The 42,599-nt window shown below is 51.3% G+C and carries 36 protein-coding genes, 2 tRNA genes and 1 pseudogene; 22 read left to right on the top strand and 17 right to left on the bottom strand.

From position 1 onward, the window contains the following. Window positions 1-332 precede the first annotated feature (332 nt). Window positions 333-1,106: a hypothetical protein gene (locus JRI89_10190; GenBank protein ID MBW2071610.1), complete on the bottom strand. Its 774-nt coding sequence runs from the start codon at window positions 1,104-1,106 to the stop codon at window positions 333-335. A 191-nt stretch (window positions 1,107-1,297) separates the two neighbouring features. Between JRI89_10190 and JRI89_10185 the strand changes: the two genes are divergently transcribed. The 4 genes from JRI89_10185 (at window position 1,298) to pdxT (ending at window position 4,626) form a co-directional block, all read left to right on the top strand. Beyond that, on the top strand, window positions 1,298-2,257 hold the full coding sequence (locus tag JRI89_10185; protein MBW2071609.1) for a biotin--[acetyl-CoA-carboxylase] ligase: 960 nt from the start codon (window positions 1,298-1,300) through the stop codon (window positions 2,255-2,257). 9 nt (window positions 2,258-2,266) lie between these two features. After that, window positions 2,267-2,911 carry a biotin transporter BioY gene (locus JRI89_10180; protein ID MBW2071608.1) on the top strand — a complete coding sequence of 215 codons (645 nt, stop codon included), beginning with the start codon at window positions 2,267-2,269 and terminating at the stop codon, window positions 2,909-2,911. Between the two features lie 171 nt (window positions 2,912-3,082). After that, the gene (pdxS, locus tag JRI89_10175; protein ID MBW2071607.1) at window positions 3,083-4,003 is read left to right on the top strand and encodes a pyridoxal 5'-phosphate synthase lyase subunit PdxS; all 921 of its coding nucleotides are present in this window, start codon (window positions 3,083-3,085) and stop codon (window positions 4,001-4,003) included. Between the two features lie 47 nt (window positions 4,004-4,050). Beyond that, on the top strand, window positions 4,051-4,626 hold the full coding sequence (gene pdxT, locus JRI89_10170) for a pyridoxal 5'-phosphate synthase glutaminase subunit PdxT (GenBank protein ID MBW2071606.1): 576 nt from the start codon (window positions 4,051-4,053) through the stop codon (window positions 4,624-4,626). Window positions 4,627-4,807: 181 nt separating this feature from the next. Here pdxT and JRI89_10165 read toward each other — a convergent pair whose 3' ends face one another. After that, window positions 4,808-5,053 carry a hypothetical protein gene (locus tag JRI89_10165; GenBank protein MBW2071605.1) on the bottom strand — a complete coding sequence of 82 codons (246 nt, stop codon included), beginning with the start codon at window positions 5,051-5,053 and terminating at the stop codon, window positions 4,808-4,810. A 349-nt stretch (window positions 5,054-5,402) separates the two neighbouring features. Here JRI89_10165 and merF point away from each other — a divergent pair, with 349 nt between their 5' ends. Continuing rightward, window positions 5,403-5,663, top strand: a complete 261-nt coding sequence (gene merF / locus JRI89_10160; protein MBW2071604.1) for a mercury resistance system transport protein MerF — start codon at window positions 5,403-5,405, stop codon at window positions 5,661-5,663. A 23-nt stretch (window positions 5,664-5,686) separates the two neighbouring features. Here merF and JRI89_10155 read toward each other — a convergent pair whose 3' ends face one another. Then, window positions 5,687-6,601, bottom strand: coding sequence for a 50S ribosome-binding GTPase (locus JRI89_10155; GenBank protein MBW2071603.1), 915 nt, complete (start codon window positions 6,599-6,601; stop codon window positions 5,687-5,689). A 531-nt stretch (window positions 6,602-7,132) separates the two neighbouring features. Here JRI89_10155 and JRI89_10150 point away from each other — a divergent pair. Then, a complete protein-coding gene (locus tag JRI89_10150; GenBank protein ID MBW2071602.1) occupies window positions 7,133-8,563 on the top strand; it encodes an FAD-dependent oxidoreductase in 1,431 nt (476 codons plus the stop codon). 168 nt (window positions 8,564-8,731) lie between these two features. On the opposite strand, the gene JRI89_10145 is transcribed toward JRI89_10150, so the two are convergent. Next, a complete protein-coding gene (locus tag JRI89_10145) occupies window positions 8,732-9,178 on the bottom strand; it encodes a hypothetical protein (protein MBW2071601.1) in 447 nt (148 codons plus the stop codon). A 436-nt stretch (window positions 9,179-9,614) separates the two neighbouring features. Here JRI89_10145 and JRI89_10140 point away from each other — a divergent pair. Beyond that, window positions 9,615-10,048 (top strand): annotated as a pseudogene (locus JRI89_10140) (chromate resistance protein). A gap of 157 nt (window positions 10,049-10,205) precedes the next feature. Next, on the top strand, window positions 10,206-11,372 hold the full coding sequence (locus JRI89_10135) for an MFS transporter (protein MBW2071600.1): 1,167 nt from the start codon (window positions 10,206-10,208) through the stop codon (window positions 11,370-11,372). Between the two features lie 113 nt (window positions 11,373-11,485). Here JRI89_10135 and JRI89_10130 read toward each other — a convergent pair. Continuing rightward, window positions 11,486-11,561, bottom strand: a tRNA-Lys gene (locus tag JRI89_10130). A gap of 401 nt (window positions 11,562-11,962) precedes the next feature. Here JRI89_10130 and JRI89_10125 point away from each other — a divergent pair. The 5 genes from JRI89_10125 to JRI89_10105 all read left to right on the top strand — a co-directional run bounded on the left by JRI89_10125 (window position 11,963) and on the right by JRI89_10105 (window position 17,973). Continuing rightward, window positions 11,963-13,753, top strand: coding sequence for an AAA family ATPase (locus tag JRI89_10125; GenBank protein ID MBW2071599.1), 1,791 nt, complete (start codon window positions 11,963-11,965; stop codon window positions 13,751-13,753). A 29-nt stretch (window positions 13,754-13,782) separates the two neighbouring features. Further along, on the top strand, window positions 13,783-14,961 hold the full coding sequence (gene ahbC / locus JRI89_10120) for a 12,18-didecarboxysiroheme deacetylase (protein MBW2071598.1): 1,179 nt from the start codon (window positions 13,783-13,785) through the stop codon (window positions 14,959-14,961). A gap of 135 nt (window positions 14,962-15,096) precedes the next feature. Next, window positions 15,097-16,071 (top strand): porphobilinogen synthase, encoded by a 975-nt coding sequence (gene hemB / locus JRI89_10115; protein MBW2071597.1) that lies wholly within the window; start codon window positions 15,097-15,099, stop codon window positions 16,069-16,071. 60 nt (window positions 16,072-16,131) lie between these two features. Beyond that, window positions 16,132-17,265: a heme b synthase gene (gene ahbD / locus JRI89_10110; GenBank protein ID MBW2071596.1), complete on the top strand. Its 1,134-nt coding sequence runs from the start codon at window positions 16,132-16,134 to the stop codon at window positions 17,263-17,265. Window positions 17,266-17,526: 261 nt separating this feature from the next. Continuing rightward, window positions 17,527-17,973, top strand: coding sequence for an AsnC family transcriptional regulator (locus JRI89_10105; protein MBW2071595.1), 447 nt, complete (start codon window positions 17,527-17,529; stop codon window positions 17,971-17,973). Here JRI89_10105 and JRI89_10100 read toward each other — a convergent pair. From JRI89_10100 to JRI89_10090, 3 genes are all read right to left on the bottom strand, one after another. Continuing rightward, window positions 17,945-19,084 (bottom strand): response regulator, encoded by a 1,140-nt coding sequence (locus tag JRI89_10100; GenBank protein ID MBW2071594.1) that lies wholly within the window; start codon window positions 19,082-19,084, stop codon window positions 17,945-17,947. The genes JRI89_10105 and JRI89_10100 overlap by 29 nt on opposite strands. 323 nt (window positions 19,085-19,407) lie before the next feature. Continuing rightward, window positions 19,408-20,802 carry a sigma-54-dependent Fis family transcriptional regulator gene (locus JRI89_10095; GenBank protein ID MBW2071593.1) on the bottom strand — a complete coding sequence of 465 codons (1,395 nt, stop codon included), beginning with the start codon at window positions 20,800-20,802 and terminating at the stop codon, window positions 19,408-19,410. Window positions 20,803-20,895: 93 nt separating this feature from the next. Then, complete coding sequence (locus JRI89_10090) at window positions 20,896-24,006, bottom strand: PAS domain S-box protein (protein MBW2071592.1); 3,111 nt, start codon at window positions 24,004-24,006, stop codon at window positions 20,896-20,898. Window positions 24,007-24,353: 347 nt separating this feature from the next. Between JRI89_10090 and JRI89_10085 the strand changes: the two genes are divergently transcribed. After that, window positions 24,354-24,429 (top strand) — tRNA-Arg (locus JRI89_10085). Between the two features lie 164 nt (window positions 24,430-24,593). On the opposite strand, the gene JRI89_10080 is transcribed toward JRI89_10085, so the two are convergent. The 5 genes from JRI89_10080 to JRI89_10060 all read right to left on the bottom strand — a co-directional run bounded on the left by JRI89_10080 (window position 24,594) and on the right by JRI89_10060 (window position 30,860). After that, window positions 24,594-26,234: an ABC transporter substrate-binding protein gene (locus JRI89_10080; GenBank protein ID MBW2071591.1), complete on the bottom strand. Its 1,641-nt coding sequence runs from the start codon at window positions 26,232-26,234 to the stop codon at window positions 24,594-24,596. Between the two features lie 30 nt (window positions 26,235-26,264). After that, window positions 26,265-28,217: an HD domain-containing protein gene (locus JRI89_10075; GenBank protein MBW2071590.1), complete on the bottom strand. Its 1,953-nt coding sequence runs from the start codon at window positions 28,215-28,217 to the stop codon at window positions 26,265-26,267. 121 nt (window positions 28,218-28,338) lie between these two features. Beyond that, on the bottom strand, window positions 28,339-29,826 hold the full coding sequence (locus JRI89_10070; GenBank protein ID MBW2071589.1) for a S8 family peptidase: 1,488 nt from the start codon (window positions 29,824-29,826) through the stop codon (window positions 28,339-28,341). Continuing rightward, on the bottom strand, window positions 29,711-30,169 hold the full coding sequence (locus tag JRI89_10065; protein MBW2071588.1) for a hypothetical protein: 459 nt from the start codon (window positions 30,167-30,169) through the stop codon (window positions 29,711-29,713). Before JRI89_10065 ends, JRI89_10070 begins: the two co-directional genes overlap by 116 nt. Before the next feature lie 190 nt (window positions 30,170-30,359). Next, window positions 30,360-30,860 (bottom strand): PilZ domain-containing protein, encoded by a 501-nt coding sequence (locus tag JRI89_10060; GenBank protein ID MBW2071587.1) that lies wholly within the window; start codon window positions 30,858-30,860, stop codon window positions 30,360-30,362. 496 nt (window positions 30,861-31,356) lie between these two features. On the opposite strand from JRI89_10060, the gene JRI89_10055 reads away from it, so the two are divergent. Further along, window positions 31,357-32,565, top strand: coding sequence for a metallophosphoesterase (locus tag JRI89_10055; protein MBW2071586.1), 1,209 nt, complete (start codon window positions 31,357-31,359; stop codon window positions 32,563-32,565). A gap of 265 nt (window positions 32,566-32,830) precedes the next feature. Beyond that, entirely contained in the window at window positions 32,831-33,379 is a 549-nt protein-coding gene (locus JRI89_10050) for a nucleotidyltransferase (GenBank protein MBW2071585.1), read from the top strand. A gap of 381 nt (window positions 33,380-33,760) precedes the next feature. Here the strand turns inward: JRI89_10050 and JRI89_10045 are convergent, their stop codons facing one another. The 4 genes from JRI89_10045 to JRI89_10030 all read right to left on the bottom strand — a co-directional run bounded on the left by JRI89_10045 (window position 33,761) and on the right by JRI89_10030 (window position 36,779). Beyond that, on the bottom strand, window positions 33,761-34,273 hold the full coding sequence (locus JRI89_10045) for a PilZ domain-containing protein (protein ID MBW2071584.1): 513 nt from the start codon (window positions 34,271-34,273) through the stop codon (window positions 33,761-33,763). Between the two features lie 263 nt (window positions 34,274-34,536). Further along, a complete protein-coding gene (locus JRI89_10040) occupies window positions 34,537-34,767 on the bottom strand; it encodes a hypothetical protein (protein ID MBW2071583.1) in 231 nt (76 codons plus the stop codon). A 690-nt stretch (window positions 34,768-35,457) separates the two neighbouring features. Then, on the bottom strand, window positions 35,458-35,871 hold the full coding sequence (locus tag JRI89_10035) for a DUF3568 family protein (GenBank protein ID MBW2071582.1): 414 nt from the start codon (window positions 35,869-35,871) through the stop codon (window positions 35,458-35,460). A gap of 350 nt (window positions 35,872-36,221) precedes the next feature. Next, on the bottom strand, window positions 36,222-36,779 hold the full coding sequence (locus tag JRI89_10030; protein ID MBW2071581.1) for a LysM peptidoglycan-binding domain-containing protein: 558 nt from the start codon (window positions 36,777-36,779) through the stop codon (window positions 36,222-36,224). Window positions 36,780-37,267: 488 nt separating this feature from the next. Here JRI89_10030 and JRI89_10025 point away from each other — a divergent pair, with 488 nt between their 5' ends. From JRI89_10025 to JRI89_10000, 6 genes are all read left to right on the top strand, one after another. Further along, window positions 37,268-37,966, top strand: coding sequence for an endonuclease III domain-containing protein (locus JRI89_10025; GenBank protein ID MBW2071580.1), 699 nt, complete (start codon window positions 37,268-37,270; stop codon window positions 37,964-37,966). 437 nt (window positions 37,967-38,403) lie between these two features. Continuing rightward, complete coding sequence (locus tag JRI89_10020) at window positions 38,404-38,865, top strand: hypothetical protein (protein MBW2071579.1); 462 nt, start codon at window positions 38,404-38,406, stop codon at window positions 38,863-38,865. A 12-nt stretch (window positions 38,866-38,877) separates the two neighbouring features. After that, window positions 38,878-40,308: a zinc-ribbon domain-containing protein gene (locus JRI89_10015; GenBank protein MBW2071578.1), complete on the top strand. Its 1,431-nt coding sequence runs from the start codon at window positions 38,878-38,880 to the stop codon at window positions 40,306-40,308. Between the two features lie 64 nt (window positions 40,309-40,372). After that, the gene (locus tag JRI89_10010; GenBank protein MBW2071577.1) at window positions 40,373-40,897 is read left to right on the top strand and encodes a response regulator; all 525 of its coding nucleotides are present in this window, start codon (window positions 40,373-40,375) and stop codon (window positions 40,895-40,897) included. A gap of 38 nt (window positions 40,898-40,935) precedes the next feature. Beyond that, a complete protein-coding gene (locus JRI89_10005; GenBank protein ID MBW2071576.1) occupies window positions 40,936-41,400 on the top strand; it encodes a hypothetical protein in 465 nt (154 codons plus the stop codon). A gap of 1 nt (window position 41,401) precedes the next feature. Next, window positions 41,402-42,388, top strand: coding sequence for a hypothetical protein (locus JRI89_10000; protein ID MBW2071575.1), 987 nt, complete (start codon window positions 41,402-41,404; stop codon window positions 42,386-42,388). Window positions 42,389-42,599: the final 211 nt, after the last annotated feature.

Below are 42,599 nucleotides of genomic sequence, written 5' to 3'. Positions count from 1 at the left end.
TTTACGTTAGTAAACTCTCTGGGCCTGCCTCTTTCCTCCAAACATCGCCTTGTTACCGGTGTTGTCCCGCTTGAAAAGCGGGATGTCCTGGACCGGGCTAGACGATGGGGACACAATACTTTCCGCGGTTGATGTAAAATGGGAATCTACTCAAACCCCACTTACAAGTCAAGAATAATTTACGGCAATTTCATGGGATATCGACACAACGAATTTGGGATCTGCTAGTCCAACCTTTCTCTCTCCAACTGAATCTTGGTTTAAAGCAGTTGTGCTCTGTATGCTATCCCACTATTGCCGTGGCTAGATCTGCTGATGATAGTCTCGCCAGCTCAGGAATGAGCCGCCTTGAAACGCTCCTCAATCCTCCAATTTACCCTCTCCAGCACTTCCCATACCTCTTTCACCTCGGGGGCAAGATGCCATTCCTCAGGTCTGGTGACGTACTCTTCTCCCTCCCCCACAAACCGGTAAAAATGCACCACGCAGCCGCGATATTCTCGATTGTCTCCGCTCCATCTCTTGAAGTTTCCGGGAAAGATGCCGGCGATTTTCCAGCCGCCTTTGATGCACCAGTTCTGGGTAATATCATGCCAGGTCTCGCAAAAGGTGGTGAAATACTCTGCTCCGGATTGGACGGCAGTTTCTCGAGTCACCCGGCGCAGTTCATTGGTTATGCCCCGCAGGCGGTAATCTGGGTGGGTGCCGGCGAAAGAAAACTCCACCTGCAGGTTCTTTTCAAACTTGGTAAGAACCGTGGCAGACACCACCTTTGCTGTGTCCAGCTCCACTGTGACCGGCATGCAATATACCCTGTTTCTCGCATCTTCTTCCCAGTTCTCCTCCAGCGCCACCAGACCCTCATATTGATCGGGGTCAAGCATGAACTGATGTGGAGAACCATAGAGCTCTGGATACGCTAAACGCCAGAGCTCGGCCGCAGCCTCCACCAGGTCTCGCCGCAAGGTCTTCACCTGAAATCTGTCGTTCCAGAAGGGTTCCGACTCGATCTTCGTCCAAGTAATACGCCCCTCTCTCACTGGTCTTGTCTTGCAGGTAGTGGCCATCTGCCGATATGGTTGGTAACTCTCCATATGAATCTGCATGACTTTGTCTCCTTCTTCTCACAGGGCTGACAGACCTCAACTCACTCAAGTAAATTTAGCTCCGAAAAGCCAAGATGTCCAAAGCTATTTTTACCGGGGGAGAATATCGCCTGGCTCGTGAAATTTTTTTGTTAACCCATGTCGCCATACTGGTTGACAATACGTCTTGCCTGAGATAGAAACACGCCATCATGCATAGAGAGACTATTCTCAGAAGATTATGCCAGGCCGGCCCTGTGTCAGGCGAGAGCCTGGCGCGAGAGCTGGGCGTCAGTAGAACAGCTGTATGGAAGTATATCCGCAAGCTGCGCCAGCAGGGCTATCAGATCATTTCTTCTCCCCGGGTCGGCTACCAGCTGGCGGACAGCAGCGACATACTGCTGCTCGAAGACATCCAGAAAGAGGTCACTGGGAACTGGCAGGTCCAGCTTCGTGCTGAAGTGGACTCAACCCAGGAAGTACTCCGGACATTGGCGCGAAAAGGGGCAGAAGAAGGACTGGTGCTTGTTGCTGAAAGACAGACTTTGGGAAGGGGGCGCCTCGGCAGAAAGTGGCTTTCTCCCCACGGAGGCATATACTTTTCTATTCTCCTGCGGCCGGCGGCTCCACCCTGGACACTGTTGCGCCTGCCGCTTATTGCAGGGGTTGCCGTGGCAGAAACGGTTCAGGAGATCTCCACCCTGCAGTGCACCCTGAAATGGCCCAATGATGTGTTTGTCAGAGCAAAGAAGCTGGCCGGAATACTCTGCGAGATTGATGCCGAGGTCGACATGGTCAACCACGTCATTCTGGGCATCGGCCTCAATGTGAACAATGAGATTGCGGAGGAGCTGCGTCAACAGGCCACCTCAATGCGGCAGGAATGCGGCACCTCATTTTCCAGGGCAGCATGCCTTGGGCAGTTGCTGAACAGGCTGGAAACTTATTATCTTGCCTTTAGAGGCGGACAGGTGGATCCTTTGCTGGAGAAGTGGCGGCAGCTGAGCTCCACCCTTGGCTCGGAGGTAGTCGTCAGCAGTCCAGGCGACTGCATCGAGGGAAAAGCAGTGGACATCGACAAAGACGGCGCCCTTCTGGTGCGCAGGGCATCAGACGATACGCTGGTCCGGATTCTAGCAGGTGATGTTTCTTTAAAAACTATTTCGGAATAGGAGGGGAAAATGGCGTTTGTGGCGACTGTAAATCATTATAAATACCAGGCTTTCCAGTGGAGATCTGAAGCAAGTCTCACCAAGAAGCTGGTCCTTGCAGTAGGAATGGCCTGCGTCACAGGAATCATGGCCCAGCTGAGGATTTACCTGCCCTGGAGTCCCGTTCCCATAACCGGCCAAACATTCGCTGTACTTCTTTCTGGTGTCCTGTTGGGCGCCTGGGGAGGCGGACTCAGCCAGGCAATATACGCAGGATTGGGATTTGCCGGAGTCCCCTGGTTTGCCAACTGGTCCGGCGGTATTGCTATGCTGGCGGGGCCCACCTGTGGCTATATCGTCGGCTTTGTCTTCGCCTCGTTTTTCATCGGCTATGTCAGCGATAGATACGTCAGAGCAAGAAGTTTTGCCGGCATGCTCGGCTTGATGCTGACAGCCACCTTCCTGCTGATTCATGGTCCAGGATTGCTGCATCTGGGCATCTGGTTTGCTGCGTTTAAAGGACAGCCCATAGACATCGGCCAGATTTTCTGGATGGGCAGCATCCCCTTCATAGCTGGCGATGTCACCAAAGCTGTGGTTGCTGCCGCAGTTGCCGCTTGCGTCGCGCCGAAGACTGCCTATAATGTTCCAGAGACAGCTGGCCACAGAAAATGATTGGCAGCAGTTCCTGGAAAAATTTTTCTGCCCGAGAGGCAATGGTGCTACGCTCATGCCGACAAAATTGCCGCATTAGAGCAAACACGCTCCGCAAGAATTATTTTGCCACTATCGTGGCCGCCACTGAGCAACTGGCTGTCATGAAGGAGCGTGTAAGGAGGAATAGTGATGACCACTGAAGATTCGCTGAAGAGAACTGGTGGCTATGGTGAAGTTGGCGGGGTTACTGTAAAACGCGGCCTGGCGCAAATGCTGAAAGGCGGAGTAATCATGGACGTGGTCAACGCGGAGCAGGCCGTCATCGCTGAAGAGGCTGGGGCTGTGGCAGTGATGGCCCTGGAACGGGTGCCAGCAGACATTCGCACCAGTGGAGGCGTGGCCCGCATGTCTGACCCCGGGAAGATCCAGGAAATCATGGCTGCTGTTACAATACCGGTGATGGCCAAGTGTCGCATTGGCCACTTTGTCGAAGCACAAATCCTCGAAGCACTGGGTGTGGATTATGTGGACGAAAGTGAGGTTCTGACGCCTGCGGATGAAGAACACCACATTTACAAGCACGATTTCAAGGTGCCCTTCGTCTGTGGCTGCCGCAATCTGGGTGAAGCACTGCGCCGTATAGGTGAGGGAGCCGCCATGATCCGCACCAAAGGCGAGGCTGGCACGGGCGACATAGTGGAAGCAGTCCGTCATGCCAGAGCTGTTCTGGGCGAAATACGTCGGCTGCAGAGCATGCCCGAAGATGAACTCATGCGCTATGCCAAGGAAATCAGGGCTCCCTACGAGCTGGTCAAAGAGACCAGGGAACTGGGGCGGCTGCCAGTGGTCAACTTCGCAGCAGGCGGTGTGGCTACCCCTGCGGACGCCGCTCTCATGATGCAGCTCGGCATGGATGGAATCTTTGTTGGTTCCGGCATCTTCAAGAGCAATGAACCGGAGCTCAGGGCCAAAGCTATTGTTCAGGCTACCACTCATTATCAGAACCCGGAGATTCTCGCTGAAGTCAGTCAGAATCTGGGGGAACCCATGGTGGGTGTGGAGGTGAGTTCTCTGCCGGAAAGCGCCCACATTTCTACGCGCGGCTGGTAGCCAGAGGATTTTTTTCCGCACTGATCCTACCTGACAGTGACTGTACGATGCACATAGGGATACTCGCACTTCAGGGTGATTTCAGAGAACATGCCCAGGTTTTGCAGAGACTGGGAGTACAAACCTCTGAGGTGCGTCTTCCCGGAGATCTCCAGGGAATCGACGGTCTCATCATTCCGGGAGGTGAGAGCACCACCATCGGCAAACTGGCGCTCTCCTATGGCTTCATCGAACCCCTGCAGGCCTTTGCCAGAGCAAGAGCAGTCTGGGGCACCTGTGCGGGAATGGTGCTCCTTGCCAAAAAAATCGACAGAAATCAACCTACTCTGGGCGTCATGGATATCCAGGTGGAGCGAAACGCCTTCGGCCGCCAGGTTGACAGTTTCCAGATCGACCTGACGGTGCCGGTACTGGCGCACGGCGACCTCAAGCCTTTCCCTGCCGTGTTCATCCGGGCGCCGAGACTGGTGGCAGTAAAAGGGCAGGCAGAGCTGCTGGCTACTCTGCCGGACGGCACCGGCGTGGCTGCCCGGGAAGGCAAGTGGCTGGCCACCTCATTCCATCCCGAACTCACTGGTGACAGCCGTTTTCATGACTATTTCCTGAGCCTGGTTCAAAGCTAGCCGCGGATGCAGCAAGCTTTCGCTATGGTGATACCGTGCGTCCGATGACTTCTGCCCGGGCAGAAAAACCGACTTAACTCTTGGAAGCTTTTCTCTCCTGCAGAGTTTTCTTCAAGGCTCCGAGTAATAAATCCCTCGGAATCGATTTGGAAGGTGAACCACCATCTCTTACATAGAGCCTTCAGCCCATACTGTAATCCTGCCTCTGGTCAGCCCCCGGTTCAATGTCATGACCATTCACCCGGATGGAAGGAGAGCCGAGAAATCTGAGCGCCCTCACCTTCTCTTCATTCTCTACCATAACTCTGGCAATCTCAGCATTCATGCGGAGCTCTCCCAGAACTTCATCGACCATGGCTATGGTTCCTTGAATTGCGGCGCAGCCCGGCGCAAACAGCAACTCTATTCTTGGAATGCTCCTAATCATCCCGGCCCTCCATTGTTCTGCCGCAAATTTGCCTCAATCTTATAATCTTGAACGTTGGTGCTCGTCTTTTTGCCAAGAGAAATCACTTTTTCCTCTGCACCCCTTGACTCTATACCAAGGTACAATGTTTATCATCTTGGGTGAGGTGGTGATATGAAGTTATCAAGTGTAACCCAGTTCAGGAAAAAGACAATATTAGCATCTCCGCTATTACGGTCCCTGCGGCTTGATAATTCAGCCTTGCGAGCGGCAATTTCTCTCTCGAGACAACGGCTGGCGGTCACACTCGTACGTCTGTTATGCATCGATTATGACGATGACTTTGAGTTCGTCTCAGAAAGGATAGAAGATGAAAGAGCAACCGGGAACATCCAAGAAGGGTTTCTTTGCAGCGCTTGGCGGAACACTACTCGTCGCTCTTTGTTGCTTTACGCCTCTTCTGGTATTTACTTTAGGCGCCCTGGGCCTGAGCACTTTTACACCATACCTTGATTATGTGCTCTTGCCATCCCTGGCGCTGCTCATCGTGCTGACCTTTACCTCATACAAAAGGTGGAGGAGATCAAGCAAGTCAACGAAAAATTTCTTTATAAGCATTCCAACAAGTTGATGCGGCTGCAAACTGTCGCGAAATCATCTTCTCTTCGGCAAACGTGCATCCTGGAATGTATGAGGATCCAGCACCACATCGCCCAGGTGCAGGGTATCCACCCGATCGATGGAGGTTACTGGGGTGTACAACACTACCTTTTTGGCATTCTGGTCGCTTTCCAGGACAATACCCAAGCCGAGCATCAACCCCTCTTCGTCTTCCAGGGCAACTAACTGATTGGCAACAAAGCGAGGCGCTGGCAACACGGCCAACCGAGGCCAATGGATGGTCAATGGCAGGGAATTGGTGAAATATCGACTGAATTGGGCGGCACGGTGGGCCTGACGGGTGGTTGCATCCCGAGTTCGCGCTCCTGGAGAGATGGACAGCTCTATGAGTTCTACCCGTTTGCTCCGTCTCAGGGGCTGCAACAAGCACTCCAGTTCTCTAGCTGACTGAATGGCAAATACCACAGTGGGGCGTAACAGGTTAATTTTGGCCAGTTTCAGGTAAACGCCGCCTCGGAAGGGGTTTACCAAACCGGTGGTGTCATAGACAATTATTTCCACGCCAGCCCGCTGCGCTGCCCGCACCAGCCTGGCAGCCCCGATTACCACCTGAAGCATGTGTCCTGCAGGAGTCACAGCGCCAACGAAGCTTTGCCACATCCGTCCACGGGGCGGGAAATCATGGTCTCCTGAACGCCCCAGCGCCAGGGTCATAGTGGTGGGGGCAGAGAGGGTGGTTTGACCTGGATCGCCGTCCAGAAAAGCCACGCGCTGCTGCCGGGCAGCCAACTGCTGATAGAGATAGCGGGCGAAGGTGCTCTTTCCCACGTTCGGGGCGCCGATCACCAGCAGTGTACCCTTGAGGCCGGACAGATCCAGCCCTTTCCATTCAGGCGGAATAACCGGAGAACTGTGAATCATTTCAGCTGGAGATCCCTTCTGTTCCACATCTTGATCCGGCTGGTTGGCTCAGGTCAGAATCGAGCATTTCTGGCAAAAAATCAGCTGCTCGAACCCCGGCAACATCAGAATTACACCACCAGCTGAGGAAACTCAACATTGTAGATGAAGCCCCCGCCCGGAGCCATCTAGCTCAGCTGCGCCTTCTGTCTCCAAAGCGCTAGATCCTCGCCTGATCCACGTCGTTACTTGCTCTGAGAGCCACCTCCTCCGGGCGAGCCTTCCCTCTCAGCAATGTCCCATGAGGCGCATCAGCTAGAGGAAGCTTGCTCGTCTCTGGCACTGCCATTCCTTTATCCGCCAAACAGGTCAGGATCTTGACAGTACGGCAGATCGGCACATAGTTAAGCCGCCCAGATTGATACAGATGTTGATACAATAATAGGGTAACAGCAGGCCAATATATGGTAAAGTCAACACCGCATCCGGGGAAGTTTTCTGCCAGCTGCCAGAAAAGGAACTGCAAAAGCAGACGGTTTGTGCCAACAGTTGCTGGCAGTCGGAAAGTCTCAGCTGTCTATGAGCAGGAAAGCGGAAATCTGGACACTGCATACCGCTGGTAAGGTAGCCAGGAAACAATTGCCACACATTATTGTTGTCGGTGCTGGCATGTCAGGGCTGGTTGCCGCACGTATCCTGCACGATACTGGATTCTCAGTTGAGGTGTTTGAAGCTCGCAATCGTCTGGGCGGCAGGATCTGGACAGATCACCTCCTTGGGATCCCCTGTGACCTGGGGGCTTCCTGGATTCACGGGCCCGAAGACAATCCTTTGACCGCCTGGTCGGCAGTGGCTGGGATTGATTTGCTTGCCTGGCCTGGAGGAAGAACCTACTTTTATGAACGCGGCCACGTGTCAAGCCTCCCTCGCTTGCTGTGGCGTGGGCGACGCGGTGTGGCGCGTGCCATGATCGCTCTGACCAAATCCTATATGGGCCTGCGGCTCAACAATTTGCTTGGCAGGGCAAAGGACCTTTCCCTGGAGCAAAGCATCGCAGCTGCTACCACCTTTCCCCGCCTCAAGGATGTTGACAGCCGAATTCTTCTATGGCTGCTGGGGCTGGCTGAAGCGGTGTTCGGCGCTCCAGCCAGTGAATTGAGTCTCCTGGAGTGGGATCCCAGAGAATATAGAGAGAAGCATCTCGTGCCTGCCCATGGTTTCCAGGATCTGATCAGCAATGTTTGCCGGGGCCTGAGCATCAGGCTGGCTGCGGAGGTTAGCAAAATTGTCTGGGACAGGGAGGGTGTCAGGGTAGTTACCGCAGCCGGTGCAGCCTATTCTGCCGCGGCGGTAGTGATCGCCGTACCCCTGGGCGTGCTGAAATCAGGCAGCCTGTGCTTCGAGCCCTCCCTGGCAGCCAATAAGAGAGCAGCCATAGAGCGAATCGGCTTCGGAGGACGAGCAGTATTGAACAAGCTAGTGCTCCGCTTCCCCCGAAGATTCTGGCCCACAGTAAGTGAGAGGCTCGCAGTCCTGCCAGTTGATCGTCAAAATCGAGGTATCTTTACCCTGTGGGCAGACCTGCAGTCACTTGTGGGTGAACCGGTGATCATGGGGTTCATGAGTGGCACAGCTGCAGCGGATTTGGACAGAAATGGCTCTGATGGGCAAATCTGCGACAAAGCAATGGCGCAATTGCAGCGCATGTTCTCAGTCCGACTGCCGGCACCGGAAGGCTATGTACTAACCCGCTGGTTGTCTGATCCATGGTCGCGTGGAAGCTACTCGTATCGTGCAATGGGTGGTAAAGAAAGTGATCGGCAGGTGCTGGCCGAACCTGTTGCCGACCGCCTGTTTTTTGCTGGCGAGGCCACCCACGAAGAGCATTATGGCACAGTGCACGGAGCCCTGCTGGCAGGTGAGCGTGAAGCCCTCCGCATTCATCGTCGCTACTGTTGTGCCTCTGTGGACAGATCACAGCTGCCCTGGTACAAGACTGTCAGAGCATGACCCGGGATGCAGCCAGTCTACTGGTAGGTGCAGGAGCCGGCAGCACAATCCAGTTATGCTCTACCAGGCCCTACCACGGCAACATGAACGATCGGCTCGAGCATGCAAGAAAGAGCTATAACAACCAGGCAGACTCGCCAGAGAGATTGAACCCAGATAGGGCCGATTTTACAGAGCAGCAGCCCTGCTGATGAAGACATTCGGTGCCATCTGCAGCACTACTTTGCCTTGTCTGGTGGCCAGAGTGACCTCGAACTTGACAATGCCCATCCCGGGCCTGGTCTTGGAGACTCGCGCTTCCATTACCTGACATATCGCTCTCACTTCATCATCAGGAGCCAGAGGCGCTGGCCACCGGAGATAATCAAGGCCTGGAGAGCCGAGGCAGGCTGACTTGCTCAGAAAAGAAGCCACCATCAGTCGCTGGCACAGAGAGCCCGAATGCCAGCCACTGGCAATAACGCTCGGATACAGTGAACGGGTACGCTCTGCCACCCCAGTGTGGAACTGCTGAGGATCGAACTCCCGAGCGAAGCTAATGATTTCCTCTTCCGTTACCGTGTGCCAATCGCTCTTGAAAACTCTTCCGGGTTGAAAGTCCTCAAAAGTCAACAATGTCTCGTCTCCTTGTTGATTATCTGTAAACTGAGCGATTCCTTTCTCGGAAGCTTTGGTCTGGAAAAACACTGCAGAGATCTGCTCGGAGGTTCCGCCGATTTGTACCGGGCGAGAGCCTGTGCTAAAAGATCAGAAATAAGGCGACCGAGGGATTTACCTTCCTTCTGTTGGATTGCCTCGAGCTCTTTCAAGATAGGATCATCAATGTTTATGGTGGTTCTCATGATGTGTTGATGATAATAGAGAAGACATCAGATGTCGAGAGGACGACGCCCAACAATCTCGCCTACCCGAAGCCACTGAAATTGCAGCAGATTTTCAGCCATGTCACTCAGCCCCCTTCCAAGACAAATCAACTATCAGTTGGTTATGGTTACCGTCTGGCCCACCGGGTAAAGTATCCAAAAAAAATAGACAAAAAGGAGAATTTTGAATGAAATGGATTACTCGCTCTCATGTACATGTGGACAGGGTGGCCTGTCCGTGGCTCATAAATCGGTTCATCGATTCTGAAGCTGAGTTTCTCTTCGTTCCAAAGAGCCAGGTGATGATGGTTGCCGGAAAAGAAGGAGCCATACTTTTGATGCGCCAGGAGCCGAGCTCGACCATGACGGGGAGCTTTGCACCTTTGATGTCATGATCCGCGAATACGGCCTCACAGACAAGCCGCTTCTCAGGCTCGCCAGGATCATCAATGCAGCCGACAGCCGCAGGCTGGACAGAGATCCTCTGGCCGCTGGATTCGAGGCCATAGCAGCAGGCTATGGTCTGCGGTTCCCTGACGATAAAGAAAACTTGACAAGGCAGTTCGAGGTATATGATGCTCTCTATACCTGGTGCAGCCTGGCGGTGGCCAGTAAATCTTGACCGGCTGTAGACAAACTTACCTGCAAGGGTTTCTCTACTTGACCTTCAAAGAGCTCAGGGAGAAATCCACTCTTACGTCCAAGGAGGATGTGTGGCCCGGCTAGCCCGCCTCTCTGATTTCCTGGGTCTTACCAGAAGCACTGTTGGTCTTCTCTTTATGGTGGTCCTGGTGGGTATGGGAGAGAGGATGGCCGAGAGGTTCCTGCCCATCTACCTCCTTGCTCTGGGCGGTGGCGCCCTGTCCATCGGTTTTCTCAATGGCATGGACAACCTCCTTTCGGCGCTCTACTCGTTTCCCGGCGGTTATCTCTCCGACCGCTTCGGCACTAAACGAGCTCTGCTCATCTTCAACATCATTGCCATGTGCGGCTTTCTGGTGGTGATCCTGATCCCGGCCTGGCAGGCTGTTATTGCAGGGGCGGCGCTCTTTATTTCCTGGACAGCTATATCATTACCGGCCACCATGAGCCTCATTGCCAAGGTGCTGCCTACAAACAAACGCACCATGGGCGTGACCATGCATTCTCTGGTGCGCAGGTTCCCCATGGCGCTGGGGCCGATCCTCGGAGGAGTATGCATTGGTCTATGGGGCGAGCGCAACGGGGTTCGAGCAGCCTTTGTGGCAGCACTGCTCCTTTCTGTTCTGGCAATTGTCCTGCAGCAGAAGCTAATTGAGGAGGATCCCCCCTCAGCGGCCGGAGACTCGGGGACTCCAGTACCAGAAAAAAATCCGCTCAAACTTTATCGTCTGATGAGTCCAGATCTGCGAAGACTTCTGGTTTCAGATATTCTGGTGCGCTACTGCGAACAGATTCCTTACGCCTTTGTGGTAGTCTGGTGTATGAAGACTATTGCTTCACCCGTTACTGCCCTCCAGTTTGGCGTGCTCACCAGCGTTGAAATGGCCACCGCTGTCCTGATTTACCTGCCGGTAGCGTATCTGGCAGATAGAAGCACCAAGAAACCTTTTGTGGTGATGACTTTTGTCTTTTTCACTCTGTTTCCACTAACGCTGCTTTTCTGCCAGTCTTTCGAGCTGCTGGTGCTCGCCTTTATCCTGAGGGGGCTCAAGGAGTTCGGTGAACCCACGCGCAAGGCTCTCATTATGGACTTGGCCCCGGAGGACTGCAAGGCTGGCATGTTCGGACTCTACTATCTTTTGCGGGATGTGGTCGTCTCGATTGCTGCTTTTGGTGGAGCTTTCCTCTGGCAGGTCAGCCCGGCCACCAATTTTCTCGTTGCCTTTTCATTCGGTGTTGCTGGCACTCTTTCTTTTGCCATCTTTGGGGCTGATCTGGGGGTCAGGCCTGCTTCCTCTCGGTGAGGGCATAAAGTCTGCCTCGGCTATCTCACGAACCGTGCAGGCAACCTGCCGCACATCCTGGAGTTAGCAGTACAAAAAAACCGGAGACCTTCGCCCCCGGTTTTGCCATCCATTGGTGGGCCGTGCTGGGCTCGAACCAGCGACTCTCTGCTTAAAAGGCAGATACTCTACCAACTGAGTTAACGGCCCAAAGCTTTCCTTTTATGGTGGAAACTAGTAGCATTCACCCCAAATAGTGTCAAGAAAATTCTCCAGGCAGCCATATCACTCTGTTGCCACTGAAGGTATGAATCTTGAATTACTGAAAAGCTGACTTGGAAGGGCTGCGATGTGGTGGCCGAGCAACAGGACTTGCTGGGTGTTACAGCAGCCTCTGTATCTGAAAAGCCCGGGAGTCAAGAGACTGTTCTTCTGAGGCCTTTAGCTGCTTTTGTTACATTATCCTGTTGATATTATTGTTTAACTCTTACAAACAACTGTTTGAGCAGCTTGAAATCGCAGGAGGAAATGTTTATATTGGATGGACCCAAGCGTGGTTGGAGGGTATATAATATTGTTAAAGGCTGAAAGGTGCAAATACAGGGTGATCTATGAGTGACGGTGAATACAAGGTCCCGGATCAGAAAGAACTTGAAAAAGAGTTGAGTGAATATCTCTCCAAGAAATACGGAGGACGCATCAAGATCGTCTCGCCCATGATGGTGCCAAAGCCTGCCCGGGAGACCACCGAGGAGGAAGGGGGCAAGGGCGATGTTGTGAACAAGATTCACTTTGATATGAAGCCCGAAGAACTGGAAAGCTACCTCAACGAGTATGTCATCAAGCAGGATGAAGCCAAGGCTATCCTGGCTACAAAAGTCTGTACGCATTTCAACAGAATCAAGCACGAACTCAGAAGCAAGCGGCGGGCGGACCAGACTGACGTGGGCCGCATCAAGAACAACATTATTCTCATTGGCCCCACGGGAGTCGGCAAGACCTATATAGTGAAACTGATTGCCAAGAAGCTCGGAGTACCCTTTGTCAAAGGTGACGCCACCAAGTTCAGTGAAACCGGCTATGTGGGTGGCGATGTGGAGGACCTGGTGCGCGATCTGGTGCACGAGGCGAACGATGACATTGAACTTGCCCAGTACGGCATCATCTACATTGATGAAATTGATAAAATAGCCTCCACTCCCAATCTCATTGGCCCTGACGTCTCCCGTACGGGAGTGCAGCGCGCCCTGCTCAAGCCTATGGAAGAGACGGAAGTGGATCTCAAGGTCCCCCATGATCCGATCTCACAGATACAGGCCATTGAGCAATACCGCAAAACTGGCAAGCGCGAAAAACGCGTCATCAATACCCGCAACATCCTCTTTATAGTCAGCGGAGCTTTCAATGAACTCACAGATATTGTGAAAAAGCGCTTGAAAAAACAGGGCATTGGTTTCGGTGCCGAATTGGCCAGCAGAGACGAGCAGGAGTACTATCTCAAGTTGGTCAAAGCAGAAGATCTGATCCAGTATGGCTTCGAGAGTGAATTTGTCGGAAGGTTGCCTGTGGTTGCCGTATTGGAAGAACTTTCAGCGGATGACCTCTATCAGATTCTCAAGAATCCCAAGAACCCGGTAATCAATGCCAAGAAAGCAGATTTTCGCGCTTATGGCATCGATATTCGTTTCGAGGACGAGGCTCTTCGCCTGTTGGCTGCCCGGGCCTATGAAGAGCGTACCGGTGCTCGTGGACTGGTAAGTGTTTTAGAAAAAGTGGTGATTCCTTTTGAGAAGAAGCTGCCGTCTACAGACATAAACTTCTTCCTGGTCACTCCCGAGGTGGTAGAAAACCCCCAGAAGATCCTGGCTGACATCCTGGCAAATCCAGATGATCCTCAGCTGTGGCAGCGCTATCAAGAGGCCTTTGAAAGAGACAAAGCAGCTGCAGCCCAGAGTATAGAAGATCGCCGGGACTACTACCGCCGCAGGTTTGAGGATGCTTTCACCGAAGAACGGCTTGATATGATCGTCTCCTGGCATCTGCGCAGCGGCACAGAAATTGACGACCTGTTCCAGGACGTTGTCTCTCTCATTGGTGAGGTGCGCTCTTTTGAACAGGAGTTTCTCCGCAAGCACAGAATCCGCATCCACTTTTCAGAAGATGCGGTAAACGAAATACTGCGCCGTGCTGTAGACGAGGAAACAAGCGCCGACGCCATTTGCCGGAAAATTTCGAGCGACTATGACTATGCCCTCAAACTGGTCATGGACAAGACTGGCCAGCAAGAGTTCATTATTACGGCGGAAGCTGTCCAGGATCCGGAAACATTCATCAATGAAATGATCAGAAGCTCATATCGCGATGGCTCTCTTCTGGTGCCCAGGGGAAGCCAGCGCGATTGAGTGCATCATCCTTTTAATTTGGGCTTACCATGATCGGCATATCTAAACTATACTGTGGTACGGTGGAGCCCTCGGATGCGCTTCGCTATGGCCGCAGATCGAAAGACCTCCCCTCCCATCTGCTGCAGTTTTCCGCAGACAAGAAGCCGGTAGTAGTCTGGAACGTTACGCGTCGCTGCAATCTCAAGTGTGTCCACTGCTATGCCCAAGCGCGCAATGACCATTTCTCCGGGGAGCTGAGCACCCGGGAAGGAAAAATGCTTCTCGAAGACCTGGCCCGCTTCGGTGTACCGGTGATTCTCTTCTCTGGCGGCGAACCTCTCATGCGCAAAGACCTGGTGGAATTGGCCGACTACGCGGTAAAACTGGGCATGAGAGCGGTTATCTCCACCAACGGAACTCTAATCAGCAGATCTCTGGCCGGGGTGTTGCAAGAGATCGGCCTCTCCTATGTAGGAATCAGCCTGGATGGAACCAGAGAGATAAATGACCGCTTTCGCGGGGTGAAAGGCGCCTTTGATCGGGCCATGGAGGGGATAAAGAACTGCCAGGAGGCAGGTATCAAGGTGGGATTGCGCTTCACCATGAACCGGATCAATGTGGCGGAAATTCCAGCGATTTTTGATCTTCTCGAAGAATACAATATCCCGCGCGTCTGCTTCTACCATCTGGTGTATGCTGGCCGGGGAAGCAATCTTGTCCAGGAGGATCTCAATCACGAAGAGACCCGTCGAGCCGTCGACCTGATTATTGACCGCACCGCTTCTCTCCATGCTCGCGGCATAGCCAAAGAGGTGCTCACTGTTGACAATCATGCGGACGGCCCCTATCTCTACTTGCGGCTTCTCAGGGAGGGCTCCCCAAGGGCTACAGAGGTTCTAGAGCTCCTGCAAATGAACGAAGGCAACAACTCGGGCAGAGGAATTGGCTGTGTGAGTTGGGACGGCGAATTGCACGCCGACCAGTTCTGGCGGCACTATTCCTTTGGCAATATTCGCTCGCGGCCGTTTAGCGAGATCTGGACCGATCTGTCCAATCCACTCATGGCAAAGCTCAAGAACAAGAAGCTACATGTGAAAGGGCGCTGCAGCCGCTGTCGCTGGCTCGACGTCTGCGGCGGCAACTTTCGCGTGCGCGCCGAAGCAATCTATGGAGATCTGTGGGCGCCTGATCCTGCCTGTTATCTCACAGAAGAAGAGATCTCTTGACAGGTCAATTAGAATACCGCAGCAGAGAGAAGTCTTGTTCCCAGCTACAGCCGCAAACATACCAGATGACCAGCTACTATCAACTGGAGGGCTTCGTCTATCCCGGTTCATCACAGATCTTGACCAGGAGGCAAAATGTTCTTCCCCAGATACAGAGCTCGAAGGCTCAGACGCAATGAATTGTTCCGGCAGATGGTGCGTGAAACCAGCCTCGCGGCGCATGATTTCATATGCCCACTATTCGTGGTGCCAGGGACCCGGGTGCGCAAACCGGTAGCCTCAATGCCGGGAGTCTTTCAGCTGTCGGTGGATGAACTTCTGAAAGAAGCCGCGGAGATACGGGATTCAGGAGTTCCTGCTGTGCTTCTCTTTGGCATACCCAAAGAAAAAGATGAGGTGGGTTCCGGGGCCTATGCCAGGGACGGCATTGTGCAGCAGGCTGTGCGCCAACTCAAGGAAAGGGTGGCAAATCTGCTGGTGATCACTGACGTCTGCCTGTGCGAATACACCAGCCACGGACACTGCGGCCTGATCAGCGAGGGTGATGTTGATAATGATGCCACCCTGGATCTGCTGGCACGCACCGCCCTGTCACATGCTGAAGCCGGTGCGGACATGGTTGCTCCTTCCGACATGATGGACGGCCGGGTGGCTGCTATACGGCAAAGGCTCGACGACAACGGCTTCTCGCACCTTCCCATTATGGCTTACGCCGCCAAGTATGCCTCGAGCTTCTATGGACCATTTCGCGACGCCGCCGAGTCAGCACCCCAGTTTGGGGACCGACGCTCCTACCAGATGGATCCCGCCAACAGTAGAGAAGCGATCAGAGAGATCAGTCTGGATATTGAGGAGGGTGCAGACATTGTTATGGTCAAACCGGCGCTTGCCTATCTAGATGTCCTCAGCAGAGCACGTCAGGAATTTGATCTGCCCCTGGCTGCCTATAATGTCAGTGGTGAGTACTCTATGATCAAGGCGGCTGCTGAAAAAGGCTGGCTGGACGGCCCGCTCTTGATGATGGAAGTGCTTCTCGCCATCAAACGGGCAGGAGCGGATCTCATAATTACCTATTTTGCCAAAGAAGCAGCTCGTCTGCTGAACAGATAAATTTGGAGCAACCGTCTGTTGCGGACAGTACTTGTCGTTTGCTCGAAAGGTTTTCAACAAATGGCCAACAATCCGCAAAGCAACAAGGCACCTAGGGGCAAACCGGGACCGGAATTGAGGCTTCTGGCCTGGGAAGTTACCAGGACCTGCAATCTGAGCTGCGTCCATTGTCGGGCTGCCGCTGTTGACAAGCCTTACGCCGACGAATTGACGCACGAGGAGTGTCTACAGCTGCTGGACGATGTGAGCGGCTTTGCCAAACCCATCGTCATACTTACCGGCGGGGAACCATTGATGAGAGCCGATCTTTTTGAAATTGCCGCCTACGGCACTGAAAAAGGCCTCAGGATGGTGCTGGCCACCAACGGCACCCTGCTCGATTCTTCTGTAACCGCACGTTTGCAGCAGGCAGGTATCAGACGGGTGAGCATCAGCATCGATGGTGCTACAGCTGCAAGCCACGACCGTTTTCGTCAGGTGCCAGGTGCCTTTCAGGGAGCCATGGATGGCATATCCTTTCTAAGAGAAGCTGGCCTCGAGTTCCAGATCAATACCACTATCACCAGAGTGAACCTGGATGAGCTCCCAGCAATTCAAGCTCTGGCCCTGGACCTCGGAGCGGTTGCGCACCACATCTTTCTGTTGGTACCCACCGGCCGCGGCAAGGATTTCAAGGAGCAGGAAATCGATGCCGCCGACTATGAACGAACCCTCAACTGGTTCTACGACCAGCGCCGCAAGGTGCCCTTGCAGCTCAAGGCTACCTGTGCGCCCCACTACTTCCGCATCATGCGCCAGAGGGCCCGGGCAGAGGGCCAAAAAGTCACGGTCAAGACGCACGGCATGGACGCAGTAACCCGCGGCTGCCTCGGGGGCACGGGCTTTCTCTTTCTCTCCCATGTGGGCCAGGTGCAGCCATGCGGCTATCTTGAACTCGACTGTGGCAATGTGCGTCAGGCTTCTCTGGGAGAAATCTGGCGAAACTCCCCTATTTTGCAGAAGCTGCGCGATGTGGACTCGTACAAGGGCAAGTGCGGTGTCTGTGAATATCGGCGCGTCTGTGGTGGGTGTAGAGCTCGCGCCTACGAAGCTACGGGAGATTATCTGGCCGCTGAACCTCTGTGCACCTACGAACCGCAACGGGTAACAAAAGAGCCGTCTGCGCCTCTCGACAGCAGAGCATCGCATCGGTGAACCAGGTCTCGTCAGCAGCGAGGCACGAAGCACCTGTACTAGTTCCGCAATGTCTGCCATAAACCAGCCGACGATTACGTCTCGGTGATAAAATCGACTGCATTCTGACAGACTCACCAGAATAGCGATTTGGCAAAAGGTTATTGAGCCCTCGAAATGGAAATTGCCAATAATATATTGCAGTAAGAGAAGGCGCTTCGGCGTCAGCACAGGGAGAGCAGTCTGATGAAATCCGCCAGAAAAACGGAAGACAACACCCGCATGGATGATGTGGATCGCGCCATTCTCAATGAGATTCAGTCCGATTTTCCCATTGCACCCCGACCTTACGCAATCCTGGCGCAAAAGTTAGGATACCCTGAAGCAGAAATCATCCGCCGGGTACAGCGGTTGAAAGATAAGATGATTATCCGCAGAATTGGCGCCAATTTCAATTCGAGGCGTCTCGGCTATACCAGCACTCTGTGCGCTGCCAAAGTTCCGCCCGAGAAAATGGCAACCTTTGTGGAAGTAGTGAACAGCTACAGAGGAGTAACCCACAACTATCGTCGCCACCATGAATACAATGTCTGGTTCACCCTCATTGCACCTTCACAGGCTGAGCTCGAACAGTTGGTGGCAGAAATTTCGCGCAAAACAGAAGTGCAAGATATTCTCAACCTCCCGGCTGAAAGAATCTTCAAGATCCACGTTGACTTCGAGGTGTAGAGCAAACACCAGCAGACCCAGCTTTGCCATCATATGAAACTTCATAAGCCGCCACTTCCTCTCTGCGGCCCTTTATTTCCAGAGGGGGAAGCTGGTGTAGACCTTGCAACCCTGGCACATTTTGCAGTTCTTCGCTCAATTCCTTCACCGTTGCTGCACTTGCGACTATCTGCCCTGGCCTTGCAAGTTCCTGCAGTTGTTTAGCCAAATTCACGGCATCGCCGATGTAAGTATAGTTGGCAAACTCCTCGGAACCAATACTGCATGCCGCAGCCCTGCCCGTGCTTACTCCCAGATGAAGCGTGACAGGCGGCAAGGAGAATCGCTGCATCTGGCTCTGCAGCTTGTCGGCCTGCAACTGAATCTGAATTGCTGCAGATACTGCCTGGACAGAACTCTTCTGGCCGTCTGTCGAACCACTGAACACGGCCATGATGCCGTCGCCCATGAATTTGTCCAGCAGTCCCCCATTCTGGCGCACCACTGGCTCCACAGTTGAATAAAAGGTATTCAGCAGCATGACCAGGCTTTCTTGATCTAAAGTTTCCGCCAACCCTGTGAAGCCGCTGATATCCACAAAGAGTACAGATACCTTCTGGGTCTTGCCGCTGGGAGCAGGCTCTCTGGCCTCTGAGAGAATGGATTCTACCACAGGCCTGGAAACGAAACGCGACAGAATTGTGCGTTTGCGCTCCTCGTCAATAAGGTTCTCCTGGAGCTGGCTGAGATAAGACTTGCTGGTAATCAGCTCTGAACGACGCCTTTCAGCCTTGGCAATGGCCTCTTCGAATCTGACTAGATCAAAGGGCTTCCTGAGGAAGTCACACACGTTCAGCTTCAGAGCGTCTATTGCATTGTCAAAGGAGCCATAGGCGCTGATAATTATCGGCACTGCATCTTCGCATTTTTCTTTAACTTTCTTTATCAACCCGATGCCATCCATACCAGGCAGTCTGAGGTCCGATATCACCAGGTCCACCTGTTGCTCTCCCAGATCATTGAGACCCTTTTCTGCTGAGGTTGCAGCAATAACTTCATGTCCACGCTGTTTGAGCAGGTTGGTAAGGGTGAAGAGCATGGACCGTTCATCTTCAACCAAAAGAATCTTCATAAAAAATCACCTTTGCTCATTTGCTGCAAGGAAGCTGTTGGGCTCCGGCGTTGTTGCACATCAGTCGGTCCAGCCAAAAAGCACAAGCTGTGCCAAAAACACTCTGCCTCGCACCAAAAGGCAAAGTGGTTGAAAACCCTGAAATTATCTGATCTGTCTTGTAAGAAGGCGGCCAAAAGGAATGGCGGCGGGCTTGCTCAAAACCCGCACATGCTCTGCACCTGGAAGAATAGATTGTAATGCGAATAAGCCCTTAGCCGTGATGCAAAACAAGCATTGTCCCAGGGCCAATTGGAGTTGACTACAGCTGCCATTATGAAACACTAGCGGATGCCATATTTCTTGAGGCGATAAAGGAGGGTATTTCTAGTTATTCCCAGAAGCTTTGCGGTTTGCACCTGGTTTTTGCCAGTCTGTTCATAGGCAGTGCGAATGAGGTGCTTGACCACCTCATCCAATTTGATTCCTTCTGTGGGAATTGAGGCCGGCATGAATTCGCTCTCCCCGGCCTCACTTCTCTCTGGGCCAGAAGTAGTGGTTGGCACCAGAAAATCAAGGTGTTCGGCCTCCACCCGTGGGCCGTCTTCAAGCAGAGTAATGCGCTCTATGGCATTCTTGAGTTCACGAACATTTCCCTTCCAAGGATGACTCTGCAGAATATGGGCAGCCTCAGGAGAAATTTGCCTGAATTTTTTGCCGTATTTATTGTTAAAAATCTCCAGAAAGTAATTGGCAAGCAGCAGGATATCCTCCTTGCGCTGCCGTAATGGAGGGATATGAATGGAGATGGTGGCGAGCCGGAAGTAGAGGTCTTGACGAAATTGTCCATTTTCGCAGAGTTTTTCTAGAGGCTTGTTGGTAGCGGCAATTACTCTGACATCTGCTTTCCTGGACTGCGAATCACCCACAGGATAATACTCTTTTTCTTCCAGCACCCGCAGGAGCTTGGCTTGCACGTCTAGAGGCAAATCGGCCATTTCGTCCAGCAACAGGGTGCCGCCGTTGGCTTCCTCGAAAAATCCCCTCTTGCCCTTTACATTGGCGCCAGTGAATGCGCCGCGTCGGTATCCGAACAGTTCACTTTCGACAACATCCTTGCTTATGGCCGCACAGTTTACCGCCACGAAAGGAGCCGAAGCTTTGGGACTGTTGAAGTGGATGACCCGAGCAAAAAGCTCTTTGCCTACACCGCTCTCTCCACCAAGGTAGACACTCGCATCCGGGCTCTTGGCCACTCTTTTAGCCATGGAGAGCGCCCGCAGAAACTCAGGATTCTTGCCTATCAGATTCTCGATATTGTATTCCTGGCTCAACTCCCGCCGTAAAGAAGAAATCTCTCGTTTGAAACGCAAACGTTCCAGAGCCTTGCCAATGGCAATGTAGAGTTCGTCCAGATCAATGGGCTTGGTCAGATAGTCCACAGCACCCTGGTTGACCGCCTGAACCACATTCTTGATTTCTCCATGGGCAGTCACCATGATTACCGCCAGATAATCATCTATTTCCCGGAGTTTGCGCAGTGTTTCCAGTCCGTCAGTACCTGGCATGGAAATATCGAGCAGCACCACGTCCGGTGGAGATTCCACTACTTGGGCTATGGCTTCATCGCTGCTGCCAGCTTCTGCCACCTGATAGTCTTTTTTCAAGGCTCCCCGCAATGAAGTGCGGAAAGACGCCTCATCGTCGACAATGAGAACCTTGTAGGACGCATCATTCATTTTTTCTTTATTCCCGTGCACTGTTGGCTAGAAAGTGATTGTGCATAAACGCTGATCTTTGACAGCCAGCAGTTCTTTGTATTCCAGGTAATTCTAACTCTGGCCGCAATCCAGTGTCTTGAACTGGATGGAAAATGTCGTTCCCCTACCTACTTCACTCTCCAGCTGGATAGTAGCCTGATTCTTATCTAGAATCTGCCGAGCGATGGCCAATCCCAATCCTGTTCCTTCAGGTTTGTTAGTAAAAAAGGGATCGAATATCTTGTCAATATTCTCTCCAGGTATGCCAACTCCTGTATCCTTGACCACCATCTCCACTCGCCCGCTGTCCGGGTCCAATCTGGTGGCGACCATCAGATTGCCGCCTTCGGGCATGGCCTGCATGGCATTGATCACCAGATTGATCACTACCTGCGAGATTTGACTGGGGTCCACCAGTACGGCGGGAAGGTCTTCTGCCAGGTCCAAATTGACCGCCACCCCATGCTTCCGCAACTGCACTCTGGTGAGTTCATGGACACTCTGAACAACTTCATTTATGTTGGTCTCCACGAGATGTGCCGGCTTTGGTTTGGAAAACTCTAGAATCTCCGATATGATACGCTCGATCTTCTTGATTTCTTTCTGGATGTCGAGCATATAGACCTGATGTTCTCTATCCAGTTGCAGATCACGAAGGAGTATCTGGGTATTTAGATTGATGGTGGCCATAGGATTTCTTATCTCATGAGCGATACCTGCCGCCAGCGTGCCCAGAGAGGCCATTTTGTCAGCCTGCAGCAGCTGTTTTTGCATCCTTATCTTATCGGTCACATCGATACCATAGTCAATCACCAGAGACAAGTTGCCCGAGGCATCATAAATGGGATAGGTGTATTCTTCGATAGTTCGATTGATAGTGGGATTGGTGCTGACACGATGCGAGGGTTTGCCGGTCCGAATAGTATCTGTGACGGCACAGTTCTGACATGGCTCATCTTCACCCCGAAAGGCTTCATAGCACTTGCGACCAATGAGCCGTTGAATTTTTTTGCCGAACAACGAAGCCGTCGCCTTGTTCACCATGATAATGTTGTGATCCAGATCTGTAATGCTCAATGGCGACATGATACCGTCAAAGACAGCCATCAGTCTCTTTTTGCTCTCAAGGATGGCCTGCTCGAGGTGCTTTTGTCGGAGCTCCTTTTCCTTTCTCAGCGTTATATCTCTTACCACCGACAACAGGTATTTCTCGCCCTTGAGCTGCAACACAGAGGTGTTCACCTCCACAGGAACCCAACTGCCGTCTTTGTGCACCATGGTTTCTTCCAGATGCTGGAGGGGTTCTCTTTGCTGCGATGCCCTGAAGGCGCCTTCACCTGCACCTCGCACCAGGTCAGCCATTTTCATACGCAGCAATTCACTGCGGCTGTATCCCAGCATCTTACATGCCCTGGAGTTCGCGTCTGCTATGCAGCCGTCAAAGGTCTCCAGGAAGACCGCATCATTGGCTCCCTCTACCAGGGCCCTGTACCTCTGTTCGGAATCCCGCAACGCTTGTTCTGTTTGCTTCCTCTCAGTTACGTCTTCCAGGATGGCCTGAATGGCGGCTTGGCCGTCATACAAGATACGACCTGCCTTGAGTCGAATATCCAGAGTAGTGCCATCTGACCGCATCCCTTTCATCTCGAGTGCCTGTCGCCAGTGCTCACCCGTTTGTTTTGCCAGATCTTGAACCAACTCTCCAATTTTGTAGCGGTCGTCAGGATGAAACAGAGCGGAAAAATCTTCTCCCAGCAATGAGGAGGGCTTGCTGTACTTGAACATATCTGCCATAACTCTGTTGCAGTAGCGGATTTTCTGGCCACCGTCGATAATGCTTATGGGATAAAGATTTCCGTCAACCAGAGATCGGTATTTGTCTTCAGAACGCACAAGGGCTTCCTGCAATTCTTTGCGTTCTTTTTCCACCTCCAGGGCCTTGGCCAGCATGGAAAAAATGGCAATCTCATCTGCTGACACCAGGCGGGCATCAGCAAAAGCAACGCAGAAGACGCCCCGGCCATGATCCCCGAGCTCCAGGGAGGTGCCCAGACAGCAGGTCCACCGGTAGTGCTCCACGAGGTCATCCTGCAACATATCCGGGAATCTCTTCAGGTTTTCGAGAAGCTGAGGCCGGTCCGTAGAAGCGGTCATCATTCTGGCGAGCAACGGACCCACTGCCTGTCTCTGCTCCTTTACTTCAGCCTCGGGGCTCACCTGGACCATCGTCAGCAAGCCCTCTTTGTCTTTGCCCTCAGCTTGGAAGTAAAACGAATGTGAGGCCTGCAGCAAGATGCCGGCTTGCCGGATGATCAGATGCATGTTGGCGCTGTGATCCGTGCCCAGGCTGAGAAAGAGGCGGTTCAGGAAAACAGTGCGCTCTTCTATGCGCTTCTGTTGACTTATATCGAAGAGCATGCAGCTCACCTGTTCCAGTTCTCCCTGGCTGTTGCGCACCGCCTGACAGCGCAATTGCACCCATTTTTGTTGGCCATCGCGGCTATAGATGAGAAATTCTTCCACCAAACTATCACGGCCATGGGCGAGACGTTCGAGCACATCTACCGAAAAAGCGTTGTGCTGCTTTTCGGTCCTGAGCACCTTCCACATCTCCATGCCATTGCTCAAGGAAGAGGCACTATATCCCGTAAGCTCAGATATTTTATTGTCTACGAATTCTACGCTGCCGTCTGGCAACAGATAAAAAACCACGCCGGGAATGTTGTGGAGCAGACTCCTCAAATATTGTTCGGAGCGCCTGACAAGTTGAAATTGCCTGCGCTCCCTCAGCAGCCGTTTGATCTTGGCCTCAAACTCTTCTTTACTGAAGGGTTTCTGGATGAAATCCACTGCGCCGGCTTCCAGGACATCGTCGTATGAATAGCGCATGTGAAAGCCGGTCATGAGGATGACGTCCGTTTCAGGATAGTGCTCCCTTACGAATTTAGTCAGCTGCAAACCGTCCATTTCCGGCATGGATATGTCGCTGATTATCAGGGAGAACTTGTCCTGGCTCAGGAGTTTCTTGGCTTGAGAGGAATCGGCGGCAGTGCATACTTCCATACCGAGTGCGCAGACAAGATCTTTGCAGAGTTCTCTTACCTCTGAAACGTCCTCCACAATGAGGATCTTTCTTGACTCTTGGTATGTCCGCGACCAGGGTAAGGGCTTGGTAAGGCTCATGGGAGATTCGATCGCCTACCTCTGCATTGCGTAAATAGATCAGCACTGGCAGGCCCACAAGAAATCAAGGGCACTGTCCAATCATTGCGGAAGCCACCTTATCATCTCCTGGAAAAGATTTCAATGAAACATTAACAAGATGGAATAACCGACAAATGGGTCTCTTTCTTTGCAGAGAATTACTACTGTTGTTGCCGCCGACAGCAGCAGAAGTTGGGGCCTCCACCATTTGCCTTCAGACACGAGTCTGCGCGGCTCTTCGCTCAGTTGACAAGCCTCAGAGTGCATGATAGAGATAACAGCGTCCCTTCATGCCCGCCTGGCAACAGGCGCAGCCGCTGACCAGAGGGCGACTAGCTCAGTGGATAGAGCGTTGGTCTCCGGAACCAAAGGTCCTGGGTTCGATTCCCAGGTCGCCCTCCATATGACTGATCACCAAATGTAGTCACACCACTTCGAAATAGCAGCATCTCATTGACTGTTGTGATGCTCCTTCCTGAGGCAGGGCCTTTCTCCTCTGGGCAAATGGCAGATAATGAGCAGACTTGCCACTCCATCCTTCTTCTATCTCTTGCTTTTCATCCAATTTACTTTCTGCTCTTTTCACCTCTGTTCTTTTCTATCCAGACTGCCCTAAAGGGAATATATGCTGCCCCCAGGTAGCTGACTTCTACGCCCTTTACCCAAGGTTGAAAAAGATAATTGAAGCTGTTGACGTGCTGCGTAATGATGGGCGCTTCTGCCATTACGATCCTCTGGACTTGCCGATATAGCTCTATTCTTTTCATGTAGTCAGTTTCTCGTCTCGCCTGCTCCAACAGTTTGTCCACATTGGTGTTGTGATAGCCCATTCGGTTAGTCTTGCTCTTGGAATGACAGAGGACATAGAGAAAATTGTCTGGATCAGGATAATCAGCATACCACGCCGCATAGTACATGGGGGCTTTCTTTTCATTGATAAGCTTTATGAATTCACTCCAATTTTTTGCCACTCTGGGGACCAGGCGTATGCCGACTTCGGCCAAATAGCGCTGGTACGCCTGCAATTCTCTTTGCACGCTGTCAGCCTTGGAAACCGTCCACACTTCTATGGGAGGGATGCCTCGACCGCCAGGGAAACCCGCCTCTCGTAGAAGGGCTTTCGCTTTTTCTGGATCGTAATTGTAGCCCTTGAAATGAGGATCAAAACCAGCTATGCCAGGCGGCAAGATCCCTTTGGCGGGAATGCTGCCTCGTTTGGTGATGTTCCGCACAATTGCTTCCACATTTACTGCATAGGATATTGCCTGGCGAACACGGTAGTCGCGAAATGGGGGGGTAGTTACATTCATACCCAGATAAACCAGATTCAAAGTAGGTTTGCTGACCAGATTATAGCGCTGTCGATAACTGTTATCAGAGGTAATGAGATCGTACTTGCTGCTGGGAATAATTGACTGGTCCAAAAAACCTTCCTGAAAATCATCAAAAATTTTCTCCCATTCGATATTTGGATAAATTCGAAAGTGCAAGGTATCCAGATAAGGCCTGCCCGCGTAGTAGTTTTCATTAGCTGAAAGAATAATTTCCTTGCCTGGCTGCCATTCCTGGAAGACGAAGGGGCCAGTGCCCACAGGGTGATGCCCAAATCCTGGCTTTATTGTCTCTCTTGCCACCACCTTGGCGTTGGCCATGGCGAGGATGGATAGAAAAGGCGCAAATGGTTCCTTGAGCTGAATCTTCAAGGTGTAGGCATCTGGTGCCCGCAGACCGCTGATGGACTGACTTCTTCCTTGACGAAATTCTTTGGCGCCCTGAATACCCAGAAACAATGAAGCCACCGGTGATTTTGTCTCCGGGCTGAGGATCCTGCTAAAGGAAAAAACAAAATCCTTGGCTGTAACCTCACGACCGTTGTGAAATTTCACTCCCCTGCGAAGGAAGAAAGTATACGTCCGGTGATCTCTGGAGATTTTCCACACCCTTGCAATAGCAGGAACTATGTTGAGATCTCTGTCAAATTCGACCAGGCCGTCAAATAAGTTCATGGCCACGTTCACTGAATATATATCAGTGATAAAAGCCGGATCGAGCGAAGAAGGTTCACTGGCCAGTGGAATCCGGTATTCGCCCCCGTATTTTTCCGCCGGTGAACCAGCTGCACTTGCACAGGGAATGCAGCTGAAAAACAACAGCAAGGGAAAAAGTGTCCAATATCCTAGATACTTTAGACAATGAGACTTGATCATGGCTTCTCCTTTTTCCCAACACCATGCCCATCAACAAATATCGTGGGTGGGGACATGCAGGGGGACAATTTTGTGTGAATGGGGAATGCTCGAACGGCCGTCCTCCTCCAGTATTTCCAGCAGAACATCTACTACCTCTGCATCAAACTGGCTCCCCTTGTTAATCTCGAGTTCTTCCTTGATGACGGCTGCCTCAAGGGGGGAGCGATAAGCACGCTTAGAATTCATTGCATCAAAAGCATCGGCAACGATGATTATTTTTTCAGACAGAGAAAGCCGATTGCCATAAAGTCCATCTGGATATCCTCTGCCATCCTCTCTCTCATGGTGGTGGCGGACGATCTTGCACTCTTCCCGAAGCGAGAATATGGGTTTGAGGATCTCCTCGCCAAAGACTGGATGCTTTTTTATTTCATTCCACTCGCTTGCCTCGAGAGAGCTCCCTTTGTTGAGAATCTTTTCCATAATGCCAATCTTACCAATGTCATGGAGCAATGCTGCATTATGAAGTATTTTCAGCGACTTCTTGTCCATTTTCATCCGCTTACCGATTTTCATGCATATCTCGGCAACTCTCTCTGCATGGCCGTGAGTATATTGATCTTTGAATTCCAGAGTCTTGGCCAGAGATCTGATAGAACTGAGATAGGCTTCTTCCAGCCGAATAAAGAGTTTCTTGTTCTCCAGTGACGCTGTAGCGTGCCTGCTTAGAATTGAAAGGGTCTTCATTTCCTGAGCGTTCGTTTCCTCATCCTTCCTTCTCCTGGTAAGATTTATAAACCCCAGAAGTCTGTCTCCCTGCTGTAAAGGTATGGAAAGCAACTCCAGTTCTGGCTCTCCATCGATCTGCATGGTGCAAAAAGGCATATCCTTTTGGAAGTGCTGTAACTGCAGAAGCAATGGTCGTACGGCTGCCCCACTGACAAGACTTTCATGGCTGTTATGATACTCTTTTGCCCTGTCGTCGCTACGACCTTGCAGACCGAATTCTGTTGAGTTCTGATTCCCGGCAGCAGCCACTACTCTCACCTCGTAATCATGATCAACTAATGTTAGAGAACCCTCAACTGCTCCAGTGGCGGTAAGGGCAGCTTCCAGAATCAAATCATAAAGGTTATCCTGGTGTTGAAAGGCGTTCATGGCCTGGCTGAGTTGAAACAGACTTTGAAGACGCTGATTGCTTTGGGTCAACTCCAGGTTGGTGTCGGTGAGAAGTTCAATGTGCTCTCTCAACGTCTTCTGCATAGCGGCAAATCGACTTCCCAGGTAGCCGATTTCATCGTTGGTGGTAATGTGAATTTCTCTTTCATACTCCCCGTTCGATATGGCCTCAACACTTTCCACCAGGTTCCCGATTGGCCTGGTAATGCGTCGTGCCAGCAAGAGACAACAAAAACAACTGGTGACCACGGCAACAAGCCCAAGGGCAAACAGAACCTTGCGGGTCTTCAGCACAGCTGCATGCATATCCTTGAGTGAAAATCCCACTCTCACTGTGCCCCATTTTTCTCCTTTCAGGAGAATCGGAGAGGTGATATCGCAATACTCGTTCTGCGTCATGCCGAACGTACCGTATTGCACCAGGGTTTTTTCGGCCTTGAGAGCCCGATTGTTCATCACACCATGCAATACTTCCTGTTCTATCTCCGCTCTGCCACTATAAGCTGCTACTTCCCCGTCAAAAAGTAAAACCATTGCATACGCCAGACCATTTTCTTGTCTAATTTTTTCAACACTCTGTTCTATATTTACATAGTTGTAAGTAGCGACATAGTTGGCGTTCACTGCTGCCAGATTCTTAGCCACAGAAAGTCCACGTTTGAGAAATTCATCCAGAATTGAATCTCTCATTCTGTGTTCCACCACCAGAATGGTGGCGGTCATTAGCAAGCACTCGAGGATGATGATGCCTATCATAAACTTGGTATGCAGGCGAATCCTGATGCCTTGTTTAAGAGGCTTAGCAACAGTTTTCTTTCCCATAAGATCCCCCTTGAGGGAGCAATCAAGGGCAGCTCACGGTTTGGCGTGTGACCAAAAAATCCAAGAAAAATTCATCGGGGTAATGCCATGCGCTCTGTCAATTGATGGCTTCACCATGAGCTTACTTCCCTCCCACACCTTGAATCATATTAGTTTCTTGGCAGCACTTATTGACCATGGTTGCATGAGATCTTTCGAGAATCTCGCAAAGACTTGCCCGCTTATAACGTTTTGAGTCCGGGGTCTTTCTAGTACACCAATCATTATCGTCATACCACGCGTCATGGTCACTCAACCCATCTTCTTTCTCGGCCACCTTGTAGTGCTTCTTGAACGATTTCTTCCAAGCCTTCATAAATGATTCAGACCAAACCCTCTTAAGGGCCGCAGTCAAATTCAGATCACCCACACCGACACCTGCTGCGAAGTCAAGCTCATCTGCTGTTTCCTTCAAGATTTCCCGTACCTTGTCAGGACTAAGTTTTGGGTCCATGGCGAGCATCATAGCAACTGTTCCAGTCACATGCGGAACTGCCATACTGGTTCCACTGCAGATGCCGAACCCACTCCACTTCCATACGTTGGTGGATACGATGTGCGTTCCCGGTGCTGTCAAATCCAACTCTTCTCCACTATTGGTGAATGCAGTAATTTCTCCGTATTGATTGCTTGCCCCAACAGCAATGACCTCTGGATAACGGGCTGGGTACATCACTGCATACCGGCTGAGGGCATCCTGGGAACCGGCGCCGCCGCTTTCTGCCGCCCCACCGTCTGCAGCACCGCCGTCTGCAGCACCACCGTCTGCAGCACCACCATCTGCGGCCCCACCGTCTGCTGCTCCACCGTCTGCTGCACCACCATCTGCGGCTCCACCGTCTGCAGCTGCTACCGGGGCTGGAGCGTCCCAATTAGAATGATTTCCAGCCGCTGCTATCATGATCACCCCTGCCTCATAAGCCTTTCTTACTGCCAGGTGAATGGCTTGGCTGTCCTCACGATAGCCGATGCTCATATTGACAATATCCATATGATTATCAATGGCCCATTTGAGTCCTATGATGATGTTGAAAAGATCGCCCATTGCATACCTGTCCAGTATCTTAACCGCGTAAAGCTCCACCGGAGGTGCAAGGCCAAATGGATCATTCTCTAGACGCGAGCACACTGTTCCAGCGATGTGCGTGCCATGGCCGTTGTCATCTTCTGGCAAACCCGGCGTCATAGTGAAGACGTCAAATCCACCCATAATCTTGCCAGAAAGACTGGGATGTGTATAATCAACACCAGTGTCCAGAATGGCCACTCGTATTCTCTCTTTTTGCAGACGACGCAACGCCAGCTTTATCACCATCGGCACTCGGTCCGGGTCGAAATAATCTGTGAGTAACCCTGGACTTTCAAACTGATCATAGAGTTTGAGTATTCCCCAGGGGCGATGATCCTCAGGTGGCTCAGGGACTGGTTCGATAAGGCTCCACGAGGGCGGTGAATCATAAGCACCACCATCTGCAGCGCCACCGTCCGCGGCTCCTCGCTGCTCCACCATCCGCTGCTCCACCATCCGCTGCTCCACCATCTGCCGCTCCACCATCCGCTGCTCCACCATCCGCTGCTCCACCATCCGCTGTAGCACTAATGGCCTGGATATGCACCGTCTGGTTGTCTTCAACACTCAAAACTCGTGGGTCATCTGCCAGCTCAGCCGAAGAGATTTCTGCAGGTACTGCCAGAACAAGACCATTAATGAAGGGAAGCTCCGTAATTACGGAAACTCCGGCATCCTGCCACTCTTCAGCATACGCCAGCACCTGCTCGTGCGAGACCTCTTCGTAAAATACAACAATCTTCTTGCTCATCGTGGTGTCTTTCGCCTGGACTGTGTTTCCAGAAAGCCCGCACCACATGAGCACAATTGCTAAAACCATGAATACCAATTTGTCAGCCTTCATGACTCTCCTCCTTTGTCCAAGGAAGTTCAGGAGAAATTGGAGTCTCTGAGAAAATAATCTCGATGAAAAACAGCGAATTCACTCTTTCATTTTCCTTGGTAAAAAGGTTAGTATTTCTTTAGCTGTCATTTGTATTACATTCTTTTAGAAAAAAAATGCCCTGTTAAACGGCACCTCATATTTTGCCTTTCTACATCAAATATCTGTTGAGTTTCTGCAAATCCGTCCCCCTGGGATCCTCAAAGGTGGCACCCACTTGTATCTCGTCTCCCGTATCCCGCATGTGGCGCGCATTGCAGTCGAAACAAAGCCTCTCCTTCGCCTTTGGCATTTCAATACACAGGATGAAGCGAGGCAATTCGCCCATAGAGGAAAACCTGATTTCGGAGCCTTTAGGGTAAGTGACCAGAACACCACCCAATGAGATGTCGAGCACCACGCTGGGAAAACTTTGCTCTTCTGATCCTGCTCGCAGGAGGGTCACCGCTGGTATCGTCATCTTTTTGCGGGGAAACATTCGACGTTCAGCATCAAATTCCGGTCCCCTGAGAAGTCCTTCCTTTGCCAGATAATCTGTAATGATTTTGTCCAGCAGAGAGGCAACTGTTCGGCGTTCCCTTTTCGCTGCTGTCCCAAGGGCCTCGCGGATCCGGCTGCTCATTCTCAGAGTGTATATAGTATCTTTTTTCATGTAATGCTTCCGATGTCACAAGCATTTCTTTTGGCCGCATTTTATGAAAAAACTGTGCCAAAGCGATTTTAATAAACTTTTATCATAGACTACAATAGCTTACAGCTGCTTGAGTGACTTGTTCTACCAGTGTAACAGGGAAGTGGCGGTAATAATATGGGAAAATAATTACCACCGGTGTGAAAGTTTCTGACCAGAGCTAGTGAACTCTGCCTTGCAAAGAGATCAACCCCATCATGAGATATGATAAATGAAAGACAAGATTGGGCAAAGTTACCGGTCTTCCCCGTTGGCGTGCTCACAGCATCCCGCGTCCTGCGGCACTTCTCCTCGAGCCAACCCTGTCACCAGCGAGACTGCCAAACTTCTGGAATTCAACTGTTATGAAATCATGGCAACCACACTTGTCCATCCGTTCCAGGGTTTGCTTGCAAGCACATCTAGGCTATAGTGAGTACGATGCTTTTTTCTCGAGAACAGCCCACATGAGAGATATATGGTCTGGTTTATTATCTTTGTTGGAGGCTTGCTCCTAATATATGGATATGTAGGATGGCGGACAATTGCTGCTACCGAGAGCCGCCCTCATTGGAAACCGCTCTGGTGGGCAATCCTCATCTTCTTTTTCCTGCTGCCGCCTGCGACTATTATTCTGAAACTGCATGGCAGCAAAGTCGTTTCTACTGAACTTCTTGCCTGGCTCTCTTATATCAGCCTGGGTTTCTTCACCCTGCTCTTTATCCACCTGTTTGTCCGCGACCTCTTCCTGGTGGCCGCTTCCATTGGCAGAGGGTGCAAAGCTCTCCTGCGGCGCCATGGCAAAGGACGAGCAATTTCTTCTGGAGTGCCAAACCAGCTCCGCCGTCAATTCTTGCTGTATTCTACAAACCTTGGGATCCTGGGCTTTACAGGGGCCCTGACTGGCTACGGTCTCTATGAGGCCCGGCGGCAGCCCCGAACTGTCCACATCAAAGTGCCCCTGGACAATCTCCCTGCAGATCTGGAAGGGCTTCGCATAGTTCAGATAACTGATGTTCATGTGAGTTTGACTATCGGCCGGGCTTTTGTGCAATCTATAGTAGATGCAGTAAATAGGCTGACCCCGGATTTGATTGCCTTCACCGGGGATCTGGCCGATGGGTCCGTAGCCGACCTTCGTGACGATGTGGCACCCCTGGCAGAACTGAGCGCCCCCTATGGAAGTTTCTTCGTAACCGGCAATCACGAATACTATTCAGGAGTCGAACCCTGGGTCGAAGAATTGGACCGATTGGGTTTCACAGTGCTGATCAATGAACACCAGATTCTCGGACGCGGCAAAGATAGATTCGTTGTAGCCGGAGTAACTGATTATTCGGCCAGGCATTTCCTCTCCGAGCATATCTCCAGCCCAAAGACCGCCCTGGCAGGGGTTCCCTCTGATCTGGTCAAGATCCTGCTGGCCCACCAACCGCGGAGTGTATTTGCCGCCGCCAGAGAAGGTGTTGATCTGCAGATTAGTGGCCACACCCATGGCGGTCAGTACTATCCCTGGAACTTCCTGGTGGGCCTGAGCCAGCCCTACATTTCAGGTTTGCATTTGCATGACAGCACATACATATACGTAAGCCGCGGCGCTGGCTACTGGGGCCCTCCGCTTCGTCTGGCAGCACCTTCCGAAATAGCGTTGATCACTTTGACAGGATCCGGCCGTGTCAGTACATGACGGCCGATGCGGAGATCGGCCCTACCTCAATTCGTTTTTCCACCGTAGGGCGGGGCTCCGTACCCGCCTAGATCCGTATCCCATATGTCGATCGATACGGAGATCGACCCTACGATTTAGATCTGTATGAATTGTATCCTGTTGATTTCAGAAGGGTCCATATGCGATACTGACCGCTAATTTCACCTGTTCAGGGAGCAAAAATGATTCCCTCTAGGTGAAGACACCCAAGTGCGAAGACCTTAACGGCAGGATTTGCTGGTTTATGAATCTGAAAAATACCCTGAAACTGCTCACAGACTACTTTCGACAGGAGAACATAGATTATGCTCTTATCGGGGCCTTTGCCTTGCAGGCTTATGGATTTTTCAGAGCAACTCAAGATGTGGATTTCCTCGTGCGAGGGAAAGAGCAGCAAAAGGTCATCTCCTATGTGGAATCCCTCGGCTATGAAACATTGCACCGATCGGCTGGCTTCTCGAATCACGTGCATGCCATACCAAAACTGGGGAGAATTGATTTCGTCTATGTGAGAGGTGAGACGGCAGAGAGAATTTTGCAGCACTCAAGAGAACTTCTTGTGCTGGATGTGATGCGTGTGCCAGTGGTCAGTCCCGAGCACCTGGTGGCCCTCAAGGTCTTTGCCATGAAGAATGACCCGGATAGAATTTTCAAAGAAATGGCCGACATAAAGCACCTCGTTTCTCTGCCCCATATCGATCTCGAAGAGATCAAAGGATATTTTGCAAGATACGGTCAGCTGGAATGGTTTTATGAGTTGCAGAAAAAAGAGTCGAAAGACCAGCCAACTTAACCTGGAGTCAGATCTCTCAGTGTCTCCAGAAGACGTGTTGGCCCTCAAACAATACTCCTCTACTGAACCTTTAAGCTTAGAAGACTACATCGCTTTCCTGTATGATATTGGCGCATTTTCCGTAAGAAAAACAGAGGCCAAGATTTTTTCAGAGGTATTCGAGTTCTAGCACTTCAAAATGTCTGTTGTGTCAGTGCACTGATATGCAACAGGCCCAAAAAAACGCTTTGAGACCTGTAGGATGGCTCCCTCCGTACCCGCCCAGATTCATATACTGACCATCGGCCAGTGCAGATACCGGCCTACATGAACAGGTCTACCACCGCAGCGCGGGCCTCCTTCCATGCCAGCATCCTGAAAATAATTCATGAAATGATCATCTCAACGGCAAGCGAGAAAGGTGGTTCTTCTGATGAGAAGGTGATAATAGCGCAGTCTTTCTGAAGGGCGAAGATTTCTGATGTGATTCATGACTTCTACAATGCCCCGCCCTTTGAGCAAACTCTCAGTAGAGATGAAGCGGGTTAACACATATTCATGAAGCAGACTTTGATAATCAACCGGGAGATCTCTAAATTCAACCCCGGTTGCCTGAGAATCTTGTGCCCTGCCCTGCCCCTCTGAAATGAGCGAACGCCACGCTATTCTCGCCCCTGTGCGAACAGAATTGAGTGTATGCGGCAGCAGAAACTCAATCTGGATTCTGGCATTGACATCAAAATGTTCACTAGCCGCCAGCAAAGTGCAGACACCGCCGCTGCCGAGATTGATGGCCTTCCCCTTTCGCAGTTCGCCATGTGCGCATTCGCAGGACACTTCCTGAGACACAGGAACCCGGACGCTTCGTCGTCTGATGCGGTGCAGGGCATTATAACTCGCTGTGCCAGGCCTCACTAGATCTCTCCCCAAACAATGCTAGAATTTTTTTTCAATAGCTCAATTAGCAGAAATCTCAATCATCCTACAAGAGTCCGAAAGAGATTGCAAAAAGGTTACTTTATCTGCTTGAGCCAGCAGGTCTCACAGCAAGTCCCAAAAAAAACCCCCACCGACCTGGGCCGGGGGTCGGTGGGGAACCGGGTAGAGTCAGACAAGGAGGAAAGAGCTTCTACCCATCGCGCTTTATATAGACACCATAGATGGTGTTGAGTCTCTAATCATCTGGAAGGGATCTCTGCCGCTGGTGCTTCTGCGAGAAAGCTGCGCATCTCCACCCGAGTGCGACACCCCTTGTTGTCGGTCATCACCACTATCACTGGATATTCCTGCACCCTGATGCTGCTGCTATGTAAGGGTTTCTCACTCACATTGAGAACGAACAGCACTATACCTGAACAGAGGGAAAACAGGGTGAGCAGTATAAATATGTTGCGTAAATTTCGTTTCATGATTGACTAATAAGAGATTGCCAGGTATGCAGCAATCCAGCTGTTTGCCTCCTAGTAAAACAGAAAGAGGAAACTCCCTGTAAATTTGTAACTCAATGGCCCCAGTATGAAGAAAATTACCGTGCCTGAAAGAATCAGAAATGAAAATATCTGCCTTATCATTGTTTTATCTCGGTGACTTCTCGAAACGATTGCGGCTTCTGGCAGCCATTAGAATGCTTTGTGTCCAAGTACTTTCTTTCCCCCAGCCTGTTCCTTGTGTTGTTAGAGCAAGCAGCAGAAAATACAACCGGGCTGATTATGCTGCAGTCCTTAGCCAATTTCACTCAAATTTCACTTAACTGAATTGAAAGGAATGTGCCAACTACACACTATCTATCAATTTGTTTTAATATTAATAGGTTATGCTTACTGTCAGCAGCTTTTTCCTCCATCTATAGGAAATAAAACTCACATTTTTGGGAAATTATTTTCCACTATTGGCTAATTTGTTGGATACAACGACTAGATATCATGGGGGGAACAGTGTTTAGAGTAGGCAAGCTGCCAGTTTACCTTTGCTGCTGGAATGTGGTGTCCTGGCTTTTCTTGTCAAAAGGCATGCAAGAGAGCTATTCGCGCCGAGTGCAGGAGCTAAAAAAACGGAGCTGGCAGCTCCGTCCACACAGGTTCTCGAAAACAGCGTACTTTCTATTTTGGTGGTCTTCTGAATAACTCTGTGATAGTTTCCTGAATTCGATAGGATTTTTCTCTATCTCCAAACAGACCAACTCTGACGGCGACCTCGGTAAGACTTTCAGACTTCTTCTTCAATTTGATGGTCACCTTGGTCCCGTCGTGCATAATGCCCTTAACCAATCCTCCAAAGGCATCCTTATTTTCTACGGTGGCAGGAATCTCCAACTGCTCCAGGGCCTGTTCGGTTGCGTTCCACACCCTGGGGAAGGGCCCGGCATAATCTCTTTTGAGGTTACCTTCGATATAACTGTAGGCGCCAACGCCGAGGCCAGCCCCCGCTGCACCGGCCAACAGCACGGCACAGCCGCTACCAGCAATCAACAGGCAACAAAGGCAAGCAACCAGTCTCATTTCATTAAGTCTCATGAGAATTCTCTCCCTTCAAAAGATGGCCGTCAGATGGCAATTGGACAGACCCAAAATTACAGGAAAGCAACCACATGTGGCAAGAGAAAAATGGTCAGTCGTCTTGTTTTTGACTCGCCAAGATCTCCATGTGACAATTATTGTCGAGGATGAGCTACATTCTGTCTAACGGGTCCACCAATTCCTGCAGGTGGGCCGGCCCGGCAAAAGTCAGCCTTGTGGCAATAAAAAACCCCCCACCCTGTTAGCGGTGGGGGGCCCGAAAAGGAGGTGAAGAGATGAAGAGAGGGAGAGGTTACTTCGGTAATTTTACACATGCATTATTTATACCAAATTTTCGAAAAAAGTCTTCACGGAGGTGAAAAAGATACTACTCCTGCCTGGACTGAAGTCCGACTGCTGCCTGGTACACCCTGTGCTGTGGCTGCAGTTTTTCCGGCGGCAGGTTCTGGAATGCTCCCTGTTGAAGTACTCCTCTGTCTCCGCTTCGAACGATTGCGGCCCAAAAAGTCTCGCGGCAAGGACTCTTTTGTCTTCAGAAGATCGTCCGGAATATAGATCTTGTCGCCTATTCTGATCAGATTGGGATTCAGTCTCGAGTTGACTTTGGCCAGAACCCGCCAGTTAGCACCATCACCAGTGTACCATTTGGCTATCAGCGACAGGCTCTCGCCTGGCCAGCGAACTGTATGGATAAACTCTTTTGCCTCTTCAACCGGTTTCTGGGGTTCGGGTTCGCGGGCAACCGCGGCAGAGGTCTCTTCCTGGGAGATATTCTTTCCAGAGTCCTCCCTGGCAGACATGAATGGCGCCAACTCCTTTACCTGGGTGCAGCTGCTACAAAACCAGAATACCATCAAAACCAGCAACACTTTTCTGAAGCAGATTAGCCTGCTGGCTAATTTCATTTTTCTCCTCCCCATATTTTCTACCGATTCTGCCGAGTTCATCTTGTTGATTTACAGTGCTGTTGGAGCTCGTCTGTTTATGTGCTGCTCTTCGCTGCTCAGTCCCACATTATGTGATGATCTCTCCTGTTTCAAAGCAGGAACCGTGCCAACAACATGGACATCTGCAACAGCAGCAACCATAGATTTGCGCAGTCCAGACCGGGGTCAATGGCCACATTCCATTGGTCGACAGCTCCTTTGACTCTGCAGCCTAACTCGACTCCTGTCTGCTGGGCGGGTGTTGCGAAACCACCAACTCAAAAAAGGCTGCCGTATTTACTATTTTGAAGGCCATAATGTCAATCAGCCCTGAGTGTGTTTTCGTAAGACATCCTGGGCAAATATGTTAAGATCCATGCCTGATGTGGATCTCACTCCGCGGACACTCTCCAGCGAGGGCATTGATAACTATGAAGACACCCGAAACCATGAAATCCACTTCGAAGATGCTGAGAAGCAAACGGCCTTCTTTTCAACCAGATGATCCTGGAGAGCTCCTTCAGACAATCTACCGTCATCTCTGGGAGGCCTACGGGCCGCAAAACTGGTGGCCGGCGTCCAGCCGCCTGGAAATGATGATCGGTGCTATACTCACTCAGAACACTAGCTGGCAGGGCGCTGCAAAGGCAATTGCCAGATTGCACAAAGAAGGGCTTGTTTCGCTCGATAAACTCTACCACCTTCCGAGGGCGAAACTCGCCGAGTACATTTGTGCTGCAGGCTACTTCAACGTCAAAGCTCACAGATTGAAAAACCTGATCACCTACCTGGTAGAGAAGTACAATGGCGACCTGGCAGCCATGAGCCAGGTTTCCACCTCGGAGCTCCGCCGAGAACTGCTCAGCATCAACGGTATAGGGCCTGAGACTGCAGACAGTATTCTTCTCTATGGCTTCAACAGACCTGTCTTTGTGGTGGATTCATATACTCGAAGAATATTACATCGCCACGGTCTGTGCAGTGCTGCAGCAGGCTACGGAGAGCTGCAAGCTCTGTTCATGGACCACCTGCTTCCTGACGCCAAACTGTTCAACGAGTATCACGCCCTACTGGTCAGGCTTGGCAAACACCGCTGCCGGCCGCAGCCTCTCTGTGGCAACTGTCCACTGGAACCCCTGCTGCCAAGCCAGCCGACTTTCGAGTGAGCAGTGTGCAGCTAGTCTGACTGGAATAATTGCTGCCCGCTTATTCTTGCCAGCCATCCCTTTTGCTGAACTGTCCAGCATGAGCCCTCAAAGTAACCAGATTGCCAGATTTCATGATGGTTTTGAATCACTTTGGCCTGCTCTACGCCGGACTCTACAGCAGATCAGGATGATAGTGAACAATGGGCGGGCTCAGCCTTTGCTGGCGGGAATTCTGGCGCGATCGAGCAGAGTCAACTGTGTGGCTGTATCATCTTTTTGGACTGGCATGATTTGTGCTTTTCAGCAGTGAGAAAGTGCAAATAATCAGGTGGTTGGCAAGGGATTCCGGCGCCTGCAAGCACAATGTGCGAGTAGTTCGATTCTGCCAGGCTGCAAAAAAAGCAGGACCCTCTTCTATTGACAGCAGCAAGTGAATTGGGAAGGAGAATAGGAGAATGGAGTTTTCCTCTCGCGAGTTGCCCGGCCTTTTTTTCCGGAAGGTTATCCGGGACGATATGGGCAATGTCTCTCTAGATCCTCAAATGATGCGGCTCCTTCTTGCCATCGACGAGAATAAACCCATCTCTCAAGTCGCCAAAGAAGTGGGCATGAATTTGCCTACTCTACGGGAAAACCTGATCAAACTCGCCAACACTGGTCTGGTAGAGCACGTGGAAAAAGACGGTGAGGTTCTCAAGGAGGAATTCATTCACTCATTGAAAGACGCCCTCACTGTTGCGGTCGGCCCCATGGCCGACCTGCTGATCGAAGAGGGCATCGACGAAATAGGAGTCTCTCAGTCAAGGATTTCGAAACACCTCGCTCCAGAACTGATTAATTATCTGGCCCGACAGATTCCCCGGGAAGACAAAAGAATCGAATTCCAGAAAGCAATGATCAAGAAGATTTCAACATAAGGAGCAGGAACAATGATGCAAGTACAATGCGACGAATGCGGCAAGAAGTACCGGATCGATGAGAGCAAGATCCCTGCCGGCCAGAGAGCGAGATTCAAGTGCAAGGCCTGCGGCGAGGTGATTGTGGTCGTGCGGCAGCAAAGTCCCCAGACCGTTCCAGACTCTGCAGCAGACTCTGCCGCACCCAGCCAGAGCAGTAGTGAGCAAGGGGATTTCTCAGGCTCTGGTGCCAAGGAGCAGTTTCAGAAAAGCTCGGTTGCCTCTTTGGCCGGCACTGATGATCCAGGTTCTTCCCAGACGGAACCTTCTGATCAGGGTCTGGGTACACAGAGCATTTTTGTGCCAAAACAAAAACGCGGCCGGGTGGGTTTGAGTTTCAAAGTAGTAACCCTGATGCTGCTCGTGAGCCTCATTCCCTTTGTGACCTTCTGGGCCGTTCTTTTCCGTCAGACCGATGCACAGCTGCAAACGGAAAAGGAAAGACTCATGGCTCAGATAGCCAAGGGACTCGGAGACCAGGTGGACGAATGGATTGACAAGAATGTGCGCGTCCTGCAAGCGGCAGCGCAGATGCCCGCTATCATCTCCATGGATAAAGAGCAACAGGAACCGATACTGAAGGCAATTCAGCACGCCTACCCTTACATGTACCTGGTTTTCACTGTTGATACCACGGGAATGAATACAGCGAGAAATGACGGCAAGCCCTTGAAGGACTACTCAGACCGCCAGTACTACCAGGACATCATGCGCGGCAAGAAGCTCGCCTGGCAAACCTTGATTGGCAAGACTTCGAAAAAGCCCGCCCTGGTGCTGGCTGTACCCATCAAGAGAGGTAACACTGTTGTGGGTGTTATGGCCAACGCTATGAGGGTGGATGCCATCTCCAGCCGAATTGCCACCTGGCGTGATGGCAAAACTGGAGTAGCCTTTCTGGTAGACGACAAAGGAAAGGTTGTGGCTCATTTCCGCAAGGAGTACTACCTCAAGCAGAAAAATCTGAGCCAGCATCCTCTGATACAGGCGTTCCATCACAAGGTGCCCGGCCTTATCCGATTTGTCAGTGAAAAAGGCGTGCCTACGGTCGGCTTCGTAAACGGCACCAAGTATGGCTGGGCTCTGGCAGTACAACAGGATGCCGATGAAGCCTTCAGCATCATTCGCAGGATGCGTTTTCTCGCCTTTCTCGTCTTTGCCATCACTCCCATTCTAGTGGCCTTGATCGCCTGGTTGGCAGCCCGCTCCATTGTAAAACCGATAAAGGAGCTGACAGATGCTGCTGAACACATGAGTCTGGGTGATTTGAATGTGCAGATTACTCCCAAGTCAAGAGATGAAATTGGTCAACTTGCCGATGCCATATCGCGAATGCAGGATAGCTTGCGACTCTCTCTGGAAAGACTGCGTCGCCGGAAGGCAACCGTCCGCAGCAGCAGTATGTAGCAGCAGTACTGGTGGATGACAGGGGCAGCTTTTCCCTGCACTGGAATCACTGGAGAATATTAAATTGCCTCCTAAGGTCCTATTTGCCGATAGGGACAGCAAAGTTCTCGAGGCCGTCAGCAGAGGACTGGGGAAACACAGGGAATCTTTTGCGGTCGTCACTGCCTCTGACGGCTATGAGGCCATGGAAGTCTTGAAGCAGAACTCTGTTGCCTTGGCTGTTGTCGATCACGAGATCCTGGCCAGCGATTCTCTGTCTCTGGCCGAATACATCAGCATCAATTATCCCCACATATCCCTCATCCTCAGTTCAGAGGATGGGCCTGCAGCCACCGCTTTCGAGGACGAGCGAGCCAATTTCTGCAAGGCATTTTTGCGCAAGCCTTTGGATGCTGACCGTTTGTGCGAACAGATACTGGCAACTCTCACCAAAGAAGCAGACGGCGGTGTGCTGCACGGGGTTTCCCCCTTCATATTCCCCCAGTTGATTGAAATGGAAAACAAGACCTGTACGGTGAAAGTCTCGGAGATTGGCTCAGATAAAAATGGCATTCTCTTCTCTGGGACAAAGTGGATATCGCTATCATAAACTCCTGCCCTTGTGAAGAGAGACAAGTACAGGCGTCCATGAGCGCTCTGTTGCTGGAGGCAATGAGACTCCGGGATGAATCCAACGTGGCAGGGGAGACTGGCACGAATAGAGCCAAAGTTGCCGACAGCCCTGATCCTGCCCCAATATCCCTGGCTGATTTGCCTGATGAAGTCGGCCTGGAGCATATTGATTTCGAGGAGAAAGCCGGCGCGGCTGACACGAAAAATTCACAGGATTGGCTCATACAACAGATAGGCAAGCACAAGGGCGTGAGAACTATTCAGCAGGACCCCTCCTGGATTTACCTTACCAAATTGGGCGATGACCTCGGGAGCACTCTGGGAATCGGCAGACTCAAGGTATGTCTATTTGCAGATAATCAACCCGGCAATGATCTGATCCTGTTGCCAGGCTCTGAACCGGTAGCTGTCACTGTGGACTCATGGGTGGCAAAGGATGACCTGGTCGATCAAATACTTGTTTCGTTGGAGGAAGAATAAAATGGTATTTCCAGATGACACTCCAATAGTCAGAGATCTTCACACCAGCTACATTCACGTGCCCCGGCTGCTCGACTACTACAAGGGCAGTGGTGAAGCAGGCAGAATTCATTTCAAGAATGGCAAGAGTGAAGCTGCTGTCTTTTTTGGCATGAACTCTCTGATAAACGCCTATTTTCGCGACAGCGGCAGCGAAATACGGGGAACAGCTGCCATTGAGAGAATCATGCAGATTACCGCTGAGGATGACTACTTCATAGATATCTACAGCATACCTGAAGACATGATATTCTTCTGGGCAAACATTACCAAAGCACATGTAGTTTTTGAAAATCTCAGCACAGACTTGACCGACATAGATAAACTGATCAACAAAATTACCGCTGAGCAAACTTCGAACATTATTGAAATATATTTCGAATCTGAAAAAAAGACAGCCATGCTCTATTTCTATGAAGGCAAGATCGTCGGCTTTACCTGCCCCTGGTGTGACAGTGATTCTGTAGATACCATAGTGGACACCCTGCGCCAGGAAACGCAGAACCATCGTGCCACTTTTACGGTCAAGGCCATTTCCTTGCAGAACGAAACAATCAGTGAGGTTGATGTAGAGACTCCTTCACAACTCACTGGTCCGGACCTTCCTGAACTTACCATGATGTTTGCTGAACTATTGCGAGAAGCTGAAAAAATGCTCGCCACCAGACGAAAAAACAGCGAACCCTTCGGGCAGCTGCTCCGAAAGAAATGCATTGAGAAAGCAGACCAGTATCCCTTTCTCGATCCATTCGCAGATGAGTTCAACTACTCCAACGGAGAAATAGTCTTTGACAGCGATGCCAGTGCTGAAGAATTTGGCCGTGCTCTATCGGAGTGTCTGGTCGAGATTGCCTCTGATTCTCAAATACTAGAGCCGCTGGCGCATGAAGCGTCGAAGATCCGTGAGAAATACTCTCCCAGTGCCGGTGCACTGCTATCCTCGTTCTGATGGAAGCAGAGGCATCCATCACCTGCCGGGAATGGTGTCATGCGAAGGAGTGGTTTAGCTCTATTTGCGTTCACTGGTTGACACGAGCCGCTCTCGCTTTTAGATGAGCCTATGAAGAAGCTTTTTCAGAATATTTTGCAACTCGATGATGTAAAGGCTGTGTTTCTCCTGTCCACTTCTGGTTCTTTGATGTTCAAAGAGATAAAGACGC

Source organism: Deltaproteobacteria bacterium (assembly GCA_019309045.1).
GTDB lineage: Bacteria > Desulfobacterota > Syntrophobacteria > BM002 > BM002 > JAFDGZ01.
Note: the sequence above shows the minus strand (reverse complement) of the source record. Positions and strands in the feature narration are given on the sequence as shown.

Excerpts from the sequence above, each read along its gene's own strand:
- JRI89_10190 (MBW2071610.1), bottom strand. The coding sequence starts at position 1,106 with ATGCAGATTCATATGGAGAGTTACCAACCATATCGGCAGATGGCCACT.
- JRI89_10185 (MBW2071609.1), top strand. The coding sequence starts at position 1,298 with ATGCATAGAGAGACTATTCTCAGAAGATTATGCCAGGCCGGCCCTGTG.
- JRI89_10180 (MBW2071608.1), top strand. The coding sequence starts at position 2,267 with ATGGCGTTTGTGGCGACTGTAAATCATTATAAATACCAGGCTTTCCAG.
- pdxS (MBW2071607.1), top strand. The coding sequence starts at position 3,083 with ATGACCACTGAAGATTCGCTGAAGAGAACTGGTGGCTATGGTGAAGTT.
- pdxT (MBW2071606.1), top strand. The coding sequence starts at position 4,051 with ATGCACATAGGGATACTCGCACTTCAGGGTGATTTCAGAGAACATGCC.
- JRI89_10165 (MBW2071605.1), bottom strand. The coding sequence starts at position 5,053 with ATGATTAGGAGCATTCCAAGAATAGAGTTGCTGTTTGCGCCGGGCTGC.
- merF (MBW2071604.1), top strand. The coding sequence starts at position 5,403 with ATGAAAGAGCAACCGGGAACATCCAAGAAGGGTTTCTTTGCAGCGCTT.
- JRI89_10150 (MBW2071602.1), top strand. The coding sequence starts at position 7,133 with ATGAGCAGGAAAGCGGAAATCTGGACACTGCATACCGCTGGTAAGGTA.
- JRI89_10135 (MBW2071600.1), top strand. The coding sequence starts at position 10,206 with ATGGTGGTCCTGGTGGGTATGGGAGAGAGGATGGCCGAGAGGTTCCTG.
- JRI89_10125 (MBW2071599.1), top strand. The coding sequence starts at position 11,963 with ATGAGTGACGGTGAATACAAGGTCCCGGATCAGAAAGAACTTGAAAAA.
- ahbC (MBW2071598.1), top strand. The coding sequence starts at position 13,783 with ATGATCGGCATATCTAAACTATACTGTGGTACGGTGGAGCCCTCGGAT.
- hemB (MBW2071597.1), top strand. The coding sequence starts at position 15,097 with ATGTTCTTCCCCAGATACAGAGCTCGAAGGCTCAGACGCAATGAATTG.
- ahbD (MBW2071596.1), top strand. The coding sequence starts at position 16,132 with ATGGCCAACAATCCGCAAAGCAACAAGGCACCTAGGGGCAAACCGGGA.
- JRI89_10105 (MBW2071595.1), top strand. The coding sequence starts at position 17,527 with ATGGATGATGTGGATCGCGCCATTCTCAATGAGATTCAGTCCGATTTT.
- JRI89_10100 (MBW2071594.1), bottom strand. The coding sequence starts at position 19,084 with ATGAAGATTCTTTTGGTTGAAGATGAACGGTCCATGCTCTTCACCCTT.
- JRI89_10095 (MBW2071593.1), bottom strand. The coding sequence starts at position 20,802 with ATGAATGATGCGTCCTACAAGGTTCTCATTGTCGACGATGAGGCGTCT.
- JRI89_10090 (MBW2071592.1), bottom strand. The coding sequence starts at position 24,006 with ATGAGCCTTACCAAGCCCTTACCCTGGTCGCGGACATACCAAGAGTCA.
- JRI89_10080 (MBW2071591.1), bottom strand. The coding sequence starts at position 26,234 with ATGATCAAGTCTCATTGTCTAAAGTATCTAGGATATTGGACACTTTTT.
- JRI89_10075 (MBW2071590.1), bottom strand. The coding sequence starts at position 28,217 with ATGGGAAAGAAAACTGTTGCTAAGCCTCTTAAACAAGGCATCAGGATT.
- JRI89_10070 (MBW2071589.1), bottom strand. The coding sequence starts at position 29,826 with ATGGTGGAGCAGCGGATGGTGGAGCGGCAGATGGTGGAGCAGCGGATG.
- JRI89_10065 (MBW2071588.1), bottom strand. The coding sequence starts at position 30,169 with ATGAAGGCTGACAAATTGGTATTCATGGTTTTAGCAATTGTGCTCATG.
- JRI89_10060 (MBW2071587.1), bottom strand. The coding sequence starts at position 30,860 with ATGAAAAAAGATACTATATACACTCTGAGAATGAGCAGCCGGATCCGC.
- JRI89_10055 (MBW2071586.1), top strand. The coding sequence starts at position 31,357 with ATGGTCTGGTTTATTATCTTTGTTGGAGGCTTGCTCCTAATATATGGA.
- JRI89_10050 (MBW2071585.1), top strand. The coding sequence starts at position 32,831 with ATGAATCTGAAAAATACCCTGAAACTGCTCACAGACTACTTTCGACAG.
- JRI89_10040 (MBW2071583.1), bottom strand. The coding sequence starts at position 34,767 with ATGAAACGAAATTTACGCAACATATTTATACTGCTCACCCTGTTTTCC.
- JRI89_10035 (MBW2071582.1), bottom strand. The coding sequence starts at position 35,871 with ATGAGACTTAATGAAATGAGACTGGTTGCTTGCCTTTGTTGCCTGTTG.
- JRI89_10030 (MBW2071581.1), bottom strand. The coding sequence starts at position 36,779 with ATGAAATTAGCCAGCAGGCTAATCTGCTTCAGAAAAGTGTTGCTGGTT.
- JRI89_10025 (MBW2071580.1), top strand. The coding sequence starts at position 37,268 with ATGCTGAGAAGCAAACGGCCTTCTTTTCAACCAGATGATCCTGGAGAG.
- JRI89_10020 (MBW2071579.1), top strand. The coding sequence starts at position 38,404 with ATGGAGTTTTCCTCTCGCGAGTTGCCCGGCCTTTTTTTCCGGAAGGTT.
- JRI89_10015 (MBW2071578.1), top strand. The coding sequence starts at position 38,878 with ATGATGCAAGTACAATGCGACGAATGCGGCAAGAAGTACCGGATCGAT.
- JRI89_10005 (MBW2071576.1), top strand. The coding sequence starts at position 40,936 with ATGAGCGCTCTGTTGCTGGAGGCAATGAGACTCCGGGATGAATCCAAC.
- JRI89_10000 (MBW2071575.1), top strand. The coding sequence starts at position 41,402 with ATGGTATTTCCAGATGACACTCCAATAGTCAGAGATCTTCACACCAGC.